Consider the following 57,671-nt stretch of genomic DNA (forward strand, 5'->3'; position numbering starts at 1 on the left):
TAATCAAGCGAGTCAGCTACGGATTCGGTTGTTTTAGTAGCTTTAGATTAAGGATTCATCTAGTATTCGGAATTAAAAAGGCTGCCTAATCATAATACGATTAGGCAACCTCAGACAGCCGATTACCAACAACAGTTGACAAAGAGCCTGTAAAACACCCTTTCGATACTATTTTTTGGTTGGTAGCCGTTAAATAGTATATCGAAAGGGTGTTTTGGGCTAAAGCCTTTTTTCACCCCCACAAGTAAAACTTGTGGTTTTATTTAACCAATTAATAAAAAAATCCTCGTCATGACTGACAACTGCCAGTCATGACGAGGATTTTTCAATTTCGGGTTATTCCAAAAAGTCTTTCAATTGCTTACTGCGTGATGGGTGACGTAACTTCCGCAGCGCTTTGGCTTCGATCTGCCGGATCCGTTCACGGGTAACCCCGAAGACTTTCCCGACTTCTTCCAAAGTCCGCGTCCGACCATCATCCAAGCCGAACCGTAACCGCAAGACGTTTTCTTCCCGGTCAGTCAGCGTGTCCAGGACACTTTCCAACTGTTCCTTCAGTAATTCGTAAGCGGCATGGTCAGCAGGACTCGTCGCATCTTGGTCTTCAATGAAGTCGCCCAAGTGAGAGTCGTCCTCTTCACCGATTGGTGTTTCCAAGGAAACAGGTTCTTGGGCGATCTTTAAGATCTCGCGAACCTTTTCCGTTGGCATGTCCATTTCGGCCCCAATTTCTTCAGGCGTTGGTTCCCGCCCTAAGTCTTGGAGTAATTGCCGTTGAATCCGAATCAACTTGTTGATGGTTTCGACCATGTGCACGGGAATCCGAATCGTCCGTGCTTGGTCCGCAATCGCCCGCGTGATGGCTTGACGAATCCACCAAGTAGCGTAAGTGGAGAACTTGAACCCTTTGCGGTAGTCGAACTTTTCGACGGCCTTCATCAAGCCCATGTTCCCTTCTTGGATCAGGTCTAAGAATTGCATGCCCCGACCGACATAACGCTTGGCAATGGAAACGACCAACCGCAAGTTGGCTTCAGCCAATTCTTGCTTGGCTTCTTCTTCGCCGTTTTCGATCCGCAAGGCTAAGGCGACTTCTTCGTCCGCCGTTAACAGGTTGACCCGACCGATTTCTTTCAAATACATCCGCACTGGGTCGTTGATCTTGACCCCAGTGGTCGTGGAGGCTTCCTTCAATTCTTTCTTGGAAACGGCCTTTTGTGCTTTAACGGCCCGTGCATCTGGCTCACCCTTAGCATCAACCACGCTGATTCCGGCATCGGAAATCGTTTCAAGTAACTTATCCATCTGCTTAGCATCCAGCGTGTAAGGCGTGGCCACCTTATCAGTCAGTTCATCGTACGTGATGTGACCGGCCTTCTTGGTGTTCTTGATCAGAGCCCGCACCGTCTTGTTGTATGCCTTTTGGTCAAACATTGGTTGATCCGTGGTCTTTTTTGCCATTAAAATACCCCCTAGACTAAAGTTGCTTGTTCGCCTGGCGTTGTTGCTCCAGCTGAACAATCTCAATGACTAATTGCCGTTGTTGTTCGGCATTCCCGAGGCGGGAAGCTTCCGCCAGTTGATTCTTCTTCTGACGGAGTTGTTCGTCGATTGGCGCCTCGTCCATAATGATTGCTAAATAGTCATCGATCTCACGCGGGGTGACCGCCGCGTAAGTTGCCGTCTCTAAATCGATGACGATCTGCTGCAGGCGGTCTTCTTTAATGAAGTCCGTGAACTGCGCAGTACGGTAGGTTTGATGCGTTTGAAAATAACCTTGGGCCAAGGTATAAATCACTTGATAATCGTCGTGGACAAAACTAAAGTCAGCCATACTCGTGACTTTTGCCCAGACATTGCGGTCATGCAGTAACCGAAATAACAGACCACGTTCGGCCCGCTCTAAGCGGGTCAGTGGCCGCTGCTGTTGATGGACCGTGACGGCCGGCTGTGCCGGTGGTGGCGTTTGATTGGCTGCTTGCCGTGGTCGCGCGCGTTCCTGTTGCGCGGCGGTATCGCGTTGCGTTTGTTTCAATTGCGCCTGCAAGGCCGCCTTGTCGATGTGAAACTCGCTGGCTAATTGATTCAGGTACATGTCCAGTTCCACGGGTTCTTGGACCTGCGCTAACAAGGGCATGACCTGGTTCACGTAGTCTAGCTGTTCACTATCGGTGTCTAACGACTTGTTACGCCGCAAGAAACGCAGGTTGAACTGTAACGGTGGTTCCTTAGCCGTCGTGAGCATTTGTCGAAAGGCTTCGTCACCGTGGGCCCGCCGGTATTCGTCCGGGTCTTGACCCTCAGGCAACTGAATCACGCTGAGTGCCAAATGACTGTGTTGTCCCAATAACGTCAGTGCCCGCGAAATTGCTCGCTGACCAGGTTCATCTCCATCATAACAGACATTGAGCTTATCTGTCGTCCGTTCGATGGCATAAATCTGTTCCGTCGTCAGGCTGGTCCCCATGGAAGCGATACCGTTGTGCACGCCCGCTTGAGTCGCCGAAATGACATCCATGTACCCTTCAAACAACGTGACTTCTCCCGCCTGACGAATCGCCGGTCGGGCCAAGTCAAAGTTGAACAGTAACCGACTCTTGTTGAACAACGCCGTTTCCGGACAGTTCAAATACTTGGGTTGGTCGTCCGCCTTCTTGATCAAGCGCCCAGAAAACGCCGCCACATGACCGCTGGCATTGCGCAGCGGAAACATCACCCGTTCAGTGAAGCGGTCGCGCAACTCACCCTGGGCATTTTCAATGAACAGTCCCGACTGCCGTAACAATTGGTAGTCACTCTGACGTTGTTCAAAGAACGGTTTCAACAACCGCTGCCCTGGGGCAAACCCCAGCTGGTAAGTTTCAATGGTCTCATCAGTCAGCCCACGATCATGCAGGTAATCCAGCGCCGGTTGACCGACCGCCGTGTTGACTAACACGTGGTGGTAAAGTTTGGCTGCTTGTTCCTGCAGGTCGATCAGTTGACTGGTCTTGGAATCCATCTTGGGCCCACTGGCATCTTGACGGTACTCGCTATCCAGGTCCACGTGACTAAAATCCGCGACCTTGACCACGGCTTCCGGGAAGCTCACGTGTTCCAGTTCCATTAAAAACTTGAAGACGTTGCCGCCCCGGCCGCAGCTGAAGCAATGAAAGATCTGTTTATCTTCTGACACGGAAAATGACGGCGTCCGTTCCTCATGAAAGGGGCACAGACCGAACAAATTCTTACCGGACTTTTTCAGCTGAACATACTGTCCCACCACGTCCGCGATGTTGGTGGCCGTCCGCACCGTTTCAATCACGTCTTCAGGTATCTTCGCCACACCATCACTCCCTTACCGTGGATCCGTGCGCCATAGCCTTGAAAAGTCGCACCCCGGAAACCCGAAAAGTGCGACTCTTTAATTGGAATTCGCGCGTAAAACTACAAGTTATATGATAGCATAAGGGCAATTTTTGTCAATCTTTTACGCTCGCCGGTGCCTGAGCAGATAACTCGCGTCAGCCATCGCCATTTGGCATAATAAACGTATCACTTCCCCACTCACCCAACCTAGGAGGTTTTTGACATGGATAAGCTAGCAAATGCCAAGGAACAACTGCACGGTAAGGGCCAACAGCTCGCCGGTAAACTAACCGGTGACCGGGCCAAGGAAGGCGCGGGCAAAACAGAAGAACTGATTGGTAAGGCGAAGGAAAAAGCGGCCGACGCTAAGGAACAGGTCAAAGGTGCGGTCGATGAAGTCAAACGGCAGGTACAGCAGAAACAGAGTGGGACAACAGGCGGTTAACTGGCGAGCATTAACGGCGCTAGGCAGATAATCCTGATTCTGGATTATTTGTCTAGTGGTGTTAAGCGAAACCAGTTGCCTGATGGCGCACGTTTCGGCTATGAGGCCAGAGACGTGCGCCATCGCTCAAAGCGAGGCCGAGACCGCTTCTCAGGCTCGGTCCCCACTGCGTTCCAACCCATAGTTGGTGGACGGTAGGCGGCCAATGCTCACCACGAAATTGCATATGTAAGAAGGGTCCCGCGGCTAAAAACCGCGGGACCCTTCTGATGTTATCAGTAATGCAATGAGTCACTTATTTTACGATCAATTGATCCAAGTCACCTAAGGTCAACGCTAAGGTAGCCAGATGGCTCAGTTCCGTTAAGCGGTTGTTCCGCACGGCATCATCCTTGGCCATGACCATCGTGGCTTCAAAGTAAGCCGCAATCGTTGGTTGGATGGCTGCCAGGCTGGCGTACAAGGCACTCAAGCCCTGATCCGCAGCCGTCGCAACTTCAGCGACGCCTTGGTGTAAGGCACCTTCACTGTCGTTTTCAAACAGGTCGGGGTTGACCGTGGCGTCGGCTAATTCTGCCGGGGCCTTTTGAGCCAACCGAATGACCCGCGTCAAGGATTCAATGACTGCCTTGAAGTTGGCGTCATCGGCGTGGTCAGCTAAGAGCTGCGCCGCCGTAAAGATCTGTAAGACGTCGCTGCTAGAACCAGCCGTCACAGCATCGATGATATCATGACGTTGTTTATCGGAACGCAAGATCTTGCGGATCCGGTCCTTGATGAAGGACACCATGGCTTCGATTTGACTAGTCTGGTCCAGTTGTGGCGCCACGTTAGCCGCGTCTTCAGCCGCAATGAAGTCACTTGCCAGTTCAGCGACTGGTAAGGACCACTTTTGGTCTTGGGCGATCCGGACGATCCCGGTCGCCTGCCGCCGCAGGGCGTAAGGGTCATTAGAGCCACTAGGAATCATCCCCGCAGCAAAGAACGTCAAGATGCTATCGAATTTGTCAGCCAGGGCCAAAACAGCGCCAGGCACAGACGTTGGCAATGCCCCATCAGCTGAGATGGGTTCGTAGTGTTCACGAATGGCTTGGGCAACGGCAGGATCTTCGCCTTGCAACAAGGCGTATTTCTCACCCATGACCCCTTGCAATTCAGCGAATTCACCGACCATCCCCGTGACCAGGTCAAACTTGTAGATTTCACTGGCACGCAGGGCGGCCTTGGTTTGGGCATCGTTTAAGTTGAAATGCTTAGCCAAGACACCCACGATTGCCGTGACCCGGGCCATCTTTTCGGCCATGGTACTGATCTTATCATGGAAGCTAACCGCCTTGAGTCGTTCCACGTAGTCGGCAATGGTCTTCTTTTGGTCTTCCGTGTAGAAGAACATGGCGTCTTCTAGCCGCGCCGTTAAGACCTTTTCGTTACCGGCAACCACGTTTTGTAAGTCGTGGTCGGTCCCGTTACGCACGGAGATGAAGTTTGGCAAGAGCTCGCCCTGCGCATCTCTCGCGTAGAAGAAGCGTTGGTGGTCACGCATCGAAGTGATCAGGACTTCTTCGGGGATAGTCAGGTACTTCTTGTCAAAGCTACCTTCAAAGGCAGTTGGCCATTCAACCAGGTTGTTGACCTCTTCTAACAAGCCAGCATCGATGTTGACGGTCCAGTCATGGTCGCTAGCAATCTTTTCGATTTGCTTCTTGATCAAGGCCTTGCGCTTGTCGGCGTCAGCGATAACAAATTGGGTGGTCAGGTCAGCCTCGTAATCGGCGGCCGTGGCGATATCGATGTCCGTGCCTAAGAAACGGTGGCCCCGGGTGTTGCGACCCGTCGTGACGTCCAAGATGCTAAAGGGAATCACGTCGTTGTCCAGTAATGCTACCAGCCAACGGATTGGCCGAATGTATTCGAAGTGGTGCGTGCTCCATTTCATCATGGTCGGGAAAGTCATGGCCGTGATGATGTCCTTCAAGCCTGCCAAGACTTCAGCGACGGGTTCACCGGCAATAAACTTGTCAACGTAGACGTATTCAGTGCCCTTGATTTCCTTAAAGGTGATGTCGTCTGGTGTCAGGCCTTGCCCGCGGGTAAACCCGATAGCGGCCTTGGTCCAGTTACCGTCGGTGTCTTGGGCGATTTTCTTAGCGGGACCCTTCACGGATTCACTGATGTCTTCTTGCTTGTCAGCTAACCCATCGATTTGGATGGCTAACCGGCGCGGCGTCGAAAACGGCTTGATGTCGTCATAGGCGATCCGTTGTTCCTTTAAATAATCAGCCGTCCGCTTGACCAGTTGTTTGATGGCTGGTGTCACCACGTGGGCGGGCATTTCTTCTAGTCCAATTTCCAGTAAAAATGTGTGTGCCATTATTTTTTGGCCTCCTCGTCGTCTGCTAATAATTTTGCCCGCAAGGCTTCGTCCTTAACCAACGGGAACCCACGCTTCTTCCGTTCTGCCACAAAGGCTCTGGCCACGGCCCGCGCCATGTTCCGGATACGTGACAGATAACCGGCCCGTTCAGTCACGGACACGGCACCACGCGCATCAAGCAGGTTGAAGGTGTGGCTGCACTTTAAGATGTAGTCGTAAGCTGGGTGGACCAGGCCGTTAGCGATTTGCTTCTTGGCTTCAGCTTCGTATTCGTCGAAGTGCCGCAGCAACATGTCCTGGTCGCTTTCTTCAAAGCTGTACTTGGAGTGTTCGTATTCGGGTTCCTTGAAAATGTCGCCGTACTTGACGCCATCGGCCCATTCCAAATCAAAGACGGAGTTGACGTCTTGGACGTAAGAAGCTAGCCGTTCCAAGCCGTAAGTGACTTCAGAGGTGACGGGATCGACTTCCATCCCCCCAACCACTTGGAAGTACGTGAACTGGGTGATTTCCATCCCGTCCAACCAAACTTCCCAACCAACACCGGCACAACCCATGGATGGGTTTTCCCAGTTATCTTCCACGAAGCGGATATCGTGTTCTAAGGGGTTGATGCCCAGTTCCTTCAAGCTGTTCAGGTAAAGTTCCTGAATGTTATCGGGAGATGGCTTCATAATCACTTGGAATTGGTGGTGTTGGTACAACCGGTTGGGGTTTTCCCCGTAACGACCATCAGCTGGTCGGCGGGAAGGTTCAACGTAAGCGGCGTTCCAAGGTTCTGGTCCGATCGCCCGTAAGAAGGTGTAAGGACTCATGGTCCCGGCCCCTTTTTCTGTATCGTAAGCTTGCATCAGCATGCAGCCCTGTGCGGACCAGTACTGTTGTAACTTTAAAATGATTGCTTGCATGGACAGTTTTTCTGTCATGGGTACTGTTTCCTCCTTGTTTGGTTGCCAGTGGTCAAATGACGAACTGATCGACCGATTAAACAAATAAGCGCGCAAAAAATCCCTACGAGAATTCACCGAGGCAAATTCACGTAGGGACGAATTTTTAATTTCGCGGTTCCACCCTACTTCTAGTCAATGACTAGCAGCTTACTTGGAAACGACTCCGAATGTGCCAACTCACAGCGTCTTGGATTCGGCTTGCACTATCCCGAACTCGCTAGACCAATCACGCTGTGACTCTCATTCATCATAATCGACTTATTTAACTGTGTTTTATGATAGCTGTCCGCGGCGGGGTTGTCAACTGACTTCCTGCAAACCGGACCAAAAAATTCCAGTCAGTAACTCAGTGATTTACTCGTGGTGCCGAACCCGGTGGCCGACCCAATTCAAGCTCAGTAACAGGCTGAACCCCAGAACTTGCCAAATTGAGTGGTGTTCACTGGTCTGGGGCAGCTGGGTTGTTGCCAGTTGGGCTGAGGCTTGGTGGCCTGCTTTTTGGTTGGCGTCAGTGGTCGGTCGCCAGAACGGTACTGCCAGTTGACCGCTGGGGCCGTGAGTGCCACGTTGTGTGTGAATCCCTGTCGTCTTCGCTGAACGACTGGCTGGGAATCTTGGTGCTGATGACCAGTCGTTGCTTGGCGTTGGTCCTGTCGTGATTGGCTAGTCTTCGTCGTCCGAGGTGATCTCCGCAAGGACTTGTTTCCTGCCGATTTTGACCGGGACGGTCGGACCTGCTGATGCGGTTGCGCCGGATTAGTTAGCTGATCTGATTGTGCTGGTTGCTGAGAATTGCTTGAAGCCGAATGGATTGGCGTAGACTCTGGGTCAGCTGGAGTCGAGCCACCGTTCGGTATGCTCCAGGTTAACGTCAAGCTGCTATTGCTGTAATTACCGGTGTGGTCGGTTGCAGTTCCTGTGGTTCCGGAAGATGCTAGGGCGACTGTTAGATTGTCCAAGTAAGAATTGAACCCCTCTGGCAATTCAAGCTGGTCAGTTTGATTATCGTAAGTCAGTTCGCTGCCGTTTCGGGTAAAGACTAGGGTCGTCCCTAACTTCAGTGTATCCTTAGGTATCAGCTTTTCTATTGCCGCTCTTACGCCGGTTAACCACCGGCCAGAAATGCCGACGCCTACAGTTAACGGCGATGTCTGGCTAGCGAAAGCATCATCCCCTAACTTATTATTATCAACGGTAATTTTGATGTTGGCTAAGGACAGTTGGTTATCCGCAAACGCATAGTCAACGACACTGCCAATGCTTCCCTTTGACTCAACACCAGTGAGGAAATTAGACTTAAAAGCACTATTACCAATTGAAGTGACCTTATTCGGAATTACGAGGTCCCCAGCCAATTGATTGCTAGCAAAGGCAGCTGTCCCAATCGTATCCAACTGTGCCTGTTCATCACCCAAAGTCAATGCCACAATTTTGTTTCCTTGAAAAGCACTATTACCAAGTCGCGGTCACGGTATCTGGAATTGTTAAGTTGCCAGTCAGCTGATTACCAGCAGTGCTACCGACAAAAGCTGAATTGCCAATTGTTTTAACCCCGGTCCCTAAATCTAAATGCGTTAGCCGATTGCCTGCAAAAGCAGAGTCATTAATGTGCTCAATACCATTTGAAATTGTTAAGTTTGTCAATTGATTGTTGGCAAAAGCCGAGTTCCCAATGGTTCCTGTACTTTTGCCTAGATTCAAGCCAGTCAGTGCATCATTAGCAAACGCCGATTCATTAACAAAGTTAACTGAATCCGGAATCACCAACGTGCCCGTCAATTTTTTATTATCGGCAAAGGCAGAATTACCAATTGTCTTCAGTTGAGACGCCTGAGTACCCAACGTTAGTGTCTGAATATTGTTGCCCGCGAACGCAAAATCACCAATTGTCTTCACCGTATCTGGAATAGTTACTTCGCCCGTGAGCGCATCCTCGAAAAATGCTCGGTCGCCGATTGACGTCAGTCCCTGTCCAAAGGTTACTTGGCTTAACTTAGCGTTGTTGGCAAACGCAGAAGTATCAATCGTGGTAACCTTGTCAGGTATTATGACAGACGTCAACGCATTATTTTCAAAAGCCGATTCATCAATTTCTGTTAGACCCTTTCCTAATTCAAGCGTAGTCAACTGATTATTAGCAAAAGCCGATTTCCTAATCGTATTGATATTATCCGGTAAGACAACGCTCACTAATGCATTATTGGCAAAGGCATTGGCGTAAATATCTAACTTACCCCCTGTATCTTCGCTAAGATTCAAGCTGGTCAACTGGTTGCCAGTGCCATCACCTAGTCCATTACCAATAAAAGCACTATCGCCAATCGTCGTGACCGATTTCGGCAGTGTCAACGCTCCAGTCAACTGATTACCAGCAAACGCTGAAGCACCGATTTCCCACAATGATGTATTGTCCTGGTTAAAGATAATCTGTTTTAAGTCGTCATTTTCAAACGTATAACTGCCAATCGTCTGAACATACTTACCGATGTCCAAGGACGTAATCCCTTTATTAGCGAACACACTATCCGCAATACCAACCACCCATTTTGAACCTGATGGATTCGTTGCAACCGGGTTAAACGTATCTGGAATAACAATATCCTTACTATTTCCCGTATAGCCAGAAATCACATAACCCGTGTTATTGTCATTTGCGGTATACACAAAGCCATTGTCATCCGTATAGGTTGGCGTCATAGTTTTGTCTGTCGTTGTGGCCGCATCCTCTGCCACAGCTAGCTTAGGCGTCCGCACAGCTGACACCGCCATCTTGTTCATGCGCAGACTGCCTGCCGGTAATGCTCGTCGACGCTGACCAGTCCAATCTGCTGGAACTGCCACTCTTTCCATAGAAGCAGTCGAGCTGGGTGCGACCAGCTGGTGTACCGTCGCAGCTGAAGCCGCACGTTCTGCGGTTGGTGTTACTGACTGTGCCCCTTGACCGGCTCCAGTAGAAGCCGCTGACGCCGCAATTGAGCTAGCCGGACTAGCTGTAGAACTAGCCCCTAAAGATGCCGGTGTGGCGATTGAACTGGCAACGCTGGCACCTGATTGCGCGCTAGAAGTCGCGGCTGCACTTGATGCCGAGGCCTGACTGGCCGACGACCCCACGGCTGTGGTCGAACTCGCCGGTGTCGTTGCCGCTTGTGCCGGCTGAGCCAACAGTCCGGTTCCCAGTGCCGCCACCGCGACGCTCGCTACTAATAATTTCCCCGATGTGTTACTCGCCCTTTGACTTTTCTGCATAGCTCCCTGTCTCCCCTTACGTTCAAATTTTAAACAAATTACTCAATAATATTCATCGTAGCACTAATTTTTGAGAACATCCGTACCAATAAATAACGATGGGGGAAACCATTTTTGCTATAACTTAATAAAGCCAATCAACATCAATTCGTCATCACGGAAATGCCCTCTAGCTTATCGCAGGCCCCGCCAGTTACGGGGTCACATTTAAAAATCTGGGAAATTTCAAAAAATGGACTAACGCAAAAAATGGACGCCAGTAGATTTTCCACTAGCGTCCACTCAGTTATTCTGTTTGGTTATCTGCCGGGCCATCCCCCGGCGTCATCGTCATCCGCGCCGACCAAGACTGCATCTGATCCAAGAAACGCTTGGACTTGGGATGCACACCAATTTGGCTATCGTAAATTTCATCCATCAACTGGCGCATGGCGTGTTCCGTTTGCGGCTTGACGTTGATCGAATGAACGCGGTCTAAATCGAGCACTGAGAACTGGCGCAGGTAATAAATCGTGCGTTGGGCCAGGTGCAAGCGCCGTGGATCCATTTGCCAATGCTGCTGACACAACAGGCCCCCGTAACTTTCCGAGTAGTCAAACGGCAAGTCGGTACGCCCACAGATGGCACAGCCCTGCAACTGCGGGGCAACGCCAAAGGCTGGCATCAATTGAATCTCCACGATGTTGGTCACGATGGCCGCATTCACGCCGTCATCAATCAGCGTCAGTGCCCGCTGCACCCGATGATACCAATCCGGTAGCGGCTGGCTGTCCGGAAAGGCCTGGTCGACCAGACTCATGATATAAGTCGCGTAGGCGTTTTTGAAAATGTCCGCGCTGATATTTTGAAATTGACTGGTCTCCCTGGCTGTGCGGATATACGACAGGCCGTCGTCGGCGATATCGCCAACGTAACTCCCCACCGTGAATGGCAAGATGTCCGCCACCATCTTAAACCCCTTTTTCTTGGCACCACGGACCAGAAACATTTTCTTACCGAATTCCGCGGTCAGAAACTTGATCAAGAAATCCCGTTCAGCGTAATCTCGCCGAAAAAGGAGGATGCCGTGAAAATCCGTTACGTTCCGTGCCACGATTCATCCCCCACTTTCATTTTTTATAAATCGTCCTTGCGGTACCCGTAGGATTTCAACAAGCTGGCCTTATCGCGCCAGTTGGGTTGGACCTTGACCCACAGTTGTAGGTAAACTTTACTTCCCAACAAATGTTCAATGTCTTGACGGGCCATGGTCCCAATCTTCTTGAGCATGCTACCGCCCTTACCGATCATGATTCCCTTTTGCGTCGGCCGTTCCACGATGATGGTGGCTTCGATGTGCACGTGGTCTTCGTCTTTTTGCTTCATACTTTCGATTTCCACGGCCACTGAATGCGGCACTTCTTCTCGCGTTAACATGAAGATCTTTTCCCGAATCAACTCACTGACCACGAATCGTTCCGGATGATCGGTGACCTGGTCTTCAGGGTAGTACTGAGGGCCGTGCGGCATTTCGGCGACTAACCCACTCAACAGTTCGTCGACGTTATTGCCTTCGAGGGCTGAAATTGGGTAGACCGCTTTCCAGGGCAAAGCCGTTTGGTACTGTTCCATCACGGGTAAGAGGTCGTCTGGTTTGACCTGATCGATCTTATTGATCAACAGGTAAACGGGGGCCTTGATGCCCTTTAAGCGGTCGATGATAAAGTTATCGCCGGCGCCCCGCTTTTCAGCGGCATTGACCATGAACAACACAGCATCGACTTCATTTAAGGCGGACATGGCCGATTGGACCATGTAGTCGCCTAATTTACTCTTGGGCTTGTGGACCCCGGGCGTATCGATGAAGACGATTTGGGCCTCATCGGTGGTGTAGATCCCCTGAATCTTGTTCCGAGTCGTTTGGGCCGTATTCGACATGATCGCGATTTTTTGGCCAATCACCCGGTTTAAAAAGGTCGATTTCCCCACGTTGGGACGGCCGACGATGGCCACGAATCCTGATTTATAATTTGGATTATCCATATTTTCCTCCTAGAACCAGCGCATGAACGCCGGTAACATCACTAACGCGCCCACGATGACGGCAAAAATCGCGGCCATCAAGACGCCACCAGCGGCGACATCCTTGGCCCGCTTCGCCAGGTCATGGTAATGTTGCCCCACGACCAAATCGACGACGGCCTCCACGATGGTATTCAAAGTCTCGGCGATCAAGACCAGGAAAATGGCCAAGACCAGCCACAGCCATTCGTTGAGCGTCAACCGGAGAATCAGCCCGGCAATGACCGCCAGACTGCCCACCGCCAAGTGCTTGCGAAAATTGCGCTCATAGTGAAAGAGCGCTCGCAGACCATCCCACGCGTGGCCGAGCGATTGGCTAAAGGCGCGATTCTTGCTGGTTTGCTGTGGTTGCTTACCGCTTGAGGCCATAGGCATCTAAAATGTCGGCCTGGAGCTTGAACATGACCTTTTCGTCTGCTGGCTCCATGTGGTCGTAGCCGTTTAAGTGCAAGAAACCGTGGACCACAAGGAAGCCCAGCTCCCGTTCGTAGGAGTGGCCCAGGTATTCGGCTTGTTCTTCAACCTTATCCATAGAGACGAAAATGTCCCCGATGTTTTCAGGAATCTCAGCGGCCATTTCTTCGTCCATGACCAGTGGAAAATCGTCGTCGGCATCTTCGCCGTCTTCAATCGCAAAACTGATGACGTCGGTAGCCCGATCAACCCCGCGGTACTGCTTATTGATCCGGTGAATGTCTTCGTTGTTCATCAACGTCACAGACATTTCCGTATTTTCGGCTAGCTTCAGGTATTTGCCGGCGTATTCCAAGACGTCCTTGATCATGTCAACGTGCTTGGCAGGAACGCCATCTTTGGTTTTATCGTAAATCTCTAAGTCCATTATTTCTTAGCTCCATTTGGTTTAGTATCGTTGGCTTCATAGGCGTTAATGATCCGGGCGACGACTGGGTGCCGGACCACATCCTCTGAACTGAACGTGACAAAGTTGATGTGCGACACGTTTTGCAAGATGTGTTGGGCCTGAATCAGCCCTGATTTGGCGTTGTTCGGCAGGTCAATTTGTGAGATGTCCCCATTGACGATCATCTTTGAGCCAAAGCCCAGCCGCGTCAAGAACATCTTCATCTGCATGTTGGTCGTGTTTTGTGCTTCATCCAAAATGACGAAGGCCGATTCCAGCGTCCGCCCCCGCATGTAGGCCAACGGCGCAATTTCAATCACACCACGGTCCATTAACCGGGTCGTATGTTCTGCCCCTAAAATGGCGTATAAGGCGTCATAGATTGGGCGCAAATACGGGTCGACCTTTTCCTTTAAGTCCCCGGGTAAGAAGCCTAAACTTTCCCCAGCTTCCACGGCCGGCCGGGTGATGATCAATTTTTCCACATCCCCATGCTTCAAAGCGGCCACGGCCATAACCACAGCCAGGTAGGTTTTCCCCGTCCCGGCTGGGCCAATCCCAAAGGTGATATCGTTGTGCTTGATGGAATCAATATATTGGCGTTGCCCAAAGTTCTTGACCCGCACCGGACGACCCTTGGCGTCGTTGATTAATTTTTCGGTGTAGAAATCCTCGAAGTACGTGAGCGTGCCGCGGTTGGCCATCTTCATCGCACTGATGACGTCAGCGCTATTTAACTTGATGCCTTTGGCCAACAGGTCACTCATGTTGCGTAAGATAGCCAGCGTTTGGTTCACGGCTTCAGCCGCACCGGAGACTTTGATTGAATTGCCAAAGGGCTTGATCACAACGTTTTGACCCTCTTCCAGGATGGTGACAAACTGATCCTGCGTCCCCAACAGACCAACTTCGTCCTCAGGGCGTTCCAAGATATATTCTTTTTCAATCGTTGCGTTCTCAGTCAAATACGGTGGCTCCTTTATGTTTAAATTTTTAGGTCACGCGGGCTGCACGGTGGCGGTTCGACCGCCGATGCCGCACAGACCTCTAATACTCAAATTTTAGCATACCACCGGGGATTGTAAAAGGATTCAGCGTGAAAAGTCTGGCGGATGAGAATTGCCTAAGTTTTTCCCGATAATATCTCGTGCGTGAACCCGCTAAAATTGCGGTGTAAAAAAAGCTTGGGCAGTTTTGTCCAAACTTTTCTGGTGTACTCATTTTTAAATGGCCGAAGCCTGCGACAACAGACGGTTACTTGTTTAATTGGGCCTTGACCGTCTGATTGACGATAGCGCCATCGGCTTTGCCCTTCACTTGGGGCATGACCACACCCATGACCTTACCGAAGTCACCCATGCCACTAGCGGACACCTTAGCGATGCTGTCAGCGACGATTTTAGCAATTTCATCTTCACTCAATTGCTTAGGCGCATACTTTTCCACGATGGCGATTTCAGCCTTAACACCTGCCACCAAGTCATCACGGTTGCCCTTGGCAAATTCCGCCATGGATTCCTTACGTTGCTTCAATTCACGGGAAACGACCGTCAGCTCTTCATCAGCCGTTAAATCATGGCCTTGCTTGACCTTTTCGTTCGTCAAAGCCGCCTTCATCATCCGAATCACGTTCAGGGAAAGCTTGTCGTGGGCCTTCATGGCCGTCTTTAAATCAGTGTTGAGTTGGGTTTCTAAACTCATGTCATTTCCTCCTAAAAATTATGGTTACTATTTAGTGTACACCTGATTGTCGCTAGCGTCAGGTATTCTGGGCGAAAAAATGACCACTGGTAATGAGACGCACGTTCGTTCATTAAAAGCTGGTTTGAATAGGCCACCGACTACCGTGAAGAGTAGTGCTGGTGCCAATTCAGTCAAAAGTAGCCGTCACCGATTTAGCCGGTAGAGGCTTCTCAATTGTTTTCCCCCACAAATTGCGGTAGCCTATCCCTAATACAGAAAGGAAGGTTACTATGACAGATATGCGGGCAATTGGTTTTACCCAAAACTTACCGATTACGGACGAACACAGTCTGTTTACATTTTTTGCGCCTAAACCCACCCCGACTGGCCACGATATCTTGGTCAAGGTCGTGGCTACCTCGGTGAATCCGGTCGATACGGCCGTCCGGCGCGGGACGCGGGAAAAATTACCCCGACCTAAAGTGATCGGCTTTGACGCCTATGGCATCGTGGATGCAGTGGGCGATGCCGTGAGTCTGTTTCATCCAGGCGACCGGGTGTGGTACGCCGGATCCTTCAAACGGCCGGGAACGGACAGTGAATATCACCTGGTCGATGAGCGAATCGTCGGCCCAGCACCGCAATCGCTAAAGCCGGCCCAGGCCGCCGCCATGCCCCTCACGTCGTTGACTGCCTGGGAAGCGTTATTTGAACAGCTGCACCTGAGCATCGACACCCCGAAAGCTAACGCCGGCAAGTCCATCTTGATCATCAATGGTGCCGGTGGCGTCGGGTCCATGGCAACACAGTTGGCGCACTTGGCCGGACTGACCGTTATCGCCACGGCTTCTCGTCCTGAAACGGTCGCCTGGACGCAAGCGCATGGTGCCGACATGGTGGTCAATCACCGCCAAGACTTGGTGCCCCAGGTCCAAGCATTGGGCTATCCGACCGTGGACTACATCCTGGAATTAAGCAATCTCAATCAACACTGGCCGGAAATCGTCTCATTGATCCGCCCGAGCGGGGCCATCGTTTCCATTACTGGCAGTGACACCCCGATTGATCTGCGGGCCTTGAAACAAAAGCGGGCGACCTTCGCCTGGGAATGGATGTTCACCAAGTCGCTCTTCGGCACCCCCGACATGATCACCCAACACGACATCTTGACGCGGATCTCCCAACTGGTCGACGCTGGCAAGCTTGTCACGATGCTAACCAAGACCTTCACGCCTATCAACGCCGCCAATCTGCGTGCCGCTCATGAATTAGTCGAGTCCAACCGGATGATCGGTAAGGTCGTCTTAACTGACTGAAGGTTGAAAGATAAATACCAGCTAGAAGCACTGTCACCACACGACTGATGACGTAAAAATTAGTTGTTTATAGCATCCTAGTAAGGACTGGCCGCCTACCGTCCGCCAACTATGGGTTGGAACGCGGTGGGTGGACCGGACCGAGCCAGAAAAGCGGTCTCGGCCTCGCTTTGAGCCGATGGCCCACGTCTCAAAGACGCCAGTTGCCTAAACGGCATGAACCGCGCCGCTAAGGCAACTCCCACGGCTGAATCCATAGTTGGCGGACTCTCGGCTACAAAAGTGCGTACCAGTAACAAGCGGCTTAGCCCCAGATAGCGGCTGATCTAGCGACTAGTCTCTAACACAGTGTTGCTGATAATCGCCAACCTCGCCGGAGGCAGCCAGGGTGGAGCCAGCTGTGTCGACGGTGTTGGCTGAGGTTTTGTCTCAGCCTACAGCGTGGGACGACTTTGGAGACTTGCGGTTTCGGCAAGGCTTTCAAGCGAACCGGAAGACCGCTCCTCAGGCTGGAGGTGTTCCCCATAGCAGGCGGAACCCTGGCTGACGCAGGCCCTGGTTTTGCTAGTTCTGGTGGGCAAAACGCTGTCGCTCCGGGAACCAAGACATTAATTCAGCTTTCAACCTTTAGTTAACTAACGAACCATCAGTTTAATTCAGCCAAAAAACTGGGCAGCCGACCCAGTTTTTTTCTGGTAAACAAAAACCCCAGAACAAATAATGTCCTGAGGTCTTTGAGTTAAATGCAAAAAGAGGTTTAGTAACGCTTCTTCTTGGCTTTACGCTTACGCGCAGCTTCTGATTTTAACTTTTTCTTCACACTTGGTTTTTCGTAAAATTCACGCTTACGGTATTCTTGTAAAGTACCGCTACGGGAAACCGTACGTTTGAAGCGCCGAAGAGCGTCGTCAAAAGACTCGTTTTTGCGAACGACTGTCTTTGCCATATAAAATTCCCTCCCTCCGAGCACAAGTAATAACGTCGGTTGGAATCTCTCCACCGGCGTAACGGTTCTTAACTATTATACATAATCACCCAAACGGCGTCAATAACACAAGCAAATAAATTTGAACCGTTTTATCTCTCGGGGTACACTAGAGGAAAACATTAGAGGAGTTGCTCGCCCATGCAGCAAGTTACAATTTTCGTAATTTCCGATTCATCTGGTGAAACCGCCCTCACCGTTGCGCAGACGGCAGTTTCCCAGTATCCCGCGATTCAGGCCAGTTATCAGCGCTTTCCCTTTATCCAAACCGACTCGATTTTAGATGGTATTTTGAACCTGGCCAAGAAGCAACGGGCCATGATTTTCCACACGTTAGTGAGCCCCAAATTAAGTCAACGCGTCCGTGAATTTGCGGATAAAAATTTATTACATCATTTTGATTGTATTCAACCCGCCATGGCCGTCATGCATCAGGCAACCGGTTTGGAACCTGAAGGTGTGCCCGGTTTGGTCCACAACTTAAACGACACTTATTTCGACCGCATCGCCGCTATGGAGTTCGCGGTGACCTATGATGATGGCAAAGACCCTGCCGGCCTGTTAAAGGCGGACATCGTCATTTTGGGCGTCTCACGGACGTCTAAGACCCCGTTGTCCCTATTCTTAGCTAATCGTAATCTACGCGTCGCCAATTTACCATTGTCGCCCAAGACGCAACTGCCCGATGAGCTCTGGCAAGTCGACCCTAAGCGTATCTTTGGCCTGACCAACAAGCCCGACATTCTCCGCAAGATTCGTCAAGAACGGATGATCTCTTACGGCTTGCCCGCCGACAGTGCTTACTCCGATACGAAAAAGATTACCGAGGAATTGGACTACGCACAAAAGCTCTACAAAAAGATTGGCTGCCTGGTCATCGACGTGTCTAACAAGTCGATTGAAGAGACCGCGACGCTAATTATGGAGAGTGTGGACTATGATTTGATTCCGCATCCCCTTGCCGACTAATAGTGAACTAGTAAAAAGGTGATTTTCTGACAGCCAGTGGCTGCTGGAAAATCACCTTTTTCGTGCGTAACAATTCCTATAGTCTACACTGACCGCCTAACGTATCGACTTGCCAGAAGTCGTGTCGGCAATATCGACTGCAAATCCTTAGCTGGCACAAGCATTCAACGAATTAACGCGTCAAAAACTCCGTAAACGACTTGCCCGCCAGCGCATCCGCCTCCAACTCTGGATTGAACTGTTGGTGTTTGAGCATGGCCACTTCATAACCGTGGGGGTTAACGCCGTGCTTGCGGTCGGGCCCAATCAACGGCGTTTCCATGATTTTGGGCACCGTTGCTAGTTGGGGATGGTGGGCCACCTTATTCAAGACGTCAAAGCCCAGTGTGCCATAGCCAATATTGGTGTGTCGGTCCTTGTGACTGCCCTGCGGATTTTTAGAATCATTTAGGTGAATGACCTTGAGCTTGTCCAGGCCAATTACGTGGTCGAATTCAGCCAAGACGCCGTCAAAATCCGTGGCGATCGCATAACCCGCATCACTGGTATGACACGTGTCAAAGCACACGGACAGCCGGTCGTTATGGGCCGTGGCTGCCATGATTGCTGCCAACTCCTCAAAGTTACGGCCAACTTCGGTTCCCTTACCCGCCATGGTCTCCAACGCGATTTGGACCGGTTCATCCGCGGCGGCTAGAATTTCATCCAAGCCCTGAGCAATCTGGGCAATGGCGGCCTCTGGTCCAGCCCCCACGTGAGCGCCCGGATGTAAGACGATTTGCGTTGCCCCCAGCGCAGCGGCTCGCTGCACCTCGGCCGTCAAGAATTCGACCGCAAACGCGTAATTCTGTGGCTTGGTCGTGTTGCCCAAATTGACCACGTACGGCGCGTGGACCACGACGGCCCGTTGGTCATGGTCTGCCATGTAGGCCTTCCCCGCAGCAATATTCAACTCATCAATGGGTTTACGCCGCGTATTTTGCGGCGCGCCCGTGTAGACCATAAACACATTTTCATCGTAGCTAGCGGCTTCTTTCGCCGACCCCAGGAGCATGTCTTTGCCCTTCATGCTGACGTGAGACCCAATTAAAAATTCTGTCATTTTGACGCACCCTTTCCTGATAAAATCACTTGAACGACCCGCTGGCTGGCCGTCCCATCTTCCCAGTCACAAAATTTATGATAAAAGGCTGCCTGACGCTGTTGATAGCCGGGGAAGTCCCCGGTCTGGCGCCACTGGTCGAGTTGCTGATAAAAGGCGGCCGCCGTGGTGACCAGTGGCCCGGGAATTTCGCGTTCATAATCGAAGTAAAAGCCCCGGAGCTGGTCGCGGTAATGTTCCAGGTCGTAGGCCAAGAACAGTTCTGGGCGTTTCAGATTGGCAAAATCAAACATGACCGACGAATAATCCGTAATCAACAGGTCGGAAATCAAATAGAGTTGCGCGATGTCCGTTTCGGCCAAGACGGTCACCCGGTCCTCGAATCCGTGAATGTCGATGGCGTCTTTGACCAGATAGTGCGGCCGAATGATCAGCTGCGTTCCGGCCGGTACGTGAGCAAAAAACGTTGCCAAGTCAAAGGGTAAGTCGAACCGATAGACGCCCGGGCGCACGGCCATGTCGTCACGCCAGGTTGGCGCATAGGTCACGACCGGCCCCGTCACCTGCCCTAACAAACGCTGTCGCAGCGCCTGCTGATCAGCCGCAGACGTGGTATAGAGCACGTCATTTCTGGGGTAGCCGATCGATAAGAACTGATGGTTAAAGCCAAAGGCCGATTTGAAGATTTCTTGAGAATACCGGTTCGGCGCAATCAAATAATCCCACCGACTGGCAGCCGTCTTAAACTGCTGGTGATAGTCCGCCGTACTGGTCCCCGGGATGGCCACGTGCGCGATATCAGCGCCCAATTTTTTCAGGGGCGTTCCGTGCCAGGTCTGAATCGTCGTCGTCCGCCGATTCGACCGCCACCAATTGGGGAGCCGAGAATTAAGGACCCAAAATTCTGCGCGGGCCATCAGATAGACCCAGCGTGGTGTGAAGCGTTTGACTAACCGAATCTCGGGGTACTTGGCCTTAAGATTGGCGTATTCACGCGGCTTAACGCTGAAATACGCCGTTTGGGCATAGGCCGGATTAGTCTTGATCAATTCGCGGTAAATGGCCGCCGGGTTGTCATTGACGTCCTTACCGTTGAAACTTTCAAAGATGACTTGTCGCCGCTTAATGGGTAAACAAATAAGCCCATCGTTCAACACGATGAGCCCATAGCGAGCAACGAGCTTCAATGACTGGATGAGACTGTGTGATCGCGTCATTTTAGCGTGCTCCTTTCAAATTAAATTAAATCGACGAACCGTGACCGGAACTTGTAGTGTAAGTGTGACCCAATCAACAGCACGAAAATCACGAATAACCAGAACTCTAAAGTGAGTAACGGGTGTTGCCAGAACCAGCCGGACCCGATAAAGGATTCCCGGAATCCATTAACGATGTAATAGTACGGGTTTAATTCCAATAAGTGAACGAATGGTGCCGGGAACGACGTCGTGACGAAGTTAAACAGCACACCAGACACGTAGAATAACATCCGCATCACGGATTGTAACAGGATGTGGTAGTCCCGCACTAACAAGCTAATGCAGGAGTTCAAGATTCCTAAGGCCACTAGCAGGCAAATCATGGCGAAGAAGTAATAGATCCACTGGAACCAAGACACCTTCGGGTAAACGCCGTTGAGTAAGCCGATAAAAATCGAGAAGACCATCATCGTCCAAAAGGAACTCAGATTACTGACAATTTTAATCGTTGGTAAGGCGGATACCGGGAATTTCATCTTAGCCACCATGTTGACCCGTTGGTAGATACTCTTCGAGGCATCCAACGTGGCCCGGTTCATGAAGAACCACGGCGTAATCCCAATAACCATCCATGGCAGGTAGCCCACGCCGTTTAACGGTTGGCCGTGCTTTAACCCAACACCGAAGACTAACCAGTAGATGGCGATTTGAATCAAGGGATATAAGTACTCCCAAGCTAAACCTAAGTAGTGACTCTGATAACTTGCTTGGTCCTCATAGCGCGAGATCCGGAAAATGATACCGACGCTTGAGAACTGTTCTTTAAATAAGGTCATGACCTCTTTCAAGGCACTGCACTCCTTTAATTTTAATCGGATAATTGCGCAAGGTAACGGGCAACCACGCGTTCAGTCGCGTGGCCGTCATTGGCGCGATTCCAATGTTGATTGAATTGGGTAAGCTCGGTTGCGGCATCGGTCTTGATGGCCGCAGCCAGTTGGTCGTTGGTCGCAATAACCGGACCGGGTAACCAGTCCAACAAGTCGGCTTGCACGCCGGGGTCTTGCCGGTAGGTTGGTAAATCAAAGAGGTAAAACAATAAGCTGTGCGCATTGGGCAACAGACTGTAGTCAAAGGCCACCGACGAATAATCCGTGACCAAAGTATCAGTCACCGTCAAAAGATCGGTCGTACTCAAGTCTGGCGCCAACACCCCCTGCGGCCCTAACTGTCGCTGGAGCGCGTCGGCTTTGGTCGCCAAGGCCGGGTGGAGTTTGACGACCACTCGCGCCGTAGGATCCGCACACAAGGCCGCTGCCAATCCCGCTGGCGGCGTAAAGGTCACGCCGTCACGATACGTTGGCGCATACAAGATCACGCGGTGCCCCTTTAAGGCTGGCACTTGTTGCCATACCCGCTGGCGAGTCGCTGTCACCCAACTCGCATCTTGTAAGCAGTCTGAACGTGGATAACCCAACACCTGCATGCGGGTCAACGGTACCCGATAACTGGTCGCAAAGACCTGACCCATGGCCGGGGCACCAACGACGTACTCATCAAAATGATCATAAACGGCTTGAAACCGGCGCTGATCACTCGCTGAGCGTTGAGCCGTGGTGGGGTCATCCCAGCCAAAGCGCTTAATGGCGCCTGCCGCATGCCACAACTGGACAATTTGCATGCGCCGGGGATGGTGAAGCCCCCCCAAGAAAGCATAGTAGTTATCGCAAAATAATATCCGGGCCCGCATAATCTGAGGAATCCCCGTCAATACGAAGGATAGATTATCCTGAAATGGCCGCACAGCAATTCCTGCCGCAGCGAGTTGGTCCGCCGCAGCTTGACACTTTGGCCGATAAAAAACCACTAACCGGTGACTAGCGGGTATTTTAGCCGCCAGTGCCCGGATAAAAGGTAAATTATCCGCAAAACTCAAGAGGTAAATCACGTCCTTTTGGCGGCGCCCCGCCCACAGTAGCGACATCAGCCGTACTAACCACAAATAAATCTCTTTCATGTTAATCACCAATATCACTAAATTTCGCTGTCCATAACACCGAGAATTATACCACATCTGCCGGTGGAACCTAGCAGTTTTTAGCAACCTTTAACAGTTTGGCCCCAAACTAACGCTAAGTTCTAAGAATTTGTTAAGTTCACTGGCTAACCGGTCACAAATTAGCTGGTGATTTCGTTGGTATCAGTGAGGGGCTTCCCCAGCCCATCAGCCGACAAAAAAGGCCGGACCCGCGCCCGACCTCTTGCCTGTGTCGCAACCTATTACCATTTTGGCTCGTAGAAGTGGCCCAGGACCTTGACCGTATCCGAAATGCTCACGAAAGCCTTCGGGTCGGCCTCTTCCATCGCCGTTTCCAGTGCATCCATTTCATATCGGGTAATCACCGTAAACAAGATGGTCTTCTCGTCGTGGCGATACGCCCCTTCTGCCCCGTGGACGATGGTGATACCGCGGCGCATGTGATTTTGAATACTGTCGATCACCGTTTTCGGTCGATCCGTGATGACCATGACCTGCATCCGTTGTTGACGGGTAAACGTCATGTCAATCACCTTGGCGTTAACGAACAGCCCCAACGCGGAATACAGCGCGTAAGGCCAGCCATACACAAACCCGGCACTGATAACGATCAGACTGTTGAAGGCAATGTTGATGGTCCCCATGCTCCGGCCGGTCTTGCGCCGCAACACGATGCCAATAATATCCAGTCCACCGGTCGAGATGCCATTTTTCAAGGCAAACCCCGTCCCAAAACCGTTGACCGCACCCCCGAAAATCGCACAGATAATCGGGTCACTGGTCAAATGGACGGGTTGAATCACCCGAATCATGACCGAGGCGAACAGTACACAGATAAACGTAAATACCGTAAAGGACTTACCAATTTGTTTCCAAGCCAGAAAGAACATGGGAATGTTGATCAAGAACAGCCCGAGCGCCGTCGTGATATGAAATGCGCCGAGACCGGCCGTCAAACTGTTGACCAACTGCGCTAACCCCGTGACCCCGGAAGAATAAATATGTCCCGGTGTCCAGAAAAAGTTCACCGCAATCGACACCAGTACCCCGTAGAAAAAGGCTACGGAGAACTTTGCCGTATAGGTATGCCGTTTTAACAACTGCTGCACATCATCCATGATTTAAATACCGACCTCGCTTATTCGTTTGTCATACTTCACTCTATGCTCGGCTTAGTATAGCATTTAATTGCCGTTTCGGCCACGGCAAACGCTAGGTTTTAGCGGTTTCTAATCTTTCTGTGGCAAATTGACAGTTCAGTTACAAAACCATCTTCAGGCAACACTACTTCTGCGTCCAATGTTGCTGAATAAAGGCTTCACGGCCCCCCGCTTCTTGTTGAGCCATGCGGGCTGGATTCTTTTGATAAAATTGTTGATGGCGTTCTTCGGCCGGGTAAAAGGGCTGGGCCACTTGAATTTGCGTCACGATGGGCTTAGTGAACTGTTCCCGGTCCTGCAGCGCTTGACGGGAAGCCCGCGCGATTTTGTCCTGGGCTTCGCTGTTCACAAAAATGACGGGCCGGTAGTTACTGCCCCGGTCTTGGAACTGGCCACCGGCATCCGTTGGGTCGGTCTGTTGCCAATACAACTCGACCAATTGTTGGTAACTGACCACCTGCGGATCGAACCAAATCTTCACGGCTTCCGTATGCCCGGTCGTTTGGCTCTTGACCTGTTCATAGGTGGGATTGGCCACCGTACCGCCCGTATATCCGGAGAGCACCTTCTTGATACCGGGAAATGTCTCAAATGGCTGGACCATGCACCAAAAGCAGCCGCCAGCAAATGTTGCCGTTTCTGTTTCACTCATCATAATCACTCCAATTTCTAATATTTCTATTACACGACTTTTTGCCGGCGCGGTCAACTAGTTTGCTAGAAGATCCGGAAATTTAGTTGTTTACAACCATGTGGCTCGCTTTGAGCCGGTGGCCCGCGTCTCTGGCCTCATAGCCGAAACGTGTGCCAACCGGCAACTGATGGCGTGAAAATTAGTCGTTTACAGCTTCGTAGTTTGAACTGGTGGAACCCTGGCTGACGCAGGCTCCTGGTTTCACTAAGTTTCGTGGACAGAACCCTGTCGTTCTGGGAATTACCGCGTCACTGCTACGTTCAGCCTTCAATAATTGATTCAAAGGTATCCAAAAAAGGACGACTGTCGCCCCACTTAGAGGGTAACAGTCGTCCTTCATTTAAAGTCGAATTCACTCAACGCCTCTGATCAAACCCATCACGCCGGTGCTAATAGCACGGGCAATTGGTTTCACCAATAACGCTAGTCTTCAGGCTCGTCTTGCTTGGCAATCAACAAGTCCAGGTCTAACAATTGCTTGTCGGCCACGGTACTTGGCGCTTCGGTCATTGGTTCCGTTGCCTTCGAGTTCTTCGGGAAGGCGATGACGTCACGGATGTTGTCGCGCTTAGCTAACAAGCGGGCAAACCGATCCAACCCAATGGCCAGACCACCATGAGGCGGGAACCCGTAATCCAAGGCTTTCAGCAGGAAGCCAAATTGCTTTTCGGCCCGTTCAGGCGTGAAGCCTAAGGCCTTTAGCATCTTCATTTGTAATTCGCGGGTGTGAATCCGGATGGACCCCCCACCTAATTCGAGACCGTTCAAGATGATGTCGTAACTTTGAGCGTAGGCCTTGTGTGGGTCTTCGCCGTCGTTCAAGTAATGGGCATCCCCTTCGGCTGGCATCGTGAATGGGTGGTGCGCTGGAACCCAACGCTTCAAGTCAACATCGTAATCGAACAATGGCCAGTTGACGATCCATAAGAACGCCCACTTGTTTTCGTCGATCATGTCTTGTTCCTTGGCAATGGCAACCCGCAGGTAACCCAACGTTTGGGCAACAACGCGCTTAGAATCAGCAGCAAACAACAACAGGTCGCCGCTCTTGGCGCCGGTTGCGGCCGTGATTTGATCGAACCAGTCGCCTTCCTTGAAGAACTTGGCGATTGGGCCGCTAAAGCCATCATCCGTGACCTTCATCCAAGCCAAGCCCTTGGCACCGAAGCGTTCGATGTATTGGCCGTACTTGTCGATGTCCTTCCGGCTGTACAAGTCAGCCCCGCCAGGAACGGCGATGGCCTTGACTTGACCGCCGTTCGCAACGGCGCCAGAGAAGACCTTGAAGTCGGTGTTGGCCATGATGGCTGACAAGTCCTTCAATTCCATGCCGAAGCGGACATCTGGTTGGTCGGTCCCAAAGCGGGCCATGGAGTCGTCCCAGTCCATCCGTTCGAATGGCAACTTAACGTCAACATTCAACGTATCCTTCATGACCTTGGCAATCAGGCCTTCCGTCAGGTCTTGGATCTCTTCGGCCGTCAAGAAGGACGTTTCCAAGTCAATCTGGGTAAATTCAGGTTGACGGTCACCCCGTAAGTCTTCGTCTCGGAAACAACGAGCGATTTGGTAGTACCGGTCAAAGCCAGAACCCATCAATAATTGCTTAAACAATTGCGGAGATTGTGGCAAGGCGTAGAAATGGCCGGGGTAGATCCGTGAAGGAACCAGGTAATCCCGGGCCCCTTCAGGCGTGGACTTGGTCAAATCAGGCGTTTCGATGTCGATAAAACCGTTCTTGTCGAAGTAGCTGTGCACGGATTGGACGATCCGGTTACGCAGCATCAGAGCCTTTTGCATTTCTGGCCGCCGTAAGTCTAAGTAGCGGTATTGTAAACGCAGGTCGTCAGAAGCGTTGACGTTGTCCTTGATTTCAAATGGCAATTCCTTGGCCTTGTTCAACAGGTTGATGCCACTCACGCGAACTTCGACCTTCCCGGTGCGCATGTCCGGGTTAACTTCCTTAGGTGCCCGCGCAACAACTTGTCCTTGCACTTCAATGACGTATTCGCTCCGCAGTTGGTCAGCGACGGCCAACGCATCCTTGCCGTATTCTTCGCTGAAGACCAGTTGAACAATACCTTCGCGGTCCCGTAAGTCGATGAAAATCAGACTACCGAGGTCCCGACGTTTTTGTACCCAACCCTTTAAGACAACGGTTTGGTCGAGGTATTGATCGTCAACTAAACCAGCATACGTGGTTCGTTTTAAATTCTTTTCCATGTCTTTCTCCTCTTATTTTGCCGTGAACTGAGTTGCCACGACGTTTTGAAAATCTTGATAAATGTCCGCTAATGGCACGCTGACTTCTTCACCCGTCGCCATGGACTTCAAGTTGGCCGTTTGGTTCGCCAACTCTTGGTCACCAATGGTCAAGGTATACGCCGCGTTCAGGCGGTTAGCCGTCTTGAATTGGGCCTTTGGCTTACGACTCAGGTAATCCCGGTCGGCCGTTAAACCGGCTTGCCGAATGGCTTGGACCAGTTTTAACGTTTCCAATGACGTGTCGTCACCGATACCCACGACGTAAACGTCTAACGGGTGGTCATTAGGAATGGCAACCTTTTCCGCTTGCATCAGTAAGACTAAGCGTTCGACCCCCAGACCAAAGCCCACACCAGGCATGTCGGGGCCGCCCAGTTCTTCAACCAAGCCATTATACCGGCCACCGGCTAAGACGGTCGTGTAGCCTTCGCCTAAGGCTGGTGAGTCGGCCATGATTTCAAAGATGGTGTGGTTGTAGTAATCCAACCCCCGCACCATGGTGGCATCAACGTCATAGGCAATGCCCAAAGCGTCTAAGCTGGCCTTGACCCGGTCAAAATGAGCCGTGGCATCCGGCGTCAAGAAGTCCAGGATAGACGGCGCATCGACCACGATTTCTTGGTCGTGCTTGTCCTTACTGTCCAAGACCCGCAGTGGGTTTTTGTGCAACCGCACCTTGGAGTCATCACTGAGTTCATCAAAGTGAGGTTCCAAAAAGTCGATCAAGGCTTGGCGGTAATTGTCGCGGGTTTCCTTATCTCCCAAGGTGTTCAAGGCCAACCGCAAGTGCGTCAAGCCCAGTTTACTCAAGAGGTTCATCCCCAAAGCAATGACTTCCACGTCCAATTCGGGCGCGTCACTACCGAAGGCTTCCACCCCAATTTGATGGAATTGCCGTTGCCGACCTGATTGGGGCCGTTCGTACCGGAACATGGGTCCCATGTAGTAAACTTTGTACGGCTTTTGGGTCTCTGGTCCGTAAAGTTTATTTTCCACAAAGGCCCGAACAACACCGGCCGTTCCTTCTGGCCGCAAGGATAAGTGCCGATCCCCCTTATCCTTAAAGTCATACATTTCCTTGGTCACGATATCTGAAGTATCCCCCGAAGTCCGTGAAAAGACTTCAAAGTTTTCAAACATCGGTGTCCGAATCTCTTCGAACCGATAATTAGCAAACAACTGGCGCGCGGTGGCTTCGACGAACTGCCAAGTTTGTGAGTCGCCTGGTAAGATATCCGCCGTTCCCTTTGGTCGTTGATAACGCATGAGCATTCTCCCTTCCGACTCCTGTAGAAAATAAAAAACGCCCCTGTCAATTGACAAGGGCGCAGGTATGCACGGTACCACCTTTTTAAAATTCTCTGCAGGATAACGTTGCAAACGAATGACGACGAGCGCCATTAGCCTCAAGAGTGTCTTCCAAGTGACCTCGTTAGTCGCTTTCAGCAACGCGACTTCTCTGTAAACGGGTTGACTCTTACTATTCTCTCTCATTGGCAATCTATTTTATTCTTCCTAAGAATACTGAAAATCGGCTGAAAAGTCAAGGCTGACTACCAGGTAATTGTTGTGAAAAGACTGATTTTCAAGATAGTCGGTGCTGGTTAGGAAACTAGCGTCTTTGACATGCGGGTCGCGGCTCAAAATGATTGGTCGAGACCGGGCTTTGGCGTGATTTGCCCACCACATCCCAGTCTCACAGCTGGCGAACAACCGGCGTTCCACCAAGACCATGCCCCAGATTTAGCCCACCTTAATTTACCCGTGGTATAATGAAAACTAATTTACTAAAGGAGTACATCTATGCATTTCAAACCACGTAATTGGCCGGGCCTGGTGACGGGGCTGGTCATCCTTTTAATCGCTGGCGGGCTACTGATAGCCTTCACCCAGCACAACGCCGTCACCGCCACTGTGAGCAACTTGAATCTGCGTAACGGCCCCGGCTTGACGTACACCGTCACCCATAAGGTCAAAAAGAATAGTCGTTTAACCATTTTAGGCGAAAAAGATAATTGGTATCACGTCCGCGACAGTCAAAACCATTTTGGCTGGGTCGCCAGTTGGTTGGTCAAGCACCCCGGCAATTTGAAACGGGCGACTAACCTATCCGAAGCGACCATCGTGTTGGACCCGGGCCACGGCGGCAGTGATTCCGGGGCATTGTCCATCGACCAAAAGCACGACGAGAAGACTTACACGCTGGCACTAGCCCAGCAGGTCGCTAAACGTCTGCGGGCGCGGGGGGCCCACGTGATCATGACCCGCGACAGCGACAAGACCGTCAGTCTAGCGGACCGCCCGGCACTGGCCAATACCAATCAGGCCAGCGCCTTCATCAGCTTCCACTTTGATTCCTCACCGACTGACAACTTAGGGTCTGGGACCACGACCTACTATTACCACCGCGACACCTCCTACGAACTGGCCGAGGACGTTAACGGCCAGATGGACGGGCTCGGCCTGGACAACCGCGGCGTCAAATACGGCAACTTCGAGGTCATCCGTGACAATAACCGCCCGGCCCTGTTGCTAGAAATGGGTTACATCAACACCAAGAAGGACTTCAGTTACATTCGCAGCACCACCTATCAAAAACAGGTGGCCACCCGCGTCGTCGCTGGTTTGAGCAAGTATTTCAACGCTGCAGCTTAAGTTTTTAAAGAAAGAAGATCTTTGCATGACACTTTCAGCAGACTGGTTGGCACAATTACCTTTACCTCAAGTTACCGCGGCTACCCCGGTATCCGGTGGTGACATCAATCTAGCCTACCGGTTGACCACGGCCGAGGGCCCGGCCTTCTTGCTGGTCCAGCCACACACCCCGGCCAGTTTTTATCGCCACGAGGTCGCTGGCCTCAAGGCACTGGGCCAAGCCGTGAACGTCCCCGACGTACTGGCGACCGGCAACATTGACGGGGATGCCTACCTGGTTTTGGAATTTCTGGAAACGGGTCACGGGAGTCAATACGAATTGGGCCAGGCCGTTGCCCGAGTGCACCGCATCACGGCGCCCCAATTTGGTTTCGACCAAGATAATCTCGTGGGCAAGCTACCCAAGCACAACGACTGGCAAGCCGACTGGACCACCTTTTACTTGAACCAGCGCTTGGATCCCCTGGTCAAGCGGGCCCAGGAACATCACCTATGGAACGTCAACCGGCAAGCCGCCTATGACCGGGTCCGGCAACACATCGTGACCGAAAATCAAGGCCGTAAAATCGTGCCATCCCTGCTTCACGGTGACTTGTGGTCCGGCAACTACCTGTTCACCGCGGACGGCACGCCGACTCTGATCGACCCCGATGTCTTGTACGGCGACCGCGAATTTGATATCGCCATGACCACCATCTTCGGTGGCTTCACGGCTGACTTCTACCGCGGGTACCAAGACGCCTATCCCTTTGATCCGGGGTATACGGACCGTTTAGCTCACTACCAGTTGTACTACCTGTTGGCCCACCTGAACTTGTTCGGGGAAACCTACGGCGGTGCGGTTGATGAGGTGCTGAGCCGCGGATAATTAAATTTGAGACAGTAAAGCCGTGTGATAGGCACCCGCTGGGATGCTGGTCACACGGTTTTTTATATGTGATAAACTCATTTTGCAAACAACCACTCCTGCAACTCGGCGAATCGAATCACACGAATCTCCGGTTGACTTTCATCCACGATGAGGTGCTCGGGGTCAAACAAGGCGCTGGCCATCCCCGCGCGGTGCCCAGCCTGGACATCCAAATTGCGGTCGCCAATCATCAATCCTGTCTGCCGGTCCACCGCATATCGTTGCATCAAGGCCTGCAAACTGGTCGGATCCGGCTTACGAGGAAAGTCATCGTCGGCCGTGACCGCCCCCGTAAAGTACTGCGCCAAATTCAGTTGCGACAACCGATCCATGGCGTGATGGTCGCGGTGCGTCAACAAAAAGTTGCGGCCCCCCGCTGCCACAACGGCCGCTAACAGCTCGGCGACTCCTGGAAAGGCTGCGGCATCTTTCAGCCGTGGGGCTGCTTGTTTTTGATAGGCCTTAGCCAACCGGTCGCGGTTCAAGCGATACTCCGCCGTGAAGCGCTGAAGGGCGCTGCCGAGACTGTGTTGCCGCATGGCCTTGTAAATTTCTTCTTCATCCAATTCAAAGTTGTTGACCCCGCAAGCTTCCAGTGCCTCGCCAAAGGCCGTGACCATCCCCGGGTAAGTATTGACCAAAGTCCCGTCAAAATCCCAAAAGAGCTGTTGATAACGCATGGCTTTTCCTCCTTAAAAAAACGACTAGTCCATAGCGGCGCTAGTCGTTTTCACTTTGTTCAGTCACATTCTTATTTTTCGTCCGTGTCGAACCAAATCGTCACGGGGCCGTCATTGATCAAGGCGACCCGCATGTCAGCGCCAAAGACACCCGTTTCCACGTGACGCCCAGTCGCCGCTAATTTTTCATTGAACTCATTGTAGATTTGTTCGGCATGGGCCGGATCCCCGGCGGCCACAAAGCTGGGCCGGTTGCCCTTCTTCGTGTTGGCATAGAGCGTGAATTGTGAGACGGATAAAATACTGCCGTCAACGTCTTCAATGCTCTTGTTCATCTTGCCCGCCTCATCTTCAAAGACGCGCAGCTTGGTGATCTTGTGAACCAAGTAGTCGACTTGTTCGCTGGTATCACTGTCTTCAGCGCCCACCAGCAACAGGTAGCCTTGGGCAATTGCGCCCTTGACGGCACCATCGACTAACACGCTTGACTGTCTAACTCGTTGTAACAAAACTCGCATGGTTATTCCCGTCCTTAATGGAACGCCCGCTTAACCACGTAGACGTCCGGAATATTTTTGATGTTATCTAAAATGCGTTGCAATTCAACTTGGCCGCGGGTGCCTAAACTGATGGAAATCGTCGCCATCTTGTTGTGGTCAACCTTACCGTTGATTGACGTCAGGTACTTGGTGTTGTTGTTAATGGTCCGTAAGACGTCGTTCAACAAGCCGTTGCGGTTGTAGCCTTGGACCTCAATATCCGCGTTGTAATTGGTCTTGTCGCCGGCCTTGTTGCCCCAACGGACATCGACCAAACGCTCGCCATTTTCCTCGGCATTTCTAACATTGGGACAATCCTTGCGGTGCACGGAGACCCCACGCCCCTTGGTGATGTAGCCCACGATGTCATCGCCCGGAACTGGTGAACAGCAGTGACTCAAGCGGATCAAGAGGTTGTCAACACCCTCGATGACCACGCCATCGGAGTCCTTGCCCTTCTTGCGATCCTTCTTTTCGTTCTCAGAATCGTTCTTGATGGTCTGGTGTTCTTCCAGTAGCTCGCGTTCCTCTTGGCGCCGGCGTTCATCCTCTTCGGCGCGCCGAACACCTTCCGTTAAGCGGTTCGCTACCCCGCGGGGCTGCAGGTCGCCAAACCCAATGGCGGCCAAAAGGTCATCCGAATGCTGATAGTGCATCTTGGCCGTGACCTTGTCCAAATTGTCCTTGGTCATCAAGCCCTTGGGGTCGTATCCCAGATCACGAATCGTGTGTTCCACGGCTTCCTGACCAGACACGATGTTTTGTTCGCGGTCGGCAGCCCGGAAGAACTGCTTGATCTTGTTGCGGGCCCGCCGCGTGGAGACCAGTTTGAGCCAATCTCGACTCGGCCCCGCTGAGCTACTGGAGGTCCGAATGTCCACGATGTCGCCGTTCTTGATTTCGTAATTCAATGGCACGATCTTGCCGTTGATGGTGGCCCCAGTGGTGTGGTGACCGACCTCGGTATGAATGGCGTAGGCCATGTCCAGCGGCCCGGCCCCCTTCGGCAATTCGAGCACGTCACCCTTTGGCGTAAAGGCATACACGTGGTCCCCAAAGAGTTCACCCTTGACACTATCCATGAAGTCGGAGGCATCATCGGTATCTTCTTGTAGTTCGATGATGTGCTTGAACAAGTTCAGTTTGTCACCAGAATTGGTCTCTTGAACCTTGTCCGTGACCCCTTCCTTGTAAGCCCAGTGCGCTGCGACCCCGTATTCAGCCACCGCGTGCATTTCCTTGGTCCGAATCTGCACTTCTAGTGGCTTACCCTCGGGTCCAATCACCGTCGTGTGCAGGGATTGGTACATGTTGGCCTTAGGCATCGCAATGTAGTCCTTGAACCGGCCAGGCATTGGCTTCCACTGTGAGTGAATGGCGCCGAGCACCGCGTAACAATCCTTAATGGTATCGACGATGACCCGGATCGCCAGCAAATCATAAATTTGACTGAACTGCTTATGCTGGTCCTTCATCTTCCGGTAAACGGAGTAAATGTGCTTGGGTCGCCCGTAGATCTCCGGGTCCAATTTCAAATCCTTGATTGATTTCTTAATATCTTGAATGGCGCCGGCAATGTACTGTTCCCGTTGGTCCCGCCGCGAATTCATCAGATGCACGATGCGGTAGTATTGTTGCGGGTTCAGGTACCGTAGCGAAATGTCTTCCAGCTCCCACTTGATGGTACTGATCCCCAAACGGTCGGCCAGTGGGGCGTAGATTTCCAGCGTTTCGTTGGCGATGCGACGTTGCTTGTCTGGCCGCAAATGTTCCAGCGTCCGCATGTTGTGCAGGCGGTCAGCCAATTTAACGATCATGACCCGAATGTCCTTGGACATCGCTAACAACAGCTTACGGTGATTCTCCGCCAACTGCTCTCGATTCGATTTGTATTTAATTTTTCCCAGCTTCGTCACGCCATCGACAATCAGCGCGACGTCATCGCCAAATAGTTCCCGGACATCGCTCAACGTGACACCAGTATCTTCGACGATATCATGGAGAAAGCCGGCGGACACCGTTTCGGGGTCCATGTTCAGGTCGGCCAGGATGCCCGCCACCTGAATGGGGTGCATGATGTAGGGTTCACCAGACTGCCGGATTTGATCCTGGTGGGCAACCGTCGCGAAATGACAGGCTTTGACCACCATCTCCACGTGCTCCGCATTCATATATTTACCGACTCTGGCAATTACTTCTTCAGCCGTCCAGACACGTTCTTTGGTCATATGGACGCCACCACCCTTAGTTTTAAATTATGATTTCGATTCGATCTTAGCTTGCGTTAACCCGTAAGCCAGATAAGACAGGCACACATAAACAATGGCAAAATAACGGGTGTACCGTGGTAAGAACCACCAGGCACCCACGCAATAAATCACGGGCCAAATCAACAGCCACCAACCCGGCTGGAGCTTGCGAGCAATCACCCGACCGACGCCAATCGCCAAGCACCCGTTGATCAAAACGAGCCACAGGCCAAACCGCCAAACCGGGCCAACACTGACTAACGTTGCTAGCGCGGGCAAGCCCACGCCCATGATGATGGCGAGGACCCAGTAGCGCCAGCCAATCTTTTCTAAAAATGCCATCCCTGTCACCCATTTCTCTTAATAATTGCAACTATTTTAGCATGTTTCCGCAGAGATTTCACCCACCTATCTGGGTTGTTGGAGCTCCAGCACCATGGACACCGCCGCTAGAAAGTATAGCGGCGCCGTTTCGGTCCGTAAGATCCGCGGGCCCAAGCCCACTAAAGTCGCTCCCGTTGCCTGGGCTTGCGTGACTTCGGCGGGACTGATGCCCCCCTCAGGGCCAAAGATTGCCAAGAGGTGTTGCCCCGGCGTCACGGCCTGTAACTGCTGGTTTAAGGCGCTTTGTTCACCTTGTTTGGCCGATTCCTCATACGCCATTACCGCAACGTCATACGGCGTCTGGAGGACTTCTGCGAGGTTCTTGGCATAGCTCACAGTTGGACGGCGCAACCGGTGGGCCTGTTCTGCCGCGCCGTGGGCGATTTTAGTCAGCCGCGTTAACTTTTTAGCGACCTTGTTGGGCTGCCATTTGGCCACTGACCAGTCGGCCCCGTAAAAAATTACCCGCGCGACGCCGAGTTCCGTGGCCTTTTGCGTGATCCACTCCGCCTTTTCTTGCTTGGGTAAACCACAGACAATCGTCACGTCGACTGGCAGTTCCACTGGCGGCGTCGGTACGGCCGTCAAGGTGACCGTGGCCGAGTCACCCAGGGTCGTCAGCCGGCCGTGAAACAGGTGAGCCGTGGCATCCACGAATTCGGCTTCGGCGCCCACTTCGGCTCGCAACACCGTGACCCAGTGATGGTAAACGGCCGCCGTCAGGCTGATCTGGTCGCCATCATGCGCCGTTGTTTCTAAGAAATACCGTTGCATACCTTATTCATCCTCCGTGGGCTTGTGCGCAATCACACCGCGCCAATCTTTCATTTGTAAAATATTATCAATGATGAAGCCTTGCTTTTCCTGCGCGGCCACGACTTCGGCTAACTTATCCGCGATGATACCGGACGTCAGGAAATAGCCCCCTGCGTGCAGGTTCTCCCAGGCTTGCGGAATCAGTGGCAAGATGATTTCGGCCAAAATGTTGGCCACGACCAGGTCGACTGGCTGGTGAATGCCCTTCAATAAATCATTGGGCTTCGCCACGATATCTTGGGCGACTGGGTTCAGGTCCAGATTGGTCTTGGCAGAACGAACCGCCACTTCATCTAGGTCAAACGCCGTGATCTGCTTAACGCCCAAGTATTTGGCCGCAATGCTCAAGACACCTGAGCCCGTGCCGACATCGTACATGGTCTCGCCACCGCGAACCACCATTTCCAGTGCCGTCAAGGACAGCCGCGTGGTCGGATGCGTCCCGGTCCCAAAGGCCATCCCTGGGTCCAAGCGAATCACGTGTTCATCAGCTTGAACTGGTTGATAGTTCTCCCAGCTTGGGCTCACGGTCAAATACCGTGTCACCCGAACTGGATGGTAGTATTTCTGCCAAGCTGTGGCCCAGCTCTCATCGTCAACGGCCTTGGTCGTGACGGTCCCGGGCGTTGGGTCCAGGCCAAATTTGGTCAAGTCGCTGACCCGTTGCTTGATGGTGGGCAAGATTTCTGGTACAAATACGGTCTCCGGATAGTAAGCACTGATCTCTGCCCCACTAGTCCGGTGAGGAATCGTGGCCAGATCCACGACCTCGCCGTATTTCCCCGGCTTTAAGTTTGCGTAGTCGGCGGCGTCTTCGATCTTGACGCCACTGGCCCCCGCCTCCTGTAAGATGTTGCTAACGGCCTCGACGGCTTCGTTGGTAGTAATGACACTGACTTCGGTCCATTGCATATGTGTTGGTCCTCCTGTAAGGGTTTCAGTTAAAGGTCATGATGCGCGGGGGCAACCGCGACTAGCTGGTACCCGTTTCGCCCCGCTAGCGTTTAGGCGTTTTGCCCCAACGTTTTCAGTTTTCACCCGCAGATTTTCGCGATAGAAACGTCTACGATTAATTATAGAGGAAATGCCGCAGAAAAGCCAAAATCACGGTCAAAAGAAAAAGAGTGTGACAACAGGCGGTTAACTGGCGAGCATTAACGGCGCTAGGCGGATAATCTTGATTCTGGATTATTTGTCTAGTGCTAAAGGTTGAAAGTAGCATTAACGCAATAGTCCCTGAAACGACGGTCTTCTATCCGCTAAAATTAGTGAAACCAGGAGCCTGCGTCAGCCAGAGAGTCCGCCTGCTCTGGGGAACACCTCCAGCCTGAGGAGCGGGCTTCCGGTTCGCTTTGAAGCCTGACAAAATCAGCCAGTCTCCAAAGTCGTCCCACGCTGTAGGCTGAGAAAAGGCCTCAGCCAACACCGTCGACACAGCTGGCTCCACCCTGGCTGCCTCCGGCGAAGAGTGGCGATTATCAGCAATACTGTGTTAGTCAGAGACTAGTTGCGAAATCAACTGCTACCTGGGGCTAAACCAACTGTTACTAGCACACACACTTATAGCCGGGAGTCCACCAAATATGGGTTCAGCCGTGGGAGTTGCCTTAGCGGCGCGCTTCATGCCGCTTAGACAACTGGCGTCTTTGAGACGTGGTCTATCGGCTCAAAGCGAGACCGAGACCGTCTTTCAGGCTCGGTCCGGTCCGCCCACCGCGTTCCAACCCATAGTTGGCGGACGGTAGGCGGCCAGCGCAAACTACGAAGCTGTAAACGACTATTTTTTTCGCCATCAGTCGTGTAGTGACAATAGTTCTAGCTGATTTTCATCTTTCAACCTTCAGTTATCAGTTTTAAGTGAAACCGACCGCCTTTTGGCGCACGTTTCGGCCATTTAAAGTTGGTGCAAAAGGGTCTGGGATGTTTTGTCCCGGACCCTAAAAGAAAAAGAGCGTCGAACAACCACTGCTGTCCGACGCTCATCACTAAAGCTAACCTGAATTTTAAACGGCCTTAGACCTTCTCGGCATCGTCCTTGTGGTCCGCACGACGTTGCTCGCGTTGGGCCAGGTGCGTTTCCAAGTAATCTAACATATCCGCTTCATTTTGAAACACACGGGGATGCTTTTGCTTATGCAGTCGCAAATCAATCTCGTTGATCCGCTGACGGCCGGTCCACGTGTGACCATAACGAATGATTACCCGATTATTGAGCGAATTTTCTTGACCGAATTTAAAGACGTAGACGCTCTCTGGCGCCATCAATGGCCGAATATACGACTTTTCATAACGATAATTGTGTTGTCGTAAAAACTCTTTCGTTCGACTCAGCATGGTAATCACCTCCTATATCATGACAATCTACTAGGCTGACGCAACGACGCTAGGCCGTTTCGGTTGCCGTACCCATTAAAATGTATCAATAATTGATAATAGTTGATTTTCCAGGAGAATGCAAGCAAAACGTTTGATTTACCGCGGCTTTTTCACAATTCGTGAAAGTACCCGTTCCTAGAAAATAACGATTATGAAACCACTTACATATTGTACCGTACTTTCCGCATTTATGAAACCATCTCGTCAGGAGAATTTTCTGCTGGTAAAATTATTTAGCCCTAACAAGACGTTCCCTTCGGCGTCATTCCCCGGTCAAAGGCGGCCAGTACCGTTGCTCCGTCCGCAATTTGAACCGCGTTATCGAGCACGTGAGCGTCGTCTTTGAGGGAGATCTGTCCTTGGCCGTAATCCATGGCGACCCCCGTTTCCAAGAAGACCAAGTCATACGGCGAAGTCCACAAGTGTAGCCCCGCCGCATTGGTCAACGGCACCGCGTAATCCGGGTCCGGCTGGTCTAAGACGATCAGCGTGAAGTTGGTGCCAATCGTACAAGCGCCCCCTTGCAGGGAATACTTGCCCCCACCATCATCCGTGATCAACACGAGTTGCTTATCCGCCAGCTGTCGTTGTTTCAAATGCGCTACCAAGGCGGAACTTAATTTAATCGCTGCCATCTCGTACCCCTTTTCTCAAATCCACAGCCACTTACCTGGAGTCAGCACCTTTAGCGTTTACCCCATTAACTTACCTCTAGTTTAGTACAAATGCGTTTGGCTTTCATCTAAAACGCTACCCCGCGTTTTGGTTGCAATTTATAACAAAATCGTTAAGAATAGACTTAAATCTCATTCGAGGAGGCACTTCATTCGTGTTAAAAGAATTTAAAGAGTTTATCGCCCGCGGCAACGTCATGGACCTGGCCGTTGGGGTCATCGTCGGGGCTGCTTTCACGGCCATCGTCAATTCATTGGTCACCAACCTGATCAACCCACTGCTCGGTATCTTCGTGGGCAGCATTGATTTCTCTAATCTGGTCTTGACGGTCGGCAGTGCGCATTTCCGCTACGGCGCATTCATCAATTCCGTGATTAATTTCTTGATTATCGCCTTCGTAGTCTTCTTGTTGATCAAGTTGCTCAACAAGGTACTGGCTAAGCCAGCCGAAGAACCCAGCGAACCAACGCCATCGACAGAAGAAAAGTATTTGCAAGAAATTGTCGAGCTGTTAAAGAAACAAGAAAAGTAAGTGACTGAAAGTTGAAAGATAGCTGTCAGCTAGAAACATTGTCACCACGCGACTCATGGCGTAAAAATTAGTCGTTGACAGTATCCTAGTGAGGAATGGCCGCCTACCGTCCGCCAACTAGAGTGTGTGCTAGTAACAGTTGGTTTAGCCACAAGTAGCGACTGATTTGACAACCCGTCATTGACTAATACAATGGTGCTGATAATCTCTGGCTGACGTAGGCCCCTGATTTCACTATTTTTAGTGGACAGCACACTGTCGTTCCAGTGACTACCGCTTCAATGCTACTTTCTTTAGGCAAGTGATTCGTGACACCAGTTTTCCTAAAAAATTTGGGAAGCTGGTGTCTTTTTTTACACTTAGTTTCAACCACTATACGCAATACTGGCCTAAATTTTCGTGAAGTAACTGAATCTTTTAAAAAAATTAAATTTAAGGGTTGCGACCCCGCGGCGTTTCTCATAAAATTGGAGGTGGACCAAAACCATTTGATAACATAATCATTGTTGCCAAAGTGGCAAACTACGGGGAAGGAAGTAATCGTATTCTATTCGCAATTCTTTGGCTCATCCTGTGGGGCGCAGCAGCCTATTGGGCTTTCAAGGGCCCCCGCCGACGTCGTTTACTGGGGAGCGTATTGGTGGGTTTCGCGTTACTAGGCAGCATCGGGGGCCTGGCTGCCAGTCATCCCGAGCCCACCGTCAAGACCAAAACGGTTCCCGTCGGCACGCAACGGCTGGCCAAGGCTCAAGCCGAATCACGCCGGCTAGCGGTACTGGTCAGTGAGCAAACAGCAGCTAGTCAAAAACTCGATGACCAAGCCAGCTCATTGGCTGCTAGCAGTCAGCGCGTAGCCAGCTCCCAAGCGGCCAGCAGTCAATCTGTAGCTAAGCAAGCGGCTAAAACAGCGGCGGCCAGTCGGCGGGCTAGTCGGTCGGCGCAGACCAGTAGTGCGACCCGTACCAGTCGCACCGCTGCCGCAACTAGCAGTCAGACCGCAACCAAAGGCGATGTGACGACCGGCCGCGCTGGCAAGATCATTGGCAACAAGAACTCCAAAATTTACCACGTTCCCGGTCAGGCCGGCTATCACATGAACAGTCGTAATGCCGTTTATTTCCAGACGGAAGCTCAGGCCCAAGCGGCCGGTTACAGAAAGGCGCTACGTTAAGATGAAAAAATTATTGATCAGTACCCTCATCCTACTCACTCTCGGCATGGTCGGCTTAAGTGGTTGCGCACGCAACAATGCCAGCGCGACCGCCAAGCAGACGAGTACCAAGGTCGTTTACGACCATCAGCCGCAGAAAAAGGCCCAACGACTGGAGCGGCAAAATTCCGCAACGGCCGCTAAGTTGGCAAGTGACCAACAGACCCTCGACCACAAGCGGGCTAAGCTCAAGCAACGGGCCAAAACGAAGGCCGCTACGCCACGGACGCAGGCCCAACCCGCATTGGCCAACCGGACTTACGCGGGCCAACAGGAAATCACGTTGAAGCACAATAACCCTGGCTTTACGACTAAGCAATTGTCTAAGGCTCATGGGGCTTGGCAGACCTATCACGCACTGGACCACTTGAACCGGGTCACCGGGGCCGCGGCATTGTTGAATCAGTCCCTGATGCCTAGTGCGCAACGCGAAGCCCTGACCGTCGATCCCACCGGTTGGCACAACAAGCGGACGCATCACGGCTGGCTTTACAACCGTAGTCATCTCATCGGTTACCAATTTACCGGGCAAAATAACAATCCGAAAAATCTGATGACCGGGACGCGGACGTTGAACAATCCCCTAATGTTACACAACGAAATGGACATTGCCACGTACCTCCACGCCAGCGCCAAGCACTACGTTCGTTATACCGTGACCCCGGTCTTCCGGGGCAATGAACTGGTCGCGCGCGGTGTTCACATGCGGGCGCAGTCATTGGAATCAAACGCGATTCATTTCAACGTTTACATTTTCAATGTCGAACCGGGTTACACGATTGACTACGCCACCGGCTATAGTCACGCTAGTTAACCTCGGTCCAATCCTGAAGACGCTAAAAGCTGAGATTCCCATCCAAGGAGGCGTTTCACCATGAAAAACCTGCGCAAAGCAGTTGCCATCATTGCCGTCACCTTTACTTTAGGCGGCGTCGTTGAACCACTGACTACCCCCATCCCTGACGCCCAAGCCAAGGCAGTTAAGGTCTGGATCGCCCCGCACCACGGTCACCGCTACCACTACACCAAGGCCTGTCGCGGCTTGAATCACGCCGGCAAGCTCAAGCACGTAACTAAAAAATGGGCGAAGCACCATCATTATTCGTTGTGCGGTTGGGAAAAATAACCGCCACAGGAGTTTGGGATAAACCACCCGAACTCCTTTTTTGTCTCTGATAACCGCCTTCTGTCCCTTGCCTTTTGCTAAAAATGAGGCGCTGGTCTAAAACAACGCTTACTATTTCAGTTGAAAATGCTATACTATTGAGAGATACGATTTTCTTAAGATAGCGCGGGAATTTTAAAAGATTTAAACGTAACTTATTTTAGTGAATCTAGAGGTCGACGGAAAATGAAAGAACAAGCACAGGAATTTACTGAAACGGATTGGCAACGGGCCCAAACGGCAGTCTTTGATGAGTATGATCTATTCACGAAGCAACTTCACGTGGAGGGGGTAGATTACACGATTCTGCAGGCTCGCCGCATCGTCATCTACCAGGACTTGGTCGAAGAATGGCGGCATAGTGCCCCGACGCTCAAGGTCGACTTGGAAGACAACGTCCAAGCGCTCACGGTGTTCGAAGACCTCGCCACGGATGGCAAGAGCCACCTGCTGGACCGGTGTGCCACTAAGATGGAGCAATGGCCGGATTATATCCCCTCACCGCTGACCATTTGGTTGGAACTGGCGGAAGATGCTGAGCGAGAATAGTTTGGCGGATAATTAATTAAGAATCTTACGGTCAGCGGCAACGCTGACTTTTTGCATAAAAGGACCAGGATGACGTTCACCGCCATCCCGGTCCTTTTTTCTAGACCTGTACCCGGACCCCCAGGTCAATCAGTTCTAAATCTTCTAATTTATTCAGTCGCAGCGCCACTTCTTGCGGTGACATCGGCAGTTCCCCAGCTGGAATCACACAATCATTCGTCCATGACCAGTTACATATCCGCTCCAATAATTCGATATCCGTATCGTCCAGGTCATCAATCACTTTGGCTAAATGGTCCAAAAAACCAATCGGTCCGTTATGAAATTGAAACGCCAATCCTTTAGTCATTGGGTACTCCCCCTTCAACAACACGAGCCAGCAGTTATAAAGATACTGGTAGCGTACCACCGAAGAGCCCTGCCCTGCACGCGCTGGGGCTTGGCTGGATAGGTTGATTTCTGAACGAACGGGGAAATAATTGCGAAGCGTTCACTAATAGAAAAATCTTAATTTAAAACCAGGCAATCGTATACTGCTTAGGAAATTCGTCAGCTTTCCCCATTTTGAATAACGCAAACCTAAGCTGAGAGTGATACATTTTAGCGTATTCATCAATTAGTCGAGAATTGAATTTTATCGCAGCCCTACTTCGACTGTACATCACAATCTCTGTTTGCTCCTCATCTTCAACCTGAGACTTAAATTCCACGATATCACCATCATCTGAAAGCTGCCAAAGCCTAATCACTGGTCATCCCTCTTTTCATTTTTCTCAAAGCATCCTTTTACTCATAAATAGTTCATCGATCACTATGTGAAATTACACTTCTAGTTTTGCTCGCACCGTTTCCGTCAGCAACTGCGAAACGCTTATTTTCCGCTTCTTAACCACCACATCCAGGTATTCAGGAATCGTCACGTTCTTGCGCACCGCCCATGAACACTTGATTTGAAATTCAGCTAAGTCGACAGAATTGTGGACCTAGGATTCGCCGTCCTTTAAGGCAACATTTTTTTTTGGGGGGCTGATGGCTTAGGATATTCCGTTTAGTCTTCCAGCAAGTTACCAATCAAATCCTCAGTCATAGTTACGGTATCTAAGGCGTCATTACCTTGGGTGAAGCCATCCGGAAGATTGGGAAGCCGACCAAAAATATAATCCCCGTCTCGGCTAAAAATATCCGGATAAATTGCCTTTTTTTATATCGTCAATCTCCTTAAACGTAGACGAGCCACATGAAAAGTTTCTACGTACCACAACCTTGAGATAATGATCTATCATTAATTAATTTACGTGGGAAAAGCACAAAAAGCGCCACCCATCAGGCATTATATAACTACCCAACACGTGGCGCAAACGCTGATACATCAACGTTTTTTATTTCGTTTCATCCTCATCAGTCTTCAAAACAGCCATGAATGCTTCCTGCGGGATATCCACTTTCCCCACAGCCTTCATGCGTTTCTTCCCAACTTTTTGCTTCTCCAGCAATTTCATCCGCCGGGTACGGTCACCACCGTAGAGCTTGGCGGTCACGTCCTTCCGGTAGGCCTTGATCGTGGTTCTGGCAATGATCTTAGCGCCGATAGCGGCTTGAACCGGGATTTCGAAGTTTTGGCGAGGAATGATGCCCTTCAGCCGGGAAGCAATCTCGCGGCCCCGTTGTGCGGCGAAGGTCCGGTGCGCAATGAAGCTCAGGGCATCGACCTTGTCGCCGTTCAGCAGGATATCAATTTTGACCAGGTCGGCTTCTTGGTAGCCACTGCGTTCATAATCCAGTGAAGCGTAACCCCGCGTGCTGGATTTTAATTTATCAAAGAAGTCAAAGATGATTTCTGACAGCGGCATGTTGTAAATGATGTTGACCCGGTAATCGTCCAGGTACTCCATCGTCAGGAATTGCCCCCGACGGTGTTGGCACAGCTCCATGACCGCGCCCACGTACTCATTAGGCGCCATGATGGTCGCCTTGACGATGGGCTCTTCGATACGCTTGATTGCTGAAGCTTCCGGCATTTCCGCCGGGTTTTCGACCTCCGTCATCCCCCCGTCCGTCAAGTACGCATGGTACGTTACTGATGGTGCCGTGGTGATCAGGTCCAAATTGAATTCGCGTTCCAGCCGTTCCTGGATGACGTCCATGTGGAGCATCCCCAAGAACCCGCACCGGAACCCGAACCCTAAGGCCTGCGAAGCTTCGGGTTCAAATTCCAAGGCGGCATCGTTCAACTTCAACTTTTCCAAGGCTTCTCGCAAATCGTTCAGCTTGGCGTTGTCGGTGGGATAGAGTCCGGCGTAGACCATGGGACTCATTTCCCGGTAACCGGGGAGCGCCTTTTCGGCTGGGTCTTCGGCATTGGTGACAGTATCCCCGACCCGGGTATCCGTGATGTCCTTGATGCTGGCCGTGATGTAACCCACGTCACCGGCAATCAGGTAGTCCCGCGAAATTGGCTTGGGTGAGTTGACCCCGACTTCGGTGACTTCGTATTCACTGCCGCTGTTCATCAGCCGAATCTTATCGCCTGGTTGAACGGTACCTTCAAAGAGCCGCACGCTCAAAACGACCCCGCGGTAATCATCGTAAACGGAATCAAAGACCAGGGCCTTCAACGGTGCGTCCAACTGACCCGTTGGTGCCGGAACCTTGTGGACAATCTGTTCCAACAGTTCTGGAATCCCGATACCCTGCTTGGCACTGGCCAAGACGGCGTCGGAGGCATCTAAGCCAATCACGTCTTCGATTTCTTTTTTGACCTTATCCGGGTCCGCTGCTGGCAAGTCAATCTTATTGACGACCGGCACGATTTCCAGGTCATCATCTAACGCCAGGTACACGTTGGCCAGCGTCTGGGCTTCGACCCCTTGGGCAGCATCGACGACCAAGATGGCCCCTTCACAGGCGGCCAGGCTCCGTGAGACCTCATAAGAGAAGTCGACGTGGCCGGGAGTATCAATCAGGTGAAATTCATAGTCGTGGCCGTCCTTGGCGTGATACGTCAATTCAACCGCGTTTAATTTAATGGTAATACCGCGTTCACGCTCAAGGTCCATGTTATCCAACACTTGATCTTGCATGTCGCGTTTGGAGATGGTATCGGTCAATTCCAAGATTCGGTCCGCAATCGTGGACTTTCCGTGGTCAATGTGCGCCACAATGGAAAAATTCCGAATATATTTTTGATGGTTTTTTAATTTCTCAAGATCCATGTTGATTTCCTACTTTCTTAAACGCCATTCTTGACAATTATACCAACCATCTTGGCGAAGCACAAACTAAAAGCAGGTCCCCGCTTACGAGAAGGCCTGCTTCGTTGGGCTATTTGGTTTCTGCTGCGTATTGTTGCAAATCAGTTGGCGCTAAGTTCTGCCACTTGGTGGAATAGAACTTATCACTGATGGTGTAGTGGGGTTGCTTTTGGGTCTTGCTCAAGAACGGATTGACCCGTTGATCAACGGCCAACCACCCGCGCCAGCCCAAGTGAATCGTGTCGGTCATGAAATATGGCACGTTCCCCTTGTTGCTGAGGTCAACGATGTTGTTGAACCCTTGCGATTGCAGTTGATAGTGAATCTTCTGATCAAATTGCTTGAGCATCGTGGCTGATAAGCCCGTGTACTTCTGCCATTTGCCATTGATTGGCGGAATGATGAACAGTACATTGGTGTGCAGCCGGGCGAATTGATCCAAACATAACTGGAAGTCAGCGAACTCAGGCGACTTCGTGTAGGACAAGTCCTTTTGGAAGTTCTTGAGCTTACCCGTCTTCAGTTCCTTTTGTAACCCTTGATGGTAAAATTTATCGCTAATGTGGAATCGGTTATCACTCGTAGCGGCCTTTCCTAACCGACCGCCCAGTGCATCCAGTGCCGAGTAGGAATAATGAGTGGGTAACTGCTTGGCTTGCTGGTTCACTCGGTTCAGGTTTTGCGATGGTAAGTCAATGCCAGAGAAGAACTGATCTTCTTGCGTCAACATATTCTTACGCGTCTGCAGGTAGAAATGCTGGAAGTCCGTCAGTTTTTCACCCTTAGCCACCCGTTGCAGGGAAGCGTAAATGAAGTGATCGGACTTGGCTACCGGCATCTGTAAGAGTCGCTGAGCCGCATACTGATCAATCGCATCGTGGCGGAAGTGGGTCAACCACTCGGCCGTCTGCAATTGAGAGTAGTAGAACCCAAACGCATCCTTACGCGTCCCGTCCTTCACGAACCATTGGGGTGAAATCACGAAGACCGCTTTTTTATTGCGCAGTTCCCCTTGGATGTTTTGCATCACAAAGTACTGCGTCAATGATTGCGAACCCCGCGCTCCCAACAGGAACGGACGGTATGAACGCCGGTACTTTTGTGCCAGGACGGACGGATGCATGGGATCGATTCGTGACCACTCGGAAGACCCGAAGAACGGCACGTACCCGTCCTTTAACGCCTCTTCCTTCATGTGCTTGCCCCGTAAAACGTTGGGCGATAAGGAGACGGCGGCTTGCCGCTCCTGAGCCGCGCTCACGTGGCTAAAGCCGAAGGTCACGGGCATGGCTAGCACCGCAAAAACCAGAATTGCCGCGAGTATTAACGGACCAAAGATCCGTAGTAAACGCTTTGCCATTGGCTAGGCCAGGCTTTCGACTTTCGCGATGATCTTGTTGGGCGTGTCCCACTCTGACCGCTCAAATTCAGAAACGGGCACGTTGACCCCTAATTGGCTTTGCAGTTGTAATAACAGTTGGACAGACCCCATGGAGTCCATCAGGCCACTGTCGAACAGGTTGTCGTCCATTGCCCCGCTGACGTCGCTCCCCGTTAAGTCGTTTAAAATGTCCAATACAGTTTGTTTGATATCCATGATAATTTCCCCCTAAATGAAATTGAAATCCCTATTCTTAATTAGTGAAACCATAATTTATCCAGCAGACCTGAGAAAATCAGGAAGCTGAAGCAGACCATGTTCGCCGTCAAGAAGATGGCAAACACTTGCGTAAAGCCATTGTGTGGCACGCTGGCCCGGTGCTTTTTCTTGTAACGCAACCAAGTATCATTGATGACCAAGGCGCACCCGTGGAACAAGCCGTACGTGATGTAATACCACGTGACCCCGTGCCAGAACCCCATGACCAACATGTTGATGATATAAGTGACGTTAGCCGTGGTGGTTGGCTTTTTGAAGATCTTGTGTTTCATGAACCAAAAGACCAGTCGCATATAGATGAAGTCCCGGAACCAGAAGGACAACGTAATGTGCCAACGATTCCAGAAGTCCTTGATGTTCGGTGAACGCCAGGGTTGCTTGAAGTTCATTGGCGTGGCAATGCCCATAATGTAAGACGTTCCCACGGCGAACAATGAGTATCCGGCGAAGTCAAAGAACAAGTCGGCACTGTAAGCGTACATGTACCCGAGCACTGGCCAGGATAGATCCAAGAAGCCCCCGCGAGCATGCATCGCCATCAGCTGAAGTTTCGGCATCAACATCGTGCCAAAGTAGTAAGCTAAGATAAACTTATACAAGAACCCGACGAAGATGTAGCGAATCCCCTTTTGGACCATCCCCAGGTATTTCTCCCGGTCCGGCACCGAGCGGTAATCGGCTTCAAAACGCCGGTACCGGTCAATCGGTCCAGATGAGATAGTCGGGAAGAACAGCATGAACTGCAGGAAGGTCATGACTTGATAATCCTTCAGCGTGCCATCCCGCGTTTCCATCATGGTCTGGACCGCCCGGAACGTCAGGTAACTGATCCCCAGGAAGCCAATCAGCGACGCCTGGCCATTTTCGACGGCCGGTGTGACTTTCACGACCGCCAATGGCGCGATGGCCAGAATCACCATCAAGTAAAATATCGGCCCGGAATTTTGGTGCTTCCGGTAAACGGCATACCCCCAAGTCAACGCCACTTCGTACAAAATGTAGATGATCAAGGCCACCCCTTGCGTCCACTTGGGACCGCCAAAGGTTAAGACCAGAAAGAAGATTGAGATCAACGTTTCGTACAGGCGTGACCGTTTGCCGTACAGAAGACCAATCATCAGTGGCAGTAACGCCACGCCCAACAAGGCGAAATACGTTGGGTTGCCGTACGGTTCAAATGACAACATTACTGATTGACCTCGGCAATAATAGATTTGATATCAACCTTGCCGTTGGGGGTCATCGGTAGGCTTTCCTTGTAAACGAATCGCTGTGGAATCATGTATGCCATCATGTCGCCACCTTGTAAATTCTCCTTGATCGCCTTGGTCAAGTCTAATTCATTGGTAAATTCATGTGTTGCCGGGACGATCCAGGCAATCAACTGACTCACCTTGTGGTTACGATCGTAGCGCGGTACCGCGACGCCGACCTGAATGTGATCCTCTTGTGACAGGTAGTGGTTCACTTCTTCCAGCTCGATGCGGTAGCCGTGTAATTTGATTTGGAAATCCGTCCGGCCCCGGTACATGATCAAGCCGTTGTCCAGCTGTACGCCTAAGTCTCCGGAGCGGTAAACGGTCTTGCCTGCCATCTTGATGAAGGCTTTAGCCGTCTTTTCCGGATTGTTCAGGTATCCTTTGGACATCGACGGTCCACTAATCAGCAATTCGCCTTCAGTTCCCGCCGGCAGCGGATGTAACTGATCATCGACCACCGTGATGCGGGTATCGTCCTTGGTGTAGCCGATTGGCAACCGCGGGTAATCAGCCAAAATCTGTTCGGTGATTTCGACTTGGGTCACCGCCACCGTAGTTTCCGTTGGTCCGTACGTGTTGAAGATGCGGGCCTTCGGGAACCGTTGGTGCAGGTTGCTAGCCGTCGCGTGGGTCAATTCTTCGCCACAGAAGAGGAAGCGACTCAGGTTCGGGTAGTGACTCGCGTCAAAAGTCGGTTCCATCAGGCAAATATCAACGAAGGATGGCGTGGAGACCCAGACGTTCAGATTCATCGTAGGCAGCGTTTCAAACAATGCCTTGAAGTTATCCGTTACTTGCTTCGGCAAGGCGACCAGCGTGCCGCCAGCGGCCAAGGTTGGTCCCCAATCCATCACGGACAGGTCAAACGAATATGGTGCTTGTGACAACGTACGTGGTGCCTGTGGCAACTTGAAATCATCACTCAACATCCAGTTGACGTAGCTCAAGAGGTTGGTATGGGAAATCTGCACCCCTTTTGGCTTCCCGGTCGTCCCGGACGTGAAGATGATGTAATACGTTTCATCCCCGCTGACCCCGTGCGTGACCTGGTAGTCTACGTGCTGGTCAAAAATCGTATTCAACGTTGACCCGTCAATAATCGGCGTGTCACCCAAGGTCGTTGGCAAGGCGCTCACCGCAATCGCTGCGGCGGGATGCGCGATGTCATTGATCGTTGTGATTCGTTCGACTGGTGAATGCGTGTCGATTGGAACGTAAGCGTGACCGCTCTTAACGATTCCTAAGAAGGTCGCCATCATGTCAAATGTTTGGCCGCCGTACACCATGATTGGTGCGTGAGCGGGTAATGCCATGTTATCCAAATGTGCTGCCAGCGCATCTGAACGCTGTTTGAGCTCCCCGTAAGTGTTCGTGTGGCCTAGATCATCGTAAGCTAACCGTTCCGGGTCTTGGAGCGCCCAGTGATCCATGGCCGTAATCATGTCTCTAATCATACTCTGTCCCCCCAAAGATTGTTTTCTCCTAGCTACGCGCATGTTAGTTGACCCCTCAACTAGAACTCGTTGTAAATAAATGTAGAACTATTCAAACCACTGTATCCGTATAAATAAACTAATGCCATCAAAATTACAAAGTAGAATAAGGTCCAGCCAATAAATGCGACCACTGGCTGATGCCAAATCGCCAGCCACTTTGCTCTCATGAAAATCACCCCCAAAGTTTGTCGACCGATTCGCCCCCAAAGTCGACGTCCGTACATCCCCTTAACTAAGTCAGCAACTTCCCCGACGAATCGACTTAGTTAAGCGCGGAGTTCGTGGTCCCAACCACGCTCCTTATGTTTTGAGAATATCATTGCCAAAACCGGATTGCAAACAACCTCACTCAACCTTAAGCCTTTCTTTTCTTTTTTCGCGGGCAACAGTCATTTTGGGGCACAAAAAAGGTTGCTGAAAACCTTCAGCAACCTTGATATATCAACTATATACACGTTTTTATCGTGCAATTAATTTTCGTTGAATTTATCGCGCATTTTGTTAAATAAGTTTCCTTTGCCACTGCCCGTGACCGTCTCGCCACTGGCCTTAGCAAAGTCACGTAAGGCATCCCGCTGCCCTTTGTTCAGGTTCTTCGGCGTCAAGACCTTGACTGTGACGTGTTCGTCACCATTGCCATTGCCGCGTAACCGGGGGGCACCTTTGCCCTTCAAACGGAAGGTGGTCCCACTCTGCGTGCCGGCAGGAATCTTTAACTTCACGTTACCGTGAACCGTCTTGACCGTCACGTCATCACCCAGGGTCGCCTGGATAAAGGACAGGTCTTGATCAAAGTAGATTTCCGTGCCATCTCGGCGGAAGTCACGACTCGGTTCCACTTGGAAGATAATGAACAGGTCACCGTAGCCACCGCCATTGCGACCGGCTTCACCTTGACCCTGTAAGCGCATTTGTTGACCGTCATCGACCCCAGCAGGAATCGTGACTTCAACTTCATGCCGTTCTTCTTCGTGACCAGACCCGCCACAAGTTGGGCACTTTTCCTTGATTTCTTGACCCGTACCGTGACAAACCGGGCAAGGCTGTTGGCTACGCATCCGGCCCAACGGTGTGTTGGTTTCGGTCGTCACGTAACCAGACCCGCCACATTGATGACAGGTGACCGGTGAAGTCCCCGGCTTGGCCCCGTTACCACCACAGGTGTGGCATTGGGCTTCCCGGTTGTACTTGATCTTGGTCTTCTTCCCGAAAATGGCCTCCTCAAACTTCAAGTCCATTTGGTACTGCAGGTCGCGACCCGGCCGTGGGGCGTTCGGGTTCCGTTGACCGCCACCACCGCCAAAGAATTGGTTGAAGATGTCGTCGAAGCCACCGCCGCCACCAAAGCCGCCGAAACCGCCCTGTTGACCGCCGCCAAAACCACCGAAGCCGCCTTGGGCACCGTCTGCGGAACCATACTGGTCATAGTTGGCCCGTTTTTGTTCGTCACCCAAGACGTCATAAGCATCCTGCACGGCTTTAAATTTTTCCGCCGCGTCTGGTGCCTTGTTTAAGTCTGGGTGATACTTCTTTGATAATTTCCGATAGGCCTTTTTGATTTCTGCTTGACTGGCATCTTTTGCGACGCCTAGTACGCCATATAAGTCCGTTTCCGCCATCTTTTTCCTCCCAATCAAACCCGATAATTTTCGCTACTAGTAAGAATAGCATACTCGAAACAAAAAGCCAAAGCCCCAGGGACTCTGACTTCTTGTCTACACTCTCTTAAAGTGAAACGGGGCAATTACTTGTTATCGTCGTCGTGAACTTCGTGGAAGTCCCCATCAACGGTGTCGCCGTCTTTGCCATCGCTCTTAGCGTCGCCACTAGCTTGGCCAGCAGCGCCATCAGCACCGCCCTTGGCTTGTTGCGCTTGTTGGGCTTGTTGATACAACTTGACAGAGAGGTCTTGGATGATCTTGTTCAAATCATCCTTCTTGCTCTTCATGTCATCCAAGTTGTTGGCTTCTTGGGCCTTCTTCAAGGCGTCACGAGCATCTTCGGCCTTCTTGATTTCGTCGTCAGAGACCTTCCCCTTAACGTCTTTCAACGTCTTGTCGGTCTGGAAGAGTAATTGGTCGACTTCGTTCTTGGTGTCGACTTCTTCCTTACGTTTCTTGTCGGCAGCTTCGTTTTCCTTAGCTTCCTTCATCATCTTGTCGACTTCTTCATCGGATAAGCCATCGGAACTCTTGATGGTGATCTTTTGTTCCTTGTTCGTGCCCATATCCTTAGCGGAAACGTTCACGATACCGTTCTTATCGATATCAAAGGTCACTTGGATTTGAGGAACCCCACGAGGTGCGGCTGGGATGTCAGCGAGTTGGAAGTTACCCAACGTCTTGTTGTCAGCAGCCATTGGCCGTTCACCTTGTAAGACGTGGATATCAACGGCTGGTTGGTTATCCGCAGCAGTCGAGAAGACTTGGGACTTGCTGGTAGGAATCGTGGTGTTGCGGTCGATCAGCTTGGTGAAGACCCCACCCATGGTTTCGATACCTAAGGACAGTGGCGTTACATCCAATAAGACAACGTCCTTGACGTCACCAGTGATGACCCCACCTTGGACAGCGGCACCTAACGCAACGGCTTCATCAGGGTTGATGGAGTGGTTAGGTTCCTTACCCGTCCACTTTTTAACGGCTTCTTGAACGGCTGGAATCCGCGTAGACCCACCGTTTAAGATGACAACGTCAACGTCGCTGGCTTGTAAGTCAGCATCCTTCAAGGCGTTTTCAACTGGGATCCGCGTCTTTTCAACTAAGTCAGCGGTCAATTCGTTGAACTTAGCCCGCGTCAAGCTCTTTTCCAAGTGCAGTGGGCCATTGTCGCCGGCAGAGATAAATGGCAAGCTGATTTGAGCTTCGGTAACCCCAGAGAGGTCCTTCTTAGCCTTTTCAGCCGCATCCTTTAACCGTTGAACGGCCATCTTATCCTTGGATAAGTCCACACCGTTTTCATCCTTGAATCCGGCAATCAGCCAGTCCATGATCTTTTGGTCAAAGTCATCCCCACCTAAATGGGTATCCCCGTTCGTTGACAGCACGTCAAAGACACCGTCACCTAAGTCCAGGATGGACACATCAAAGGTCCCACCACCAAGGTCGTAAACCATGACTTTTTCATCTTTGTCTTGCTTGTCCAAACCATAAGCCAAAGCTGCAGCCGTTGGTTCGTTGATGATCCGTTCAACGTTCAAGCCAGCAATCTTACCGGCATCCTTAGTGGCTTGCCGTTGGGCATCGTTGAAGTAAGCTGGGACCGTGATGACCGCCTTGTCGACCGTGTCACCAATGTAGTCTTCAGCAAATGACTTCAAGTGTTGTAAAATCATTGCGGAAACTTGTTCTGGCGTGTAATCCTTGCCATCGATGGTTTCCTTAAAACCAGCTTCACCCATGTGACTCTTGATAGATGAAATGGTGTTTGGGTTGGTGATTGCTTGGCGCTTGGCCACTTCACCAACTTGGGTTTCACCGTCTTTAAAAGCAACAACGGATGGCGTCGTCCGGGCGCCTTCCTTGTTCGCAATAATCTTTGGGGTACTGCCTTCAAGAACGGCAACGGCAGAGTTAGTCGTCCCTAAGTCAATTCCGATAATCTTGTTACTTGCCATCAAAAATTCCCTCTTTTTTAGTTTTTTATTTATAAATTTATTGAGCGACGACAACCATGGCAGGCCGGAGCACCCGGTCCTTTAGTTGGTAGCCCTTTTGGAGCACGTTGACCACTGTTTCAGCCGTTTGCCCGTCAGAGACTGGTACGGACTGAACCGCTTGGTGCAACGTTGGGTCAAATTTCTTCCCCAACGCTTCGATCTCCGTCACATGATTACGCTTCAGCGCGTCTTCCATGTGATCGTAGGTCATCTGCACACCCTTTTTGATCTGCTTGCTCGTCTCGTCAGTCGCTTCGACCGCTAAGGCCCGCTCCAGGTTATCGATCACGGGGAGCACGTCCTTAGCGAGTTGCTGACCATCGTACTTGATGAGCGCGGCCTGTTCTTTTTGGTAACGGGTCTGCATGTTTTGCACTTCCGCTTCGGCGCGCAGGTACTTGTCCTCGAAGTCGTCCGCCTTCTTTTGTACGGTAGCCAAAGCTTCCGCGGTGACTGTTGGCTTGGACTTGTCAGCGGGCTGTTTGTCCGCCGGTGCGGCTTGCTCAGTCTTGTCTGGGTCTTGCTTAGTAGTGGCGGCCTTTGCCGCAGTTTCATCATCAGTGGATGGTTGTTGCTTGTCAGCCACGATAAAAAACCTCCCTTTCTTTACTCGTCGTAGAACCGATAGTAATCTAACAGTTTCTTCGCGAGCTCTTCACGAAACGCACCGACAATTCCTAACATCCGAGAATACGGCATGCGGGTCGGGCCTAAAATGGCGATCATACCCTTGCCATGCTGGTTCACGTCGTAGGTGGCGGTGATCAAACTGAAGTTTCTCAAGGCATCGTTGGTCATTTCATTACCGATCTGTACGGAAATGTTATCCCGCGGTTGCCCCAAGACGTTGGCGATATCATCGGTCTTGTCGATCAATGAATACAACGACTTCAGTGAATCCACATCGCTATCCTGCGAGAAGTTCAACAGATTCAGCCGACCACCAACGTAGAACCGCTCTTGAGCAGCCCGGGTCAGCACGTCGCCGAAAATGTCCAGAAAGCCTTCCGGACTCTGCAGGTAATTGGCAATTTTCATTGGAATATCCGCCTGCAGCTTTTGAACAACTTCTGGAAGCGTCAACCCGACCAGCTGATCATTGATCAGTCGCACGACGGCTTCTAATTGGTCGCCAGTTACGGACTCACTCACGTCAAAGGTCTGGTTTTCCACGTCACCACTGTCGGTGACCAGAATTGCCATCACTTGCCGCTTACCGAGAGGCACTAACCGGAAGCCACTGAGCCGACTATCCTTTAATTCCGGCTTCAACGTAAACGCGGTATAGCTCGTTAGGTTAGACAAAATCGTGGCTGATTGCGAAATAATTTCGTCAATCTTGTGGAAGTCGCCACCTAATGAGGATTGAATCACGTCAATATCGTTGGGCCGTAACGGATCGGGTTTTACCAAATGGTCAACGTAATACCGGTACCCTTCAACCGAAGGAATCCGCCCGGAAGAGGAGTGGGTCTTTTTAATCAAGCCCTGTTCCTCCAACGCTGCCATCTCATTACGAATTGTCGCTGAGCTTACGTGGATGGGTAACTGCTTGGCTAATGCCTTAGACCCCACCGGCACACCAGTGTTAGTGAAGTCGCGGACAACGGCTCGCAGAATCATCATTTGTCTTTCTGAAAGCATCACAATCACCCCTTTTTTAGCACTCAAACAACACAAGTGCTAAGTCACATATATAATGTAGCAAAACCGGGTTTTGAAGTCAAGAAATCTGGTAGAATTTTTAGCAATCGTTGGGTTTAAGTGCTAATTTTTTAGAATTCCCTTAGAATACAGCGGTTTCAGCCAAAAAAGAGTGTGACGACAGGCGGTTAACTGGCGAGCATTAACGGCGCTAGGTGGATAATCCTGATTCTGGATTATTTACCTAGCGGTGTTAAGCGGAACCAGTTGCCTGTCGGCGCACGTTTCGGCTATGAGGCCACGTTGAGACGTGATTTTCGGCTCAACGCCCTTTTGCTCGACCTGTCCGCCCACAGCGAACCAACCCATTGTTGGCAGCCCGGGACTACGTGGCTGGCAGCGGCTGATTTTAATGTGAGAAGTTGCGTGGCGACAGCGGTTTTAGCTAGTTTTCGTCTTTCAACCTCTTTAGCTGCCAAGCAAAAAGGACTCAGCGCCCGCCGTAACGAGTTGGCTAAGTCCTCTAAATTGTTTACGATTCACGCGCCGCCACCTGATGGAAATAGGCCCGGGTGTCTGCTTCATCTTGTTTTAACTGAGCGACCAAACCGTCCGCATCAGCGAATTTTACCTCACCACGCAACCGGTGGTGCCATTCGACCTCGACTGGTTCCCCGTATAAGTTGCCCTGGAAGTCCAGGAGGTTCATTTCAACCGTGATTGGTCGGTTATCCCCAAAGGTCACGTTGCGGCCCACAGAGACCATCCCAGGGTACCAGATGGCGCCGACCTTCAGCCGAGCCGTGTAAATGCCGATGCCCGGAATCCATTCGTCTTGTGGGGCCATGACGTTGGCCGTGGGATAACCAATGGTCCGTCCGCGCGCCTCGCCGTGGACCACCAGTCCCGTCGAGCGATAAGTGTATCCCAGAAGTTGGTTCACCAGATCTACATCACCGGCCCGCATGGCCTGACGAATCCGCGTGGAGCTGACTTTTTCATCCCCACTGGCTTCTTCGGGCACCGTCACCACATCAAAGCGACCCTGCGCATATTCAGGGAGATGTGCCATATTGGCCACATCCTTTTTGCCGTACGTGTGGTCAAACCCGGCCACAGCCGCCACCGTATGGAAAGCCACCAGGTAGTGGTCGACAAATTCCTGGGGCGTTTGAGCCGCAAACTCACCGGTGTAGTTGACCAGAAATACGCGGTCAACGCCCAGGCGGTCAAGCTGCTGGAGCTTACGTTTGATGGGACTCAAATACTTCTGGTCATCCGCCTGTAACGGCCGGTAAACCAAAGCAGGATGGTGATCGTACGTTAGGACAGCCAGCTTGACCCCTTTAGCCTGAGCCAAAGCCTTAGCCCGATTGATCACCGCTTGATGCCCGCGATGAACGCCATCGAAAAAGCCCATGGCCAAAACCACTGGCTCATCGGGAATTTGCCGTGCATCTAACGGGTGGTGTATGTGAATAACTTCCATTGGAAATTCCTCTTCTCAAAACTTAGTTCACCGCAAACATTTTTAGCGGCTTATATTGTTGCTTTTCTTCGGACCACTGATACAGACACTTGGTCGCTCCCTGATAGGTCAACGCAACTTCGGGAGCCGTGGCACCGTCTAGCTCATCAGCGGTGAGAAAGACGCCATTTTTGGCTAGTCCCCAGACACGCTCACTCAGCGCCACGTGTGGATAGGCACTCAGCGCGTAGTCGATAGGCCGTAAAATGGGCGTCAGGTCCTCATTGGCCATGGCTTCGGCGACTTGGTCTAGCGTCACCGTCTGGTCCAACGTGAAGCCCCCGCTCTGTTGGCGAGTCAACGAGGCCATCACGGCCGGCACCCCTAATAAGCGGCCCAGATCAACGGCGAGCGTCCGCACGTAAGTCCCCTTGGAACAGGCTACTTCAAAGGCCACGGTCTGCGTCCCCTGGTCGGCGTCAAAGGTACCGGCATCAGCCAAGTTAAAGTGGTCAACCGTGATGGTGCGGGTCGGCCGTTCAACCGTTTCACCGGCGCGCGCATATTCATACAACTTACGCCCACGAACCTTGACCGCGGAGTACATCGGTGGTGTCTGTTGAATCGTTCCAGTCAATTGCGCCGTCCCTGCCGTTAATTCGGCTAGTGTAAAGGGCCGGGTCAAGGCTTGGCGTTCCACGACATCACCGTCTAAGTCCTCAGTCGTCGTGGCTAGGCCCAAGGTCACCGTGCCACGATAGACCTTGCCAGAGGCCATGAGATACGGCACCACCTTGGTCGCTGAACCAATGCAGATGGGCAAAACGCCATCGACGCTAGGATCCAGGGTCCCACTGTGACCGACCTTCTTGGTATGCAGAATGTGGCGCAATTTGGCCACGCAGTCAAAGCTAGTGAGGCCACGTTCTTTGTACAAGGGGATAATCCCGTCCATTCCGGTTCCTCCGTTCTTACTGGTAAATCTGTTGGCTTTACGCCATTAAACTTGCTAGATCAGTGCTGTTGACTGCCAGGGAAGCCACCTACTATGGGGAAACGCCCCCAGCTCAGGAATGGGCTTCCTGTTCACTGGGCCGTTTGGTAAGCCCGCCAGCAACGATTGTCCACTTCGCCAACTCATCTAGCTATTGACACAGAATAGGTTATAGTTTACCACAGACTAGCGGTGTGTGACCAACGTTACGCGCGAATTTGCGGCCGCAAGCGCCTGGAACCAGCCTTTCAACTTCTCTGCACCAATTTGCCATGGCTGAAACGCAGCACCCCAGGCAGCCGATTTTGCGCAAAAAAAGGCGCTGGCCAACACTGACCAGCACCTCCGACCGCCTCGATTACTCGCGGTGGTGTAATTCATTTAACAGTTCATCGATGTGGCTACCGTAGCGAACTGAGGAATCTTGTTCAAACGTCAATTCTGGCGTCTTGTAGATGCTCAATCGTGAACCCAATTCGGAACGGATCAGGCCCGTGGCCTTGTCCAATCCCTGTTGGGTCTTCTCTGCGGATGAGGCCTTATCGGATAAGATACTGTAGTAAATCGTTGCCTGTTGTAAGTCACCGGTGACTTCTACCCCGGTAACGGTCACGCCCTCGACCCGTGGATCGCGGACCCGTTTGAGGAGAATATCCGTAACTTCCCGTTGGATTTCTTGTTCCAACCGGCCAACTCGATATTGTGCCATGACAGTTGCCTCCGATTATTTATTTAACGGGAACTTCCTTCATCACGTAGGCTTCGATGACGTCGTCTACCTTGATGTCGTTGTAGTTCTCGATA

General features: G+C 51.5%; 54 protein-coding genes and 1 pseudogene (1 of these 55 running past the window's edge). 10 read left to right on the plus strand and 45 right to left on the minus strand.

Translation table 11 applies throughout. From position 1 onward, the window contains the following. Positions 1-336: 336 nt before the first annotated feature. Both rpoD and dnaG read right to left on the minus strand, forming a co-directional pair. Entirely contained in the window at positions 337-1,467 is a 1,131-nt protein-coding gene (gene rpoD, locus EKM83_RS06600) for an RNA polymerase sigma factor RpoD (RefSeq protein WP_382337137.1), read from the minus strand. A gap of 10 nt (positions 1,468-1,477) precedes the next feature. After that, the gene (gene dnaG, locus EKM83_RS06605; RefSeq protein WP_125575844.1) at positions 1,478-3,325 is read right to left on the minus strand and encodes a DNA primase; all 1,848 of its coding nucleotides are present in this window, start codon (positions 3,323-3,325) and stop codon (positions 1,478-1,480) included. Positions 3,326-3,571: 246 nt separating this feature from the next. On the opposite strand from dnaG, the gene EKM83_RS06610 reads away from it, so the two are divergent. Next, the gene (locus EKM83_RS06610; protein ID WP_125575845.1) at positions 3,572-3,793 is read left to right on the plus strand and encodes a CsbD family protein; all 222 of its coding nucleotides are present in this window, start codon (positions 3,572-3,574) and stop codon (positions 3,791-3,793) included. Between the two features lie 295 nt (positions 3,794-4,088). Here EKM83_RS06610 and glyS read toward each other — a convergent pair whose 3' ends face one another. The 10 genes from glyS to EKM83_RS06660 form a co-directional block, all read right to left on the minus strand. After that, positions 4,089-6,164 carry a glycine--tRNA ligase subunit beta gene (gene glyS, locus EKM83_RS06615; protein ID WP_125575846.1) on the minus strand — a complete coding sequence of 692 codons (2,076 nt, stop codon included), beginning with the start codon at positions 6,162-6,164 and terminating at the stop codon, positions 4,089-4,091. After that, entirely contained in the window at positions 6,164-7,093 is a 930-nt protein-coding gene (gene glyQ, locus EKM83_RS06620) for a glycine--tRNA ligase subunit alpha (RefSeq protein ID WP_125575847.1), read from the minus strand. The genes glyS and glyQ overlap by 1 nt, the downstream gene beginning before the upstream one ends. Before the next feature lie 419 nt (positions 7,094-7,512). Further along, a complete protein-coding gene (locus EKM83_RS06625) occupies positions 7,513-8,544 on the minus strand; it encodes a leucine-rich repeat protein (RefSeq protein WP_164505613.1) in 1,032 nt (343 codons plus the stop codon). Positions 8,545-8,569: 25 nt separating this feature from the next. Beyond that, the gene (locus EKM83_RS06630; protein ID WP_125575849.1) at positions 8,570-10,363 is read right to left on the minus strand and encodes a leucine-rich repeat domain-containing protein; all 1,794 of its coding nucleotides are present in this window, start codon (positions 10,361-10,363) and stop codon (positions 8,570-8,572) included. A gap of 286 nt (positions 10,364-10,649) precedes the next feature. After that, positions 10,650-11,459 (minus strand): DNA repair protein RecO, encoded by an 810-nt coding sequence (gene recO, locus EKM83_RS06635; RefSeq protein WP_191987407.1) that lies wholly within the window; start codon positions 11,457-11,459, stop codon positions 10,650-10,652. A gap of 20 nt (positions 11,460-11,479) precedes the next feature. Then, complete coding sequence (gene era / locus EKM83_RS06640) at positions 11,480-12,385, minus strand: GTPase Era (protein WP_125575851.1); 906 nt, start codon at positions 12,383-12,385, stop codon at positions 11,480-11,482. 9 nt (positions 12,386-12,394) lie between these two features. Continuing rightward, the gene (locus EKM83_RS06645) at positions 12,395-12,799 is read right to left on the minus strand and encodes a diacylglycerol kinase family protein (RefSeq protein ID WP_125575852.1); all 405 of its coding nucleotides are present in this window, start codon (positions 12,797-12,799) and stop codon (positions 12,395-12,397) included. Beyond that, complete coding sequence (gene ybeY, locus EKM83_RS06650) at positions 12,777-13,265, minus strand: rRNA maturation RNase YbeY (protein ID WP_125575853.1); 489 nt, start codon at positions 13,263-13,265, stop codon at positions 12,777-12,779. Before ybeY ends, EKM83_RS06645 begins: the two co-directional genes overlap by 23 nt. Further along, complete coding sequence (locus EKM83_RS06655; RefSeq protein ID WP_125575854.1) at positions 13,265-14,251, minus strand: PhoH family protein; 987 nt, start codon at positions 14,249-14,251, stop codon at positions 13,265-13,267. The genes ybeY and EKM83_RS06655 overlap by 1 nt, the downstream gene beginning before the upstream one ends. 289 nt (positions 14,252-14,540) lie before the next feature. Further along, entirely contained in the window at positions 14,541-14,987 is a 447-nt protein-coding gene (locus EKM83_RS06660) for a GatB/YqeY domain-containing protein (RefSeq protein ID WP_125575855.1), read from the minus strand. A 281-nt stretch (positions 14,988-15,268) separates the two neighbouring features. Between EKM83_RS06660 and EKM83_RS06665 the strand changes: the two genes are divergently transcribed. Continuing rightward, positions 15,269-16,285, plus strand: coding sequence for a zinc-binding alcohol dehydrogenase family protein (locus EKM83_RS06665; protein WP_164505620.1), 1,017 nt, complete (start codon positions 15,269-15,271; stop codon positions 16,283-16,285). A gap of 757 nt (positions 16,286-17,042) precedes the next feature. Here EKM83_RS06665 and rpsU read toward each other — a convergent pair. Beyond that, a complete protein-coding gene (gene rpsU / locus EKM83_RS06670) occupies positions 17,043-17,231 on the minus strand; it encodes a 30S ribosomal protein S21 (protein WP_125575857.1) in 189 nt (62 codons plus the stop codon). A 180-nt stretch (positions 17,232-17,411) separates the two neighbouring features. On the opposite strand from rpsU, the gene EKM83_RS06675 reads away from it, so the two are divergent. After that, on the plus strand, positions 17,412-18,239 hold the full coding sequence (locus EKM83_RS06675) for a pyruvate, water dikinase regulatory protein (RefSeq protein WP_125575858.1): 828 nt from the start codon (positions 17,412-17,414) through the stop codon (positions 18,237-18,239). 172 nt (positions 18,240-18,411) lie between these two features. On the opposite strand, the gene EKM83_RS06680 is transcribed toward EKM83_RS06675, so the two are convergent. The 8 genes from EKM83_RS06680 to hisS all read right to left on the minus strand — a co-directional run bounded on the left by EKM83_RS06680 (position 18,412) and on the right by hisS (position 27,963). Further along, a complete protein-coding gene (locus tag EKM83_RS06680; protein WP_125575859.1) occupies positions 18,412-19,341 on the minus strand; it encodes a deoxyribonuclease IV in 930 nt (309 codons plus the stop codon). Further along, a complete protein-coding gene (locus tag EKM83_RS06685) occupies positions 19,338-20,558 on the minus strand; it encodes a CDP-glycerol glycerophosphotransferase family protein (protein WP_125575860.1) in 1,221 nt (406 codons plus the stop codon). The genes EKM83_RS06680 and EKM83_RS06685 overlap by 4 nt, the downstream gene beginning before the upstream one ends. A 20-nt stretch (positions 20,559-20,578) precedes the next feature. Next, the gene (locus EKM83_RS06690) at positions 20,579-21,388 is read right to left on the minus strand and encodes an ABC transporter permease (RefSeq protein WP_125575861.1); all 810 of its coding nucleotides are present in this window, start codon (positions 21,386-21,388) and stop codon (positions 20,579-20,581) included. A 20-nt stretch (positions 21,389-21,408) separates the two neighbouring features. Further along, positions 21,409-22,557 (minus strand): CDP-glycerol glycerophosphotransferase family protein, encoded by a 1,149-nt coding sequence (locus EKM83_RS06695; protein ID WP_125575862.1) that lies wholly within the window; start codon positions 22,555-22,557, stop codon positions 21,409-21,411. Between the two features lie 263 nt (positions 22,558-22,820). Then, entirely contained in the window at positions 22,821-23,696 is an 876-nt protein-coding gene (locus EKM83_RS06700) for a YitT family protein (protein WP_125575863.1), read from the minus strand. A 166-nt stretch (positions 23,697-23,862) separates the two neighbouring features. Continuing rightward, a complete protein-coding gene (msrA, locus tag EKM83_RS06705) occupies positions 23,863-24,390 on the minus strand; it encodes a peptide-methionine (S)-S-oxide reductase MsrA (RefSeq protein WP_125575864.1) in 528 nt (175 codons plus the stop codon). Positions 24,391-24,855: 465 nt separating this feature from the next. Next, positions 24,856-26,655 carry an aspartate--tRNA ligase gene (aspS, locus tag EKM83_RS06710; protein WP_125575865.1) on the minus strand — a complete coding sequence of 600 codons (1,800 nt, stop codon included), beginning with the start codon at positions 26,653-26,655 and terminating at the stop codon, positions 24,856-24,858. Positions 26,656-26,667: 12 nt separating this feature from the next. Continuing rightward, on the minus strand, positions 26,668-27,963 hold the full coding sequence (gene hisS / locus EKM83_RS06715) for a histidine--tRNA ligase (RefSeq protein ID WP_125575866.1): 1,296 nt from the start codon (positions 27,961-27,963) through the stop codon (positions 26,668-26,670). 537 nt (positions 27,964-28,500) lie between these two features. Here hisS and EKM83_RS06720 point away from each other — a divergent pair. Together EKM83_RS06720 and EKM83_RS06725 are read left to right on the plus strand one after the other, a co-directional pair. Next, positions 28,501-29,352, plus strand: coding sequence for an N-acetylmuramoyl-L-alanine amidase (locus EKM83_RS06720; protein ID WP_125575867.1), 852 nt, complete (start codon positions 28,501-28,503; stop codon positions 29,350-29,352). Between the two features lie 25 nt (positions 29,353-29,377). Continuing rightward, the gene (locus EKM83_RS06725; protein ID WP_125575868.1) at positions 29,378-30,220 is read left to right on the plus strand and encodes a fructosamine kinase family protein; all 843 of its coding nucleotides are present in this window, start codon (positions 29,378-29,380) and stop codon (positions 30,218-30,220) included. Between the two features lie 77 nt (positions 30,221-30,297). On the opposite strand, the gene EKM83_RS06730 is transcribed toward EKM83_RS06725, so the two are convergent. The 8 genes from EKM83_RS06730 to EKM83_RS06765 form a co-directional block, all read right to left on the minus strand. Continuing rightward, positions 30,298-30,942 (minus strand): HAD-IA family hydrolase, encoded by a 645-nt coding sequence (locus tag EKM83_RS06730; protein ID WP_125575869.1) that lies wholly within the window; start codon positions 30,940-30,942, stop codon positions 30,298-30,300. 71 nt (positions 30,943-31,013) lie between these two features. Further along, on the minus strand, positions 31,014-31,460 hold the full coding sequence (gene dtd / locus EKM83_RS06735; RefSeq protein ID WP_125575870.1) for a D-aminoacyl-tRNA deacylase: 447 nt from the start codon (positions 31,458-31,460) through the stop codon (positions 31,014-31,016). A gap of 14 nt (positions 31,461-31,474) precedes the next feature. After that, positions 31,475-33,709 (minus strand): RelA/SpoT family protein, encoded by a 2,235-nt coding sequence (locus EKM83_RS06740; protein WP_125575871.1) that lies wholly within the window; start codon positions 33,707-33,709, stop codon positions 31,475-31,477. Between the two features lie 27 nt (positions 33,710-33,736). After that, positions 33,737-34,072, minus strand: coding sequence for a hypothetical protein (locus EKM83_RS06745; RefSeq protein ID WP_125575872.1), 336 nt, complete (start codon positions 34,070-34,072; stop codon positions 33,737-33,739). Positions 34,073-34,138: 66 nt separating this feature from the next. Continuing rightward, positions 34,139-34,888, minus strand: coding sequence for a 16S rRNA (uracil(1498)-N(3))-methyltransferase (locus tag EKM83_RS06750; protein ID WP_125575873.1), 750 nt, complete (start codon positions 34,886-34,888; stop codon positions 34,139-34,141). Positions 34,889-34,891: 3 nt separating this feature from the next. Then, positions 34,892-35,842 (minus strand): 50S ribosomal protein L11 methyltransferase, encoded by a 951-nt coding sequence (prmA, locus tag EKM83_RS06755; protein WP_125575874.1) that lies wholly within the window; start codon positions 35,840-35,842, stop codon positions 34,892-34,894. Between the two features lie 1,101 nt (positions 35,843-36,943). Beyond that, positions 36,944-37,264, minus strand: coding sequence for a hypothetical protein (locus tag EKM83_RS06760; protein ID WP_125575875.1), 321 nt, complete (start codon positions 37,262-37,264; stop codon positions 36,944-36,946). 281 nt (positions 37,265-37,545) lie between these two features. Further along, positions 37,546-37,941 (minus strand): iron-sulfur cluster biosynthesis family protein, encoded by a 396-nt coding sequence (locus tag EKM83_RS06765; RefSeq protein ID WP_125575876.1) that lies wholly within the window; start codon positions 37,939-37,941, stop codon positions 37,546-37,548. 194 nt (positions 37,942-38,135) lie between these two features. On the opposite strand from EKM83_RS06765, the gene mscL reads away from it, so the two are divergent. From mscL to EKM83_RS06790, 5 genes and pseudogenes are all read left to right on the plus strand, one after another. Then, positions 38,136-38,513, plus strand: coding sequence for a large-conductance mechanosensitive channel protein MscL (gene mscL, locus EKM83_RS06770; protein ID WP_125575877.1), 378 nt, complete (start codon positions 38,136-38,138; stop codon positions 38,511-38,513). Between the two features lie 1,027 nt (positions 38,514-39,540). Beyond that, positions 39,541-39,684, plus strand: a pseudogene (locus EKM83_RS13615) (sunset domain-containing protein); the annotation flags it as partial. Position 39,685: 1 nt separating this feature from the next. Continuing rightward, complete coding sequence (locus EKM83_RS06780) at positions 39,686-40,537, plus strand: DNA/RNA non-specific endonuclease (protein WP_125575879.1); 852 nt, start codon at positions 39,686-39,688, stop codon at positions 40,535-40,537. A 60-nt stretch (positions 40,538-40,597) separates the two neighbouring features. After that, on the plus strand, positions 40,598-40,849 hold the full coding sequence (locus EKM83_RS06785) for a hypothetical protein (protein ID WP_125575880.1): 252 nt from the start codon (positions 40,598-40,600) through the stop codon (positions 40,847-40,849). 225 nt (positions 40,850-41,074) lie between these two features. Next, a complete protein-coding gene (locus tag EKM83_RS06790; RefSeq protein WP_125575881.1) occupies positions 41,075-41,437 on the plus strand; it encodes a hypothetical protein in 363 nt (120 codons plus the stop codon). Positions 41,438-41,537: 100 nt separating this feature from the next. Here EKM83_RS06790 and EKM83_RS06795 read toward each other — a convergent pair whose 3' ends face one another. The 16 genes from EKM83_RS06795 to infB form a co-directional block, all read right to left on the minus strand. Then, positions 41,538-41,786, minus strand: a complete 249-nt coding sequence (locus EKM83_RS06795) for a hypothetical protein (RefSeq protein WP_125575882.1) — start codon at positions 41,784-41,786, stop codon at positions 41,538-41,540. A gap of 163 nt (positions 41,787-41,949) precedes the next feature. Further along, on the minus strand, positions 41,950-42,186 hold the full coding sequence (locus EKM83_RS06800; protein WP_125575883.1) for a hypothetical protein: 237 nt from the start codon (positions 42,184-42,186) through the stop codon (positions 41,950-41,952). A 630-nt stretch (positions 42,187-42,816) separates the two neighbouring features. Further along, positions 42,817-44,649, minus strand: a complete 1,833-nt coding sequence (gene lepA / locus EKM83_RS06810; protein ID WP_125575884.1) for a translation elongation factor 4 — start codon at positions 44,647-44,649, stop codon at positions 42,817-42,819. Between the two features lie 109 nt (positions 44,650-44,758). Continuing rightward, complete coding sequence (gene dltD, locus EKM83_RS06815) at positions 44,759-46,048, minus strand: D-alanyl-lipoteichoic acid biosynthesis protein DltD (protein ID WP_125575885.1); 1,290 nt, start codon at positions 46,046-46,048, stop codon at positions 44,759-44,761. Positions 46,049-46,051: 3 nt separating this feature from the next. Continuing rightward, positions 46,052-46,285, minus strand: a complete 234-nt coding sequence (gene dltC / locus EKM83_RS06820; protein WP_125575886.1) for a D-alanine--poly(phosphoribitol) ligase subunit DltC — start codon at positions 46,283-46,285, stop codon at positions 46,052-46,054. Positions 46,286-46,326: 41 nt separating this feature from the next. Next, complete coding sequence (dltB, locus tag EKM83_RS06825) at positions 46,327-47,535, minus strand: D-alanyl-lipoteichoic acid biosynthesis protein DltB (protein ID WP_125575887.1); 1,209 nt, start codon at positions 47,533-47,535, stop codon at positions 46,327-46,329. Continuing rightward, complete coding sequence (dltA, locus tag EKM83_RS06830) at positions 47,535-49,061, minus strand: D-alanine--poly(phosphoribitol) ligase subunit DltA (RefSeq protein ID WP_125575888.1); 1,527 nt, start codon at positions 49,059-49,061, stop codon at positions 47,535-47,537. The genes dltB and dltA overlap by 1 nt, the downstream gene beginning before the upstream one ends. Before the next feature lie 59 nt (positions 49,062-49,120). Continuing rightward, positions 49,121-49,270 (minus strand): teichoic acid D-Ala incorporation-associated protein DltX, encoded by a 150-nt coding sequence (locus tag EKM83_RS06835; protein ID WP_125575889.1) that lies wholly within the window; start codon positions 49,268-49,270, stop codon positions 49,121-49,123. A 303-nt stretch (positions 49,271-49,573) separates the two neighbouring features. Continuing rightward, positions 49,574-50,722 carry a molecular chaperone DnaJ gene (dnaJ, locus tag EKM83_RS06840; protein ID WP_125575890.1) on the minus strand — a complete coding sequence of 383 codons (1,149 nt, stop codon included), beginning with the start codon at positions 50,720-50,722 and terminating at the stop codon, positions 49,574-49,576. A 125-nt stretch (positions 50,723-50,847) separates the two neighbouring features. Beyond that, the gene (gene dnaK / locus EKM83_RS06845) at positions 50,848-52,719 is read right to left on the minus strand and encodes a molecular chaperone DnaK (RefSeq protein WP_125575891.1); all 1,872 of its coding nucleotides are present in this window, start codon (positions 52,717-52,719) and stop codon (positions 50,848-50,850) included. A gap of 37 nt (positions 52,720-52,756) precedes the next feature. Beyond that, positions 52,757-53,347: a nucleotide exchange factor GrpE gene (gene grpE, locus EKM83_RS06850; protein ID WP_125575892.1), complete on the minus strand. Its 591-nt coding sequence runs from the start codon at positions 53,345-53,347 to the stop codon at positions 52,757-52,759. A 20-nt stretch (positions 53,348-53,367) separates the two neighbouring features. Further along, on the minus strand, positions 53,368-54,405 hold the full coding sequence (gene hrcA, locus EKM83_RS06855) for a heat-inducible transcriptional repressor HrcA (protein ID WP_125575893.1): 1,038 nt from the start codon (positions 54,403-54,405) through the stop codon (positions 53,368-53,370). 532 nt (positions 54,406-54,937) lie between these two features. Then, positions 54,938-55,894, minus strand: coding sequence for a riboflavin biosynthesis protein RibF (gene ribF / locus EKM83_RS06860; protein WP_125575894.1), 957 nt, complete (start codon positions 55,892-55,894; stop codon positions 54,938-54,940). Positions 55,895-55,916: 22 nt separating this feature from the next. Beyond that, complete coding sequence (gene truB / locus EKM83_RS06865; protein ID WP_125575895.1) at positions 55,917-56,828, minus strand: tRNA pseudouridine(55) synthase TruB; 912 nt, start codon at positions 56,826-56,828, stop codon at positions 55,917-55,919. A 397-nt stretch (positions 56,829-57,225) separates the two neighbouring features. Further along, positions 57,226-57,576 carry a 30S ribosome-binding factor RbfA gene (rbfA, locus tag EKM83_RS06870; protein ID WP_125575896.1) on the minus strand — a complete coding sequence of 117 codons (351 nt, stop codon included), beginning with the start codon at positions 57,574-57,576 and terminating at the stop codon, positions 57,226-57,228. Positions 57,577-57,595: 19 nt separating this feature from the next. After that, positions 57,596-57,671, minus strand: the 3' portion of a protein-coding gene (gene infB, locus EKM83_RS06875; RefSeq protein ID WP_125575897.1) for a translation initiation factor IF-2. It continues 2,336 nt past the right edge of the window; only the last 76 of its 2,412 coding nucleotides appear in the window; its start codon lies off the right edge, out of view — the gene reads right to left on this strand; its stop codon occupies positions 57,596-57,598.

The sequence above is a fragment of the Levilactobacillus angrenensis genome, from assembly GCF_003946085.1.
GTDB classification, from domain to species: Bacteria; Bacillota; Bacilli; order Lactobacillales; family Lactobacillaceae; genus Levilactobacillus; species Levilactobacillus angrenensis.

Coding starts and splice junctions, on each gene's coding strand:
- EKM83_RS06740 (WP_125575871.1), bottom strand. CDS start 33,709: ATGACCAAAGAACGTGTCTGGACGGCTGAAGAAGTAATTGCCAGAGTC.
- msrA (WP_125575864.1), bottom strand. CDS start 24,390: ATGAGTGAAACAGAAACGGCAACATTTGCTGGCGGCTGCTTTTGGTGC.
- EKM83_RS06720 (WP_125575867.1), top strand. CDS start 28,501: ATGCATTTCAAACCACGTAATTGGCCGGGCCTGGTGACGGGGCTGGTC.
- EKM83_RS06795 (WP_125575882.1), bottom strand. CDS start 41,786: ATGACTAAAGGATTGGCGTTTCAATTTCATAACGGACCGATTGGTTTT.
- EKM83_RS06610 (WP_125575845.1), top strand. CDS start 3,572: ATGGATAAGCTAGCAAATGCCAAGGAACAACTGCACGGTAAGGGCCAA.
- prmA (WP_125575874.1), bottom strand. CDS start 35,842: ATGCAATGGACCGAAGTCAGTGTCATTACTACCAACGAAGCCGTCGAG.
- EKM83_RS06700 (WP_125575863.1), bottom strand. CDS start 23,696: ATGGATGATGTGCAGCAGTTGTTAAAACGGCATACCTATACGGCAAAG.
- ybeY (WP_125575853.1), bottom strand. CDS start 13,265: ATGGACTTAGAGATTTACGATAAAACCAAAGATGGCGTTCCTGCCAAG.
- hisS (WP_125575866.1), bottom strand. CDS start 27,963: ATGCGTTATCAACGACCAAAGGGAACGGCGGATATCTTACCAGGCGAC.
- dltB (WP_125575887.1), bottom strand. CDS start 47,535: ATGTTGTCATTTGAACCGTACGGCAACCCAACGTATTTCGCCTTGTTG.
- glyS (WP_125575846.1), bottom strand. CDS start 6,164: ATGGCACACACATTTTTACTGGAAATTGGACTAGAAGAAATGCCCGCC.
- truB (WP_125575895.1), bottom strand. CDS start 56,828: ATGGACGGGATTATCCCCTTGTACAAAGAACGTGGCCTCACTAGCTTT.
- EKM83_RS06780 (WP_125575879.1), top strand. CDS start 39,686: ATGAAAAAATTATTGATCAGTACCCTCATCCTACTCACTCTCGGCATG.
- aspS (WP_125575865.1), bottom strand. CDS start 26,655: ATGGAAAAGAATTTAAAACGAACCACGTATGCTGGTTTAGTTGACGAT.
- rpsU (WP_125575857.1), bottom strand. CDS start 17,231: ATGGCAAAGACAGTCGTTCGCAAAAACGAGTCTTTTGACGACGCTCTT.
- EKM83_RS06790 (WP_125575881.1), top strand. CDS start 41,075: ATGAAAGAACAAGCACAGGAATTTACTGAAACGGATTGGCAACGGGCC.
- EKM83_RS06750 (WP_125575873.1), bottom strand. CDS start 34,888: ATGCAACGGTATTTCTTAGAAACAACGGCGCATGATGGCGACCAGATC.
- EKM83_RS06645 (WP_125575852.1), bottom strand. CDS start 12,799: ATGCCTATGGCCTCAAGCGGTAAGCAACCACAGCAAACCAGCAAGAAT.
- dnaJ (WP_125575890.1), bottom strand. CDS start 50,722: ATGGCGGAAACGGACTTATATGGCGTACTAGGCGTCGCAAAAGATGCC.
- dltA (WP_125575888.1), bottom strand. CDS start 49,061: ATGATTAGAGACATGATTACGGCCATGGATCACTGGGCGCTCCAAGAC.
- glyQ (WP_125575847.1), bottom strand. CDS start 7,093: ATGACAGAAAAACTGTCCATGCAAGCAATCATTTTAAAGTTACAACAG.
- EKM83_RS06730 (WP_125575869.1), bottom strand. CDS start 30,942: ATGCGTTATCAACAGCTCTTTTGGGATTTTGACGGGACTTTGGTCAAT.
- EKM83_RS06660 (WP_125575855.1), bottom strand. CDS start 14,987: ATGAGTTTAGAAACCCAACTCAACACTGATTTAAAGACGGCCATGAAG.
- EKM83_RS06765 (WP_125575876.1), bottom strand. CDS start 37,941: ATGGCAGCGATTAAATTAAGTTCCGCCTTGGTAGCGCATTTGAAACAA.
- dtd (WP_125575870.1), bottom strand. CDS start 31,460: ATGCGAGTTTTGTTACAACGAGTTAGACAGTCAAGCGTGTTAGTCGAT.
- EKM83_RS06675 (WP_125575858.1), top strand. CDS start 17,412: ATGCAGCAAGTTACAATTTTCGTAATTTCCGATTCATCTGGTGAAACC.
- rbfA (WP_125575896.1), bottom strand. CDS start 57,576: ATGGCACAATATCGAGTTGGCCGGTTGGAACAAGAAATCCAACGGGAA.
- dnaK (WP_125575891.1), bottom strand. CDS start 52,719: ATGGCAAGTAACAAGATTATCGGAATTGACTTAGGGACGACTAACTCT.
- lepA (WP_125575884.1), bottom strand. CDS start 44,649: ATGGATCTTGAGAAATTAAAAAACCATCAAAAATATATTCGGAATTTT.
- EKM83_RS06685 (WP_125575860.1), bottom strand. CDS start 20,558: ATGACGCGATCACACAGTCTCATCCAGTCATTGAAGCTCGTTGCTCGC.
- ribF (WP_125575894.1), bottom strand. CDS start 55,894: ATGGAAGTTATTCACATACACCACCCGTTAGATGCACGGCAAATTCCC.
- EKM83_RS06725 (WP_125575868.1), top strand. CDS start 29,378: ATGACACTTTCAGCAGACTGGTTGGCACAATTACCTTTACCTCAAGTT.
- EKM83_RS06760 (WP_125575875.1), bottom strand. CDS start 37,264: ATGCTGAGTCGAACGAAAGAGTTTTTACGACAACACAATTATCGTTAT.
- dltD (WP_125575885.1), bottom strand. CDS start 46,048: ATGGCAAAGCGTTTACTACGGATCTTTGGTCCGTTAATACTCGCGGCA.
- EKM83_RS06630 (WP_125575849.1), bottom strand. CDS start 10,363: ATGCAGAAAAGTCAAAGGGCGAGTAACACATCGGGGAAATTATTAGTA.
- EKM83_RS06680 (WP_125575859.1), bottom strand. CDS start 19,341: ATGACAGAATTTTTAATTGGGTCTCACGTCAGCATGAAGGGCAAAGAC.
- era (WP_125575851.1), bottom strand. CDS start 12,385: ATGGATAATCCAAATTATAAATCAGGATTCGTGGCCATCGTCGGCCGT.
- hrcA (WP_125575893.1), bottom strand. CDS start 54,405: ATGCTTTCAGAAAGACAAATGATGATTCTGCGAGCCGTTGTCCGCGAC.
- EKM83_RS06745 (WP_125575872.1), bottom strand. CDS start 34,072: ATGGCATTTTTAGAAAAGATTGGCTGGCGCTACTGGGTCCTCGCCATC.
- dltC (WP_125575886.1), bottom strand. CDS start 46,285: ATGGATATCAAACAAACTGTATTGGACATTTTAAACGACTTAACGGGG.
- EKM83_RS06835 (WP_125575889.1), bottom strand. CDS start 49,270: ATGAGAGCAAAGTGGCTGGCGATTTGGCATCAGCCAGTGGTCGCATTT.
- EKM83_RS06785 (WP_125575880.1), top strand. CDS start 40,598: ATGAAAAACCTGCGCAAAGCAGTTGCCATCATTGCCGTCACCTTTACT.
- EKM83_RS06665 (WP_164505620.1), top strand. CDS start 15,269: ATGCGGGCAATTGGTTTTACCCAAAACTTACCGATTACGGACGAACAC.
- EKM83_RS06695 (WP_125575862.1), bottom strand. CDS start 22,557: ATGAAAGAGATTTATTTGTGGTTAGTACGGCTGATGTCGCTACTGTGG.